Origin of the sequence: Desulfobaculum xiamenense (assembly GCF_011927665.1) — a bacterium.
Taxonomy (GTDB): domain Bacteria; phylum Desulfobacterota; class Desulfovibrionia; order Desulfovibrionales; family Desulfovibrionaceae; genus Desulfobaculum; species Desulfobaculum xiamenense.
This window is the reverse complement of record NZ_JAATJA010000001.1, coordinates 220,362-276,796: the sequence shown is the minus strand read 5'-3', so window position 1 is coordinate 276,796 and position 56,435 is coordinate 220,362. Positions and strand designations below refer to the sequence as shown.

At 62.6% G+C, this 56,435-nt stretch carries 56 protein-coding genes and 2 tRNA genes (2 of these 58 cut by a window edge); 38 read left to right on the top strand and 20 right to left on the bottom strand.

The window, feature by feature from the left end; translation table 11 throughout:
* The 3 genes from clpA to GGQ74_RS01230 all read right to left on the bottom strand — a co-directional run.
* Positions 1 to 2,272, bottom strand: the 5' portion of a protein-coding gene (gene clpA / locus GGQ74_RS01240; RefSeq protein WP_167939731.1) for an ATP-dependent Clp protease ATP-binding subunit ClpA. The gene continues 8 nt to the left of window position 1, outside the view; the window shows 2,272 of its 2,280 coding nt (coding positions 1–2,272); the start codon lies at positions 2,270 to 2,272; the stop codon falls past the left edge of the window.
* Positions 2,273 to 2,560, bottom strand: coding sequence for an ATP-dependent Clp protease adapter ClpS (gene clpS / locus GGQ74_RS01235; protein ID WP_167940961.1), 288 nt, complete (start codon positions 2,558 to 2,560; stop codon positions 2,273 to 2,275). It abuts the gene before it with no gap.
* 216 nt (positions 2,561 to 2,776) lie between these two features.
* Positions 2,777 to 3,361: a class IV adenylate cyclase gene (locus GGQ74_RS01230; protein ID WP_167939730.1), complete on the bottom strand. Its 585-nt coding sequence runs from the start codon at positions 3,359 to 3,361 to the stop codon at positions 2,777 to 2,779.
* A 92-nt stretch (positions 3,362 to 3,453) separates the two neighbouring features.
* Between GGQ74_RS01230 and crcB the strand changes: the two genes are divergently transcribed.
* Positions 3,454 to 3,831: a fluoride efflux transporter CrcB gene (crcB, locus tag GGQ74_RS01225; protein WP_167939729.1), complete on the top strand. Its 378-nt coding sequence runs from the start codon at positions 3,454 to 3,456 to the stop codon at positions 3,829 to 3,831.
* Positions 3,832 to 3,854: 23 nt separating this feature from the next.
* A complete protein-coding gene (locus tag GGQ74_RS01220; RefSeq protein ID WP_167939728.1) occupies positions 3,855 to 4,196 on the top strand; it encodes a DUF190 domain-containing protein in 342 nt (113 codons plus the stop codon).
* Between the two features lie 3 nt (positions 4,197 to 4,199).
* Here the strand turns inward: GGQ74_RS01220 and GGQ74_RS01215 are convergent, their stop codons facing one another.
* The 4 genes from GGQ74_RS01215 to GGQ74_RS01200 form a co-directional block, all read right to left on the bottom strand.
* On the bottom strand, positions 4,200 to 5,270 hold the full coding sequence (locus GGQ74_RS01215; protein ID WP_167939727.1) for a protein-glutamate methylesterase/protein-glutamine glutaminase: 1,071 nt from the start codon (positions 5,268 to 5,270) through the stop codon (positions 4,200 to 4,202).
* Between the two features lie 34 nt (positions 5,271 to 5,304).
* On the bottom strand, positions 5,305 to 6,141 hold the full coding sequence (locus tag GGQ74_RS01210) for a CheR family methyltransferase (RefSeq protein ID WP_245168159.1): 837 nt from the start codon (positions 6,139 to 6,141) through the stop codon (positions 5,305 to 5,307).
* Between the two features lie 139 nt (positions 6,142 to 6,280).
* Positions 6,281 to 8,371, bottom strand: a complete 2,091-nt coding sequence (locus GGQ74_RS01205) for a chemotaxis protein CheA (RefSeq protein ID WP_167939725.1) — start codon at positions 8,369 to 8,371, stop codon at positions 6,281 to 6,283.
* Positions 8,361 to 8,756: an STAS domain-containing protein gene (locus GGQ74_RS01200; RefSeq protein WP_167939724.1), complete on the bottom strand. Its 396-nt coding sequence runs from the start codon at positions 8,754 to 8,756 to the stop codon at positions 8,361 to 8,363. The genes GGQ74_RS01205 and GGQ74_RS01200 overlap by 11 nt, the downstream gene beginning before the upstream one ends.
* Before the next feature lie 269 nt (positions 8,757 to 9,025).
* Here GGQ74_RS01200 and GGQ74_RS01195 point away from each other — a divergent pair, with 269 nt between their 5' ends.
* The 5 genes from GGQ74_RS01195 (at position 9,026) to GGQ74_RS01175 (ending at position 14,163) form a co-directional block, all read left to right on the top strand.
* The gene (locus GGQ74_RS01195; protein WP_167939723.1) at positions 9,026 to 10,954 is read left to right on the top strand and encodes a TonB-dependent receptor plug domain-containing protein; all 1,929 of its coding nucleotides are present in this window, start codon (positions 9,026 to 9,028) and stop codon (positions 10,952 to 10,954) included.
* Between the two features lie 70 nt (positions 10,955 to 11,024).
* Positions 11,025 to 11,867, top strand: coding sequence for a metal ABC transporter solute-binding protein, Zn/Mn family (locus GGQ74_RS01190; RefSeq protein WP_167939722.1), 843 nt, complete (start codon positions 11,025 to 11,027; stop codon positions 11,865 to 11,867).
* On the top strand, positions 11,864 to 12,658 hold the full coding sequence (locus GGQ74_RS01185; protein WP_167939721.1) for a metal ABC transporter ATP-binding protein: 795 nt from the start codon (positions 11,864 to 11,866) through the stop codon (positions 12,656 to 12,658). Before GGQ74_RS01190 ends, GGQ74_RS01185 begins: the two co-directional genes overlap by 4 nt.
* Before the next feature lie 10 nt (positions 12,659 to 12,668).
* Positions 12,669 to 13,565, top strand: coding sequence for a metal ABC transporter permease (locus GGQ74_RS01180; RefSeq protein WP_167939720.1), 897 nt, complete (start codon positions 12,669 to 12,671; stop codon positions 13,563 to 13,565).
* Complete coding sequence (locus GGQ74_RS01175) at positions 13,552 to 14,163, top strand: class I SAM-dependent methyltransferase (protein ID WP_167939719.1); 612 nt, start codon at positions 13,552 to 13,554, stop codon at positions 14,161 to 14,163. Before GGQ74_RS01180 ends, GGQ74_RS01175 begins: the two co-directional genes overlap by 14 nt.
* Before the next feature lie 112 nt (positions 14,164 to 14,275).
* On the opposite strand, the gene GGQ74_RS01170 is transcribed toward GGQ74_RS01175, so the two are convergent.
* From GGQ74_RS01170 to GGQ74_RS01160, 3 genes are all read right to left on the bottom strand, one after another.
* Positions 14,276 to 15,475, bottom strand: coding sequence for an aminopeptidase (locus GGQ74_RS01170; RefSeq protein ID WP_167939718.1), 1,200 nt, complete (start codon positions 15,473 to 15,475; stop codon positions 14,276 to 14,278).
* A gap of 81 nt (positions 15,476 to 15,556) precedes the next feature.
* A complete protein-coding gene (locus GGQ74_RS01165) occupies positions 15,557 to 15,796 on the bottom strand; it encodes a hypothetical protein (protein WP_167939717.1) in 240 nt (79 codons plus the stop codon).
* A 288-nt stretch (positions 15,797 to 16,084) separates the two neighbouring features.
* Complete coding sequence (locus tag GGQ74_RS01160) at positions 16,085 to 16,900, bottom strand: class I SAM-dependent methyltransferase (protein ID WP_167939716.1); 816 nt, start codon at positions 16,898 to 16,900, stop codon at positions 16,085 to 16,087.
* Positions 16,901 to 17,297: 397 nt separating this feature from the next.
* Here GGQ74_RS01160 and GGQ74_RS01155 point away from each other — a divergent pair, with 397 nt between their 5' ends.
* From GGQ74_RS01155 to GGQ74_RS01145, 3 genes are all read left to right on the top strand, one after another.
* Positions 17,298 to 17,648 carry a DUF3192 domain-containing protein gene (locus GGQ74_RS01155; RefSeq protein ID WP_167939715.1) on the top strand — a complete coding sequence of 117 codons (351 nt, stop codon included), beginning with the start codon at positions 17,298 to 17,300 and terminating at the stop codon, positions 17,646 to 17,648.
* A 9-nt stretch (positions 17,649 to 17,657) separates the two neighbouring features.
* The gene (locus GGQ74_RS01150) at positions 17,658 to 18,338 is read left to right on the top strand and encodes a GDSL-type esterase/lipase family protein (RefSeq protein ID WP_167939714.1); all 681 of its coding nucleotides are present in this window, start codon (positions 17,658 to 17,660) and stop codon (positions 18,336 to 18,338) included.
* A 128-nt stretch (positions 18,339 to 18,466) separates the two neighbouring features.
* Complete coding sequence (locus tag GGQ74_RS01145; protein ID WP_167939713.1) at positions 18,467 to 19,228, top strand: transporter substrate-binding domain-containing protein; 762 nt, start codon at positions 18,467 to 18,469, stop codon at positions 19,226 to 19,228.
* A gap of 76 nt (positions 19,229 to 19,304) precedes the next feature.
* Here GGQ74_RS01145 and GGQ74_RS01140 read toward each other — a convergent pair whose 3' ends face one another.
* From GGQ74_RS01140 to GGQ74_RS01115, 6 genes are all read right to left on the bottom strand, one after another.
* On the bottom strand, positions 19,305 to 20,468 hold the full coding sequence (locus GGQ74_RS01140; protein ID WP_342448562.1) for a glycosyltransferase family 2 protein: 1,164 nt from the start codon (positions 20,466 to 20,468) through the stop codon (positions 19,305 to 19,307).
* 149 nt (positions 20,469 to 20,617) lie between these two features.
* On the bottom strand, positions 20,618 to 21,349 hold the full coding sequence (locus tag GGQ74_RS01135) for an amino acid ABC transporter ATP-binding protein (RefSeq protein ID WP_167939712.1): 732 nt from the start codon (positions 21,347 to 21,349) through the stop codon (positions 20,618 to 20,620).
* A 20-nt stretch (positions 21,350 to 21,369) separates the two neighbouring features.
* Complete coding sequence (locus GGQ74_RS01130; RefSeq protein WP_167939711.1) at positions 21,370 to 22,032, bottom strand: amino acid ABC transporter permease; 663 nt, start codon at positions 22,030 to 22,032, stop codon at positions 21,370 to 21,372.
* 85 nt (positions 22,033 to 22,117) lie between these two features.
* Positions 22,118 to 22,864, bottom strand: coding sequence for a glutamine ABC transporter substrate-binding protein GlnH (glnH, locus tag GGQ74_RS01125; protein ID WP_167939710.1), 747 nt, complete (start codon positions 22,862 to 22,864; stop codon positions 22,118 to 22,120).
* Positions 22,865 to 23,769: 905 nt separating this feature from the next.
* Positions 23,770 to 23,846, bottom strand: a tRNA-Arg gene (locus tag GGQ74_RS01120).
* Positions 23,847 to 24,166: 320 nt separating this feature from the next.
* Positions 24,167 to 24,424, bottom strand: coding sequence for a hypothetical protein (locus GGQ74_RS01115; RefSeq protein WP_167939709.1), 258 nt, complete (start codon positions 24,422 to 24,424; stop codon positions 24,167 to 24,169).
* Between the two features lie 539 nt (positions 24,425 to 24,963).
* On the opposite strand from GGQ74_RS01115, the gene GGQ74_RS01110 reads away from it, so the two are divergent.
* From GGQ74_RS01110 to GGQ74_RS01045, 14 genes are all read left to right on the top strand, one after another.
* On the top strand, positions 24,964 to 26,373 hold the full coding sequence (locus GGQ74_RS01110) for a DegQ family serine endoprotease (protein WP_167939708.1): 1,410 nt from the start codon (positions 24,964 to 24,966) through the stop codon (positions 26,371 to 26,373).
* A gap of 113 nt (positions 26,374 to 26,486) precedes the next feature.
* Positions 26,487 to 27,368, top strand: coding sequence for a 4-(cytidine 5'-diphospho)-2-C-methyl-D-erythritol kinase (gene ispE, locus GGQ74_RS01105; protein WP_167939707.1), 882 nt, complete (start codon positions 26,487 to 26,489; stop codon positions 27,366 to 27,368).
* A 3-nt stretch (positions 27,369 to 27,371) separates the two neighbouring features.
* A tRNA-Gln gene (locus GGQ74_RS01100) sits at positions 27,372 to 27,448 on the top strand.
* 29 nt (positions 27,449 to 27,477) lie between these two features.
* Positions 27,478 to 28,419, top strand: a complete 942-nt coding sequence (locus tag GGQ74_RS01095) for a ribose-phosphate diphosphokinase (RefSeq protein ID WP_167939706.1) — start codon at positions 27,478 to 27,480, stop codon at positions 28,417 to 28,419.
* A gap of 72 nt (positions 28,420 to 28,491) precedes the next feature.
* Positions 28,492 to 29,070 carry a 50S ribosomal protein L25 gene (locus GGQ74_RS01090; RefSeq protein WP_167939705.1) on the top strand — a complete coding sequence of 193 codons (579 nt, stop codon included), beginning with the start codon at positions 28,492 to 28,494 and terminating at the stop codon, positions 29,068 to 29,070.
* Positions 29,071 to 29,245: 175 nt separating this feature from the next.
* Complete coding sequence (gene pth / locus GGQ74_RS01085; RefSeq protein ID WP_167939704.1) at positions 29,246 to 29,878, top strand: aminoacyl-tRNA hydrolase; 633 nt, start codon at positions 29,246 to 29,248, stop codon at positions 29,876 to 29,878.
* A gap of 66 nt (positions 29,879 to 29,944) precedes the next feature.
* Positions 29,945 to 30,457: a CarD family transcriptional regulator gene (locus GGQ74_RS01080; protein ID WP_167939703.1), complete on the top strand. Its 513-nt coding sequence runs from the start codon at positions 29,945 to 29,947 to the stop codon at positions 30,455 to 30,457.
* Positions 30,458 to 30,830: 373 nt separating this feature from the next.
* Entirely contained in the window at positions 30,831 to 32,078 is a 1,248-nt protein-coding gene (gene rho / locus GGQ74_RS01075; RefSeq protein WP_167939702.1) for a transcription termination factor Rho, read from the top strand.
* A gap of 375 nt (positions 32,079 to 32,453) precedes the next feature.
* Positions 32,454 to 33,914, top strand: coding sequence for a M48 family metallopeptidase (locus tag GGQ74_RS01070; protein ID WP_167939701.1), 1,461 nt, complete (start codon positions 32,454 to 32,456; stop codon positions 33,912 to 33,914).
* 48 nt (positions 33,915 to 33,962) lie between these two features.
* Complete coding sequence (locus tag GGQ74_RS01065) at positions 33,963 to 34,529, top strand: macro domain-containing protein (protein WP_209280044.1); 567 nt, start codon at positions 33,963 to 33,965, stop codon at positions 34,527 to 34,529.
* A 48-nt stretch (positions 34,530 to 34,577) separates the two neighbouring features.
* Positions 34,578 to 35,120 (top strand): ATP-dependent protease subunit HslV, encoded by a 543-nt coding sequence (gene hslV, locus GGQ74_RS01060; RefSeq protein WP_167939700.1) that lies wholly within the window; start codon positions 34,578 to 34,580, stop codon positions 35,118 to 35,120.
* A gap of 42 nt (positions 35,121 to 35,162) precedes the next feature.
* On the top strand, positions 35,163 to 36,530 hold the full coding sequence (gene hslU, locus GGQ74_RS01055) for an ATP-dependent protease ATPase subunit HslU (protein ID WP_167939699.1): 1,368 nt from the start codon (positions 35,163 to 35,165) through the stop codon (positions 36,528 to 36,530).
* Between the two features lie 71 nt (positions 36,531 to 36,601).
* A complete protein-coding gene (argB, locus tag GGQ74_RS01050; protein ID WP_167940958.1) occupies positions 36,602 to 37,471 on the top strand; it encodes an acetylglutamate kinase in 870 nt (289 codons plus the stop codon).
* Positions 37,472 to 37,646: 175 nt separating this feature from the next.
* Positions 37,647 to 38,450, top strand: a complete 804-nt coding sequence (locus tag GGQ74_RS01045) for a hypothetical protein (protein ID WP_167939698.1) — start codon at positions 37,647 to 37,649, stop codon at positions 38,448 to 38,450.
* Between the two features lie 68 nt (positions 38,451 to 38,518).
* Here GGQ74_RS01045 and pyrR read toward each other — a convergent pair whose 3' ends face one another.
* A complete protein-coding gene (gene pyrR / locus GGQ74_RS01040) occupies positions 38,519 to 39,052 on the bottom strand; it encodes a bifunctional pyr operon transcriptional regulator/uracil phosphoribosyltransferase PyrR (RefSeq protein ID WP_167939697.1) in 534 nt (177 codons plus the stop codon).
* A gap of 239 nt (positions 39,053 to 39,291) precedes the next feature.
* Between pyrR and GGQ74_RS01035 the strand changes: the two genes are divergently transcribed.
* Entirely contained in the window at positions 39,292 to 39,636 is a 345-nt protein-coding gene (locus tag GGQ74_RS01035) for an IscA/HesB family protein (protein WP_167939696.1), read from the top strand.
* Between the two features lie 146 nt (positions 39,637 to 39,782).
* Here the strand turns inward: GGQ74_RS01035 and GGQ74_RS01030 are convergent, their stop codons facing one another.
* Positions 39,783 to 40,211 (bottom strand): hypothetical protein, encoded by a 429-nt coding sequence (locus GGQ74_RS01030; protein ID WP_167939695.1) that lies wholly within the window; start codon positions 40,209 to 40,211, stop codon positions 39,783 to 39,785.
* An 818-nt stretch (positions 40,212 to 41,029) separates the two neighbouring features.
* On the opposite strand from GGQ74_RS01030, the gene GGQ74_RS01025 reads away from it, so the two are divergent.
* The 7 genes from GGQ74_RS01025 to GGQ74_RS00995 all read left to right on the top strand — a co-directional run bounded on the left by GGQ74_RS01025 (position 41,030) and on the right by GGQ74_RS00995 (position 50,291).
* Entirely contained in the window at positions 41,030 to 43,108 is a 2,079-nt protein-coding gene (locus tag GGQ74_RS01025) for a TonB-dependent receptor domain-containing protein (protein ID WP_167939694.1), read from the top strand.
* Between the two features lie 52 nt (positions 43,109 to 43,160).
* On the top strand, positions 43,161 to 43,742 hold the full coding sequence (locus GGQ74_RS01020; RefSeq protein WP_167939693.1) for a hypothetical protein: 582 nt from the start codon (positions 43,161 to 43,163) through the stop codon (positions 43,740 to 43,742).
* Positions 43,739 to 45,151: an ABC transporter ATP-binding protein gene (locus GGQ74_RS01015; RefSeq protein WP_167939692.1), complete on the top strand. Its 1,413-nt coding sequence runs from the start codon at positions 43,739 to 43,741 to the stop codon at positions 45,149 to 45,151. The genes GGQ74_RS01020 and GGQ74_RS01015 overlap by 4 nt, the downstream gene beginning before the upstream one ends.
* Positions 45,138 to 45,890, top strand: a complete 753-nt coding sequence (locus GGQ74_RS01010) for an energy-coupling factor transporter transmembrane component T family protein (RefSeq protein ID WP_167939691.1) — start codon at positions 45,138 to 45,140, stop codon at positions 45,888 to 45,890. The genes GGQ74_RS01015 and GGQ74_RS01010 overlap by 14 nt, the downstream gene beginning before the upstream one ends.
* Positions 45,891 to 45,901: 11 nt before the next feature.
* Positions 45,902 to 46,498 (top strand): FmdE family protein, encoded by a 597-nt coding sequence (locus tag GGQ74_RS01005; protein ID WP_167939690.1) that lies wholly within the window; start codon positions 45,902 to 45,904, stop codon positions 46,496 to 46,498.
* Between the two features lie 167 nt (positions 46,499 to 46,665).
* Complete coding sequence (locus GGQ74_RS01000; RefSeq protein WP_167939689.1) at positions 46,666 to 49,863, top strand: cache domain-containing protein; 3,198 nt, start codon at positions 46,666 to 46,668, stop codon at positions 49,861 to 49,863.
* A gap of 83 nt (positions 49,864 to 49,946) precedes the next feature.
* Positions 49,947 to 50,291 carry an IscA/HesB family protein gene (locus tag GGQ74_RS00995; RefSeq protein WP_167939688.1) on the top strand — a complete coding sequence of 115 codons (345 nt, stop codon included), beginning with the start codon at positions 49,947 to 49,949 and terminating at the stop codon, positions 50,289 to 50,291.
* A 69-nt stretch (positions 50,292 to 50,360) separates the two neighbouring features.
* On the opposite strand, the gene GGQ74_RS00990 is transcribed toward GGQ74_RS00995, so the two are convergent.
* Both GGQ74_RS00990 and GGQ74_RS00985 read right to left on the bottom strand, forming a co-directional pair.
* Entirely contained in the window at positions 50,361 to 51,398 is a 1,038-nt protein-coding gene (locus tag GGQ74_RS00990) for a radical SAM protein (protein ID WP_167939687.1), read from the bottom strand.
* 279 nt (positions 51,399 to 51,677) lie between these two features.
* The gene (locus tag GGQ74_RS00985) at positions 51,678 to 52,361 is read right to left on the bottom strand and encodes a CBS domain-containing protein (protein WP_167939686.1); all 684 of its coding nucleotides are present in this window, start codon (positions 52,359 to 52,361) and stop codon (positions 51,678 to 51,680) included.
* 376 nt (positions 52,362 to 52,737) lie between these two features.
* Here GGQ74_RS00985 and GGQ74_RS00980 point away from each other — a divergent pair, with 376 nt between their 5' ends.
* The 6 genes from GGQ74_RS00980 to GGQ74_RS00955 form a co-directional block, all read left to right on the top strand.
* Positions 52,738 to 53,091, top strand: coding sequence for a hydrogenase maturation nickel metallochaperone HypA/HybF (locus tag GGQ74_RS00980; RefSeq protein ID WP_209280043.1), 354 nt, complete (start codon positions 52,738 to 52,740; stop codon positions 53,089 to 53,091).
* Positions 53,092 to 53,147: 56 nt separating this feature from the next.
* Positions 53,148 to 53,810, top strand: a complete 663-nt coding sequence (gene hypB, locus GGQ74_RS00975) for a hydrogenase nickel incorporation protein HypB (protein ID WP_167939685.1) — start codon at positions 53,148 to 53,150, stop codon at positions 53,808 to 53,810.
* 21 nt (positions 53,811 to 53,831) lie between these two features.
* The gene (locus tag GGQ74_RS00970) at positions 53,832 to 55,178 is read left to right on the top strand and encodes a sigma-54 interaction domain-containing protein (RefSeq protein WP_167939684.1); all 1,347 of its coding nucleotides are present in this window, start codon (positions 53,832 to 53,834) and stop codon (positions 55,176 to 55,178) included.
* Between the two features lie 184 nt (positions 55,179 to 55,362).
* A complete protein-coding gene (locus GGQ74_RS00965) occupies positions 55,363 to 55,833 on the top strand; it encodes a NifB/NifX family molybdenum-iron cluster-binding protein (protein WP_167939683.1) in 471 nt (156 codons plus the stop codon).
* On the top strand, positions 55,830 to 56,189 hold the full coding sequence (locus GGQ74_RS00960) for a NifB/NifX family molybdenum-iron cluster-binding protein (RefSeq protein WP_167939682.1): 360 nt from the start codon (positions 55,830 to 55,832) through the stop codon (positions 56,187 to 56,189). The genes GGQ74_RS00965 and GGQ74_RS00960 overlap by 4 nt, the downstream gene beginning before the upstream one ends.
* 22 nt (positions 56,190 to 56,211) lie before the next feature.
* A protein-coding gene (locus tag GGQ74_RS00955; RefSeq protein ID WP_167939681.1) for a nucleotide-binding protein crosses the window boundary here: on the top strand, positions 56,212 to 56,435 show its beginning. Its footprint extends 661 nt past the window's final position; the window shows 224 of its 885 coding nt (coding positions 1–224); the start codon lies at positions 56,212 to 56,214; the stop codon falls past the right edge of the window.

Below are 56,435 nucleotides of genomic sequence, written 5' to 3'. Positions count from 1 at the left end.
AGGTGAAGGTCAAGCCGGGTTCGGCCTTGTCGCCCCGTCCCTTCTTCGCCACACGCACACGCGCCTCGCCGCCATGGGCCAGCTTGCCGAAAAGCACCTCGTCCGCGAGCTTGTCCTCGATCTCGACCTTAATGAGCCGCCCCATGGGCCGCGCACCGAAGGTGTCGTCGAATCCCCGCTCGGCCAGCCACTTGCGGGCCTCGGCAGTGAGGACCACCCGCACCCGGCGCTCGGCCAGCCGTCCGTTCAGCTCACCGATGAACTTGTCCACAATGCGCTCCATGATGTCCCCGGTGAGGGAGCGGAACGGCACCACGGCATCGAGGCGGTTACGGAACTCCGGCGAGAAGACCTTTTCCACGGCCTGCATGCACTTGTCCGACCGGTCCAGATACTTGGCGTCGCCGAAGCCGATGGTGGAACCAGCAGCCTCCCACGCGCCGACGTTGGAGGTCATGAGCAGAACGACATGCGAGAAGTCGGCCTTGCGCCCCGTGTTGTCGGTGAGGGTGGCGTAGTCCATGACCTGAAGCAGGATGTTGAATACGTCGGGATGCGCCTTTTCGATCTCGTCCAGCAGGAGCACCGTGTAGGGATTCTTGCGGATGGCATCCGTGAGCAGACCGCCCTGATCGAACCCCACGTATCCGGGAGGCGCACCGATAAGCCGCGCCACCGCATGCTTTTCCATGTACTCCGACATGTCGAAACGCAGGAAGTTCACATTCAGGGACTGGGCAAGCTGACGAGCCAATTCGGTCTTGCCAACGCCAGTGGGGCCGACGAAGAGGAAGCTGCCGGTGGGCTTGCCGGGCTGGGTCATACCCGCACGCGAGCGCTTGATGGCGTGGACCAGCGCCTCGATGGCCGAATCCTGCCCGAACACGCGCCGTTTCAGCTCGTCCTCCAGATGGCGCAGCCGCAGCCGGTCGCTGGTGGAGATGCGCTCCGCAGGAATCCGCGCCATGCGGGCGATGACTTCCTCGATGTCCGCCGGGCGAATGGGGTTGCCCTTGCGGGGGCGCTTCTTGAGCCGATACATGGCTCCGGCCTCGTCGATGACGTCGATGGCCTTGTCCGGCAGGAAGCGGTCATTGATGTGGCGATCGGAAAGCTCCACCGCCGCGCGCAGGGCAGCCTGCGTGTAATGGACGTTGTGGTGTTCCTCGTAGTGGAGCTTGAGCCCCCGGAGGATTTCCACGGTCTCGTCCACGCTCGGCTCGGATACGTCGATCTTCTGGAACCTGCGCGACAGGGCGCGGTCCTTCTCGAAATGGTTGCGGAATTCCTCGTAGGTGGTGGAGCCGATGCAGCGCAGCTTGCCCGAGGCGAGCACGGGCTTGAGGATGTTGGAGGCATCCATGGTTCCGCCGCTGGTGGCACCCGCGCCGACGATGGTGTGGATTTCGTCGGCAAAGAGAATGGCTCCGGGAATCTTGTCCAACTCGGCGAGCACGCCCTTCATGCGGGCCTCGAAATCGCCACGGTACTTGGTTCCGGCCAGCATGGACCCCATGTCGAGGGCAAAGATGCGCACATCGCGAAAGGCCTCGGGCACATCGCCGGAAACGACGCGCAGGGCCAGTCCTTCGGCCAGCGCGGTCTTGCCAACGCCGGGGTCGCCCACGAACAGCGGGTTATTCTTACGCCTGCGGGCGAGAATCTGCACCGTGCGTTCGATCTCGGACGCCCTGCCGATGAGCGGGTCGATCTCGCCACGGCGGGCCTTCTCCACGAGGTCCACCGTGAACTGCTCCAGCATGGAGCCGCCTTCCTTGCGTCCCTCATCCGGCGAGGCAAAGGGCTTGCCGGGGGCGGGCTGGTCATCGCCGGTCCACGGCGTGCGCGGCATGCCGTGCGAAATGTATTCGAGGATATCGAGACGCGTCACCCCGTGGGAACGCAAAAAATACACGGCGTAGGAGTCGTCCTCCTCGAACAGCGCCGCCAGCACGTCCCCCACGTCGACCTTCTCCCGGCCGGAGCTCTGGATGTGCAGGATGGCCCGTTGCAGCACGCGCTGCACGCCAAGGGTCTGCACCACCTCCCCGGTATGGTCCTCGGGCAAGATTTCCATGTGGTCGATGAAGAAACGCTCCAGCTGATGCTTCAGGCGAATGACGTTCACACCGCAATTGACAAGGATATCCCTCCCTGTCTCCTCAAGCAGAACCGCGTAAAGCAGATGCTCAAGGGTCAGGTACTCATGGCTACGACGTTTGACTTCCTTCACGGCCGAACTGAGGACGTTCTCGAGTCGCTTGCTGAGCATCTAGACCTCTTCCATGGTGCATTTTAGAGGGTAGCCCGCCTCGCGTGCGAGCTGGTGCACACGGACCACCTTGGTCTCCGCCACTTCCGCCGTGTAGACGCCGCACACGCCCACGCCCTGGTTGTGGATCTTGAGCATTATCTCGGTCGCCTGCGCCAGAGTCTTCCTGAATACGAAAGTGAGAACGTGAACCACGAAATCCATCGTGGTGTAGTCATCATTGTGAAGCAGCACCTTGAACTTGCGGGGTTCGCGCACCTCGTCTTCGGTGAACGTGTCCGGCAGCATGCCGGGCGACGAAAACGAATCGGCCACCGTAGTCTCCCTTGACGTCTATGGGGCAAGCCTTTCCGGTGCGGGGGACCATACGGTCCGCATCCGCGCCATGCGGGGAAAAAAGGCATTCTCCACCTATTCAAAACCTACGCAAATTACTCTTCCCCGTAAAGAGGCAGCCCCCACGCTCCTAAAATGGAACGGGCGGATGCGAATCCTTCCAGTCGCTTACGAACCGGCAATCTCCATGAGCCGCTGCCGCTCCGCCTCATCGAACGCGAAGCCGTCCTGCTCGGGCAGGCCCGCGCGCTTGCGGTACTGCGCGTTCAGGCTGTGGTAGTTCGCGTCGGAACTGCGGTACGCGTCAAGCCCAAGCTCGACGGCGCATTGGCGGATGGCCTCCGGCTCGCCCTCAATCTCGGCGAAGCTGCCGAAGGGAAGCAGGTCGAGGCAGATGTGACAGCCGCCATACTCCCACGTCTCGCGCAGCTTCTCATACCAGAACGCCACCCCATAGCCGAGGTTCTCGAACACGCGCATGGCGGCGTCGAAGTCCTCGAAGCGGGTCTCGTGTTCGTGACGGACCTTCAGCCCCTGTGGCCCGGATGCGGGCGTCTTGAGGGTAAGCAGGTTCTCGCCGTCGTACCGCAGCCGCAGGAGCACCCCACGCCCGCGCAGGCTACGTTGCGCATCGTCGAGCACGGCGTTTCGCTCGAAGCGAAATGGGTTCCGCCGTGCACCAAGAGCCGCCAGCCTTCGCCGCACGGCCTCGTGGTCCACGTCGATATACTTGATTTCAGTTTCCAGTGGCATAGAATCCCCACGTTCGGGCGGGACGCCCGGTTTCCGGATTGAGTAGCCTTTCCGGCTGCAAACGACAAGGACGACGAAAGAGGAGAATCCCCTTGGAAAAACTGATTTTGCTCGCCATGGCGGGCGGCGCGGGAGCGCTGTCGCGCTACGGACTGGCGGGACTCGTACACAGGTTCGCAGGGGGCGGCTTTCCGGCAGGCACCTTCGTGGTCAACATGATCGGCAGCCTGCTCTTCGGCCTCATCTGGGGCATTCTGGACCAGCGGGCCATCCTCGGCCCGCAGGCGCGCGTCATCATCCTCACGGGATTCATGGGCGCGTTCACCACATTCTCCACCTTCATGTTCGAGACCGCAACGCTCCTGCGCGACGGCCAGTGGCTTCCCGCCGTGCTGAACATCGCCGGGCAGAACATGGTGGGACTCGCCCTGCTCTTCACCGGCCTCGCCCTCGCCCGCCTCGTCCCCTGATCCACCACAAGGAGGAACATGCCATGAAGCTCCCGCTGGACGCCGAAAGGCTGCGCATCTACACCGGAGAGAACGACAGATACCAAGGCCGCCCCGTGCACGAGGTCATCGTGGAGGAAGCCCGGCGCGAAGGCATGGCCGGAGCGACCACCCTGCGCGGCATCCTCGGCTTCGGCGCGAACAGCCGCGTGCACACCTCGAAGATTCTACGCCTGTCCGAGGATCTGCCCGTGGTTACGGAAATCGTAGACGCGCCGGAACGCATCGAAGCCTTCCTGCCACGGCTCGACGCCATGATCCAAGAAGGCCTCGTGGTTCGCGAAAAGGTTCAGGTGCTGGTCTACCGCCACAACGAGGGCAAATAGCCCTCAACGCGCAAGTCGGCAGGACTCTGGCGCGAGCCGCTCAAGCGGCATCACCGAGTCCACCGCCCCGGCCTTGATGGCCTCCTGCGGCATGCCGAAGACCACACAGGTCGCCTCGTCCTGCGCGATGTTGTAGGCTCCGGCGTCCTTCATCTCCTTCATGCCCTTGGCACCGTCGTCGCCCATGCCGGTCATGATCACGCCGATGACGTTGGGTCCGCCATAGCGCGCCGCCGAGCGAAACAGCACGTCCACAGACGGCCTATGCCGCGACACCAGCGGCCCGTCGCGCAATTCCACATAGTAGCGAGCGCCGCTGCGCTTGAGGAGCATATGCCTGTTGCCGGGCGCGATGAGCGCCTGCCCGCGCAGGATGGAATCGTTGTTCTGCGCCTCGCGCACGGTGATGCGGCACAACCCGTCGAGCCGCTGGGCAAAGGCCGCCGTGAACTTTTCCGGCATGTGCTGGACGATGGCGATGCCCGGACAGTTGGGCGGCATGGCCTCCAGAAACACCCGCAAGGCCTCGGTCCCGCCGGTAGACGCCCCCACACAGAGGATTTTTTCCGTGGTGGTCAGCGACGTATGATTATGCACGGGGGGTGCGGAGATGACCGCGTCCGCCGAGAGCTTCGGCTGCACCACCACCGGCTTCGCGGCCACACGCTTCAGGTTTGCATGGGCGGCGGCGCGCACGGCGTCGGTGATGCGGATGCGCGATTCCTCCAGAAACTGCCGCGTGCCCACGCGCGGCTTCTCGATGATCTCCACCGCGCCGTACTCCATGCAACGCATCACCGTTTCCGAGCCGTTGGTCGCAAGCGAGGAGCACACGACCACCGGCACTGGATGCTGGCTCATGATCTTGCGCAGGAAGGTCAGGCCGTCCATGCGCGGCATTTCGATGTCCAGCGTGATGACGTCCGGAACGCTCTCCATCATCTTCTTCGCCGCCGCGAAGGGGTCCGCAGCGGAGCCGATGACCTCGATGCCGTTATCGGACTCCAGTATCTCGGTCATCGTGTTGCGCACTATAGCCGAATCGTCCACCACCAGCACCCGAATCTTGCCCATACGCCCTCCACGGACACCCGGCGAACGCCAGAAATCACCCGGAATGTCGTCGCTCGCCCGTCTTGATGTAGATTGTCGGCTCCACCTGCCGTAGCGGCAGGCCCATCCCCGTCAGACTCTCCGAATGGCCGATGAACATGTGCCCGCCCACCCGCAGTTGATCGCTCAACCGGCCGAGCAGCACCTCCTGCGTCGGCCTGTCGAAGTAGATGATCACGTTGCGGCAGAACACCACGTCCATCTGCCTGTCGAGGCGGAAATCCTCCATGAAGTTCAAACGCTTGAACGTGACCTGCCGCCGCAGTTCCGGCACGATGCGCACCATGCGCCGCGCCCGGTCCTTGCTGCGCAGCAGGTACTTGCGCTTGAGCGCGTCGGGCACGCCGCGAGCCTGATCCTCGGTGTAGATGGCGCGGACCGCGGCGGAAAGCGCCTGCCCGGATATGTCCGTGGCCAGAATGTCGAACCGGAATCCGGGGCGCAGTTCGGAAAACTCGGTGCATACCATGGACAGCGTATACGGCTCCGCACCGATGGAGCACCCCGCGCTCCATATGCCGAACGGCCTCGCCGTTCCGTTCTCCGCGTACCAGTACGGCAACGCGGACTGGAGCAGATAGTCGAAATGGCGAGACTCCCGGAAGAAGTCCGTCGTGTTGGTGGTAACGCAGTCGATGAGGTAGGACAGCTCCAGCTCCAGCCCCCGAGGGCTGAAGAGATAGCTCGCATATGCGGAATAGCTCTCCAGTCCGAGCACGCGCAGCCGCTTCTGCAAGCGCGCCTCCAGCATGGTCTTCTTCGCGCGTTGCAGCTTGATGCCGCACGTCTCGTGGATGAACTGCGCAAAGCGCGCGAAATCCCGCTCGTCCATGGAACGGGGAACGCCCACCTGTACGGCGCGTCCGCCTTCACGATTGTCTCTGGTCACCCGTCCTCCCGCTTGCGCTCCGCTTTTCGCGGCACCGGGACCGCCTCTTCCGTTATCACGCGGCATGCCGCTGTCCGCGCGCTCATCCGCCCATGCCGACCTCGGGGCGCAGGGTGCGCATAAGTCCCTGCACATCGAGAATCAGCGCCATGGAACCGTCCACGCGCACCGTCGCGCCGGAAAAGGCCCGCACGTCACGGTAGAGTCTGCCGAGGCTACGGATGACGGTCTGATGCTCGCCAACCACCCGGTCCACCACGATGCCCATGCGCCGGTTCTCCACCCCCGCAACCACGATCTGCTCCACGCTCGGCCGGGTGCCGTCGAGTCCGAAGACCTCGCGAAGCCGCACCCACGGGATAATCTGCCCGCGAATGTCGAGCACCTGCGCCTGACGCGGCGAAAATTCCAGACACTCCTGCACCGACGCCAGCGGGATGACGTAGAACTCCCCGCCCACCTGCACCTGTAACCCCTCGATGATGGCCAGCGTCAGCGGGATGCGCAGGGTGAAGCGCGTGCCGCCGCCCGGCGTGCTCTCCACCTCCACGCTGCCGCGAAGCGAGTCGATACCCCGGCGCACCACGTCCATGCCCACGCCGCGCCCGGACAGATTCGTCACCTCGTTCATGGTGGAGAACCCCGGCTCGAAGATGAGCGAGAGCACATCCGCGCTCTTGACCTCGGCCTCCGCGCCGACGATGCCCATCTCCCGTGCGCGGGCGAGAATGCGTGAGGAGTCCATGCCGCGTCCGTCGTCCTCCACGATGATGCGCACCTCGCCCCCGGCGTGGGCCGCGCCCAGCCGAATCCGCCCCGCCTCGGGCTTGCCCGCCGAGGCCCGCACCTCCGGGGACTCTATGCCATGGTCCGCACAGTTGCGGATGAGATGCACGAGCGGATCGCCCATGCGCTCGAAGACGGTCTTGTCGACCTCCGTCTCCGCGCCGAAGGTTTCCAGCTCAATGTGCTTGTCGAGCTCGTTAGACAGATCATGCACCAGCCGCCGAAAGCGGGAGAACATGTGCCCGATGGGCAGCATGCGCACGGACAGCGTCCGCTCCCGCAGGCGCGAGGACAGCCGCTCCAACTCCTCGGACAGCCGCGCGAGGTGGTGCCTGCTGCCATCCGTCGCGGCCTGCGTGATCTGGGCCTGCACGATGGCCAGTTCGCCCACGAGCGACACGAGGTCGTCCAGCTTATCTGCGGAAACGCGAATGCTCGACGAGTCCGCCTCCTGACGACGGCGTGACTTGACGCTTCGCACGGCCTCCTGCTCCGCCAGCGCGGACCGCAACTGGTCGTCGGACACGCGGCCCGAATCGGTCAGCAGTTCGCCCAGCCGGCGATGCTCCCCAAGGGCCGAACGCAGATCGTCCTCGCTGATGTCGCCGCGCTCGACAAGGATATCCCCCAGCCGGGGCTGCACCTCGTCATCGCCATCGGCATGCACCGCCTCCAACACCTCGATAGTCAGTTCCCCGAGTCCGTCGGCGAAGATGAACACGTCGCGGATGGCATCCTCGCCCCGGTCCGTGGTCAGCACCACGTCCCAGCCCAGCAGGCACAGTTCGGGATCGAGTTCGGACAGCGGCGGAATGCGCCCCGTACGCGCCACGACCACGCATTCGCCAAGCTCCGCCAGATCGGCCATGAGGCCAAGAGGATCGACGCCCGACGCGAAAAGCCCCTCGTCCGGGCGAAAGCGGATGCGGTAGGAAAAGGTCTCGCCACAAATCTCAGGACATGGAGCCTCCTGCGGGGGGGGCGCATCGTCCCCGGGACAGGAGTCGTCCGTCGCGCCGCACAAAACACGAAGCCGCGCGACAATTTCCTCGCCCCGCGCGGGATCGGCTTCGGCGCGCTCGTCGAAGAGGGACAGCAGATGATCGCGGGCCGCCAGCGTCAGGTCGAGGAGCTCGTGCGACACGGCAAGCCGCCCCTCGCGCACGCGGGCGAAGGTGCCCTCCACCTCGTGCGCGAACATGGCGATGTCGTCGTGGCCGAACATGGCCCCCACGCCCTTGACCGTATGCAACGCCCGGAAGACGCGGTCCACGTTCTCGCGATTGGTGGGTTCGTCCTCCAGTTCGAGAAGCGCGGATTCGAGTTCGGCAAGATTCTCGTGGACCTCCTCCCGAAAGAGTTCGCGCGTGGCGTCGTCAAGCGGCATGCGTTCCCCCTTCTCCCTGCGGCGGTTCCAGACCTGCGGCCGGTGGCGATGCGCCATCGCCATCAAAGCCCTTGAGCGTCAGCCCCGCCCCGTCCGAAGCGGCAAACCCGGCCCGAGCGGCGGCCTCCAGCACGGATGCGGAAATCTCATCTCCGAGCGTCAGCCCGACGCCCTGACGACCAGCCTCCAACCCGGCGGCGTGCAGAAGCTGGAAAAACGCGGCATCCACCGGCCCGGCATCGGACAGGTCCACCGTCACACGCGCATGCGCCTCCAGCGCGTCGAGCACGCACTGCCGAAGCTCGCCGACGCACTCGCGCGTCCACTCGCCCGTAAGCGCCAAAACGCCTCCTCCATCCCCATCACGCATTGAAAAATCGCCCATGCGTCCTCCCGACCAGGCAAGCCCGTATAGGGTTTCCCATCAGAACATCTCTAGGACGAATGGGCACAGGAATCAAGTGCCACGCCCGAAATCAGGCATAGCCCCTCCTTGCGACCGTATCCGGCTTGTAGCACCACAAACGTTTTCAGACCCTTCTGGTAGTGTAACGGCCCAATTCGTCATCGCTTGAGTTGTCAGTATTATTTTTTCGTGCTACCGACACAGGCAATTTCAACCAACATTCCAAACCGTTCGAATTGGGGGATAGGATGAAGAAGCATCTGGTGGCCGGAATCCTGCTTCTGGCCGCACTCGTGTCGTCCGTTTCCGCACTGGCGGGGGAAACGGAAAAGCCAGCCGACGCCGTTCGGCTGGACGAAATGACCGTTGTCGCCACACCGCTCATTCATGGTAACGAGGTGGACCGCTACGGCGCGGTCAGCACCGTGGTCAGCGAGGAACAGATTCGCGACCTCAACGCGCTGGACATCGCCTCCGCCCTGCGGCGCACGCCGGGCGTGACCATCACCCGCTACAACCCCGTCGGCGCGTTCGGCGGCGGCGAGGGCGGCGCGGTCTTCGTGCGCGGCATGGGTTCAAGCCGCCCCGGCAGCGAAATCAAAACCTACATCGACGGCGTGCCCGTCTACATGGGCCTGTGGAACCATCCACTGCTCGACCTGCTGCCCATCGACCCGGCCGGTTCCGTCGAAGTGATCAAGGGCCCCCAGCCCCACCGCTTCGGCGATGCCTTCTCCGCCATCAACATCGTGCCCAAGACCGCCTACGGCAAGGATACCTTCACCACACTCGAAGCGGCGGGCGGCAGCTACGGCACCGTGTCCCAGTCCATCGAGCACGGCGGCGACCTCGGCGGGTTTGACTACTACCTCGGTGAAGGCTTCCGCCGTTCCGACGGCCACCGCTCCGGCGGCGACGGCCGTCAGGCCAGCCTCTTCGCCAACCTCGGCATGGACCTGAACGACAACTGGAGCGCCCGCGTCTTCGCGCTGGGCCTCGACAACGCGGCTGGCGATCCCGGTCCCGACACCGGCGGCGAGACCGACGGCACGTACGACACGGGCCTGCGCATGGCCGTGGTGACACTCGCCAACGACTTCGGCGTGGCGGACGGCGAACTGAAGTTCTTCGTCAACGCGGGCGAAGGCTACTGGAAGGATCAGAGCGGCGATGACGACGAGAACCGCAACGACTTCTGGTTCTGGGGACTCAAGGCCCACGAGACGGTTCGCCCCATCGACGGTCTGGAACTGACCGCAGGCATCGACCAGCAGTGGTGGGACGGCAACATCCGCAACACCAAGGACGATGGCACCGAAAGCTCCGTCCTCGTTCCCGAGTTCTCGCTCTGCATGCCCTATGCGTCTGCCAACTACCTCATCGGCGACGAAAAGGGCTGGCACGCCATCCCCTCCGTGGGCGCGCGCTTCTACAGCCACAACAAGTTCGACGACACCACCGCCCCGCACGCGGGCATCGTGGCGGGCTACGGCACCACCGAGGTCCACGCCTCCATCGCCAAGGGCGTCGTGTATCCCGGCCTCGAAGTGACCATGGTTCCGCCCGTTTCCTCCGCCATCACCAAGTGGGACGAGCTGGACCCCGAAGAGGTCTGGCATACCGAGATCGGCATCCGCCACACCTTCAACGCCTACGTGCGGGCCGACTTCACCTACTTCCACGACGACGGCGAGAACCGCTACGTCTTCACCCCCGGCCGTCCGCCAAGCGCGTGGAGCAACACCGAGGAATTCGACGTGCAGGGCATCGAGGCAAGCGTCACCGTCACCCCGACGGACGACATCGCGCTCTTCGCCAGCATCACCACGCAGGACGTCGATCCCGACAACATGCCCTACGCGCCGGACACCACGGTCAAGGCAGGCGTGAACTGGCACTTCGCCGAACTGTGGACCCTGTCCGCGGACTGCGAATACGTGGACGACATGTACGCGCTCAGCCAGTCCCGCAAGACCACCGTCGCGAACACCGAAAAGGTGGACAGCCACTTCCTGCTCAACGCCCGACTGGCCCGTGCCTTCGAGCTGCCCAGCTGGAGCGCGAAGGGCGAGGTGTTCTGCGCGCTGGAGAACATCACCGACACCGACTACGAGTACCGGCCCGACTACCCCATGCCCGGCATCAACGGCATGGTTGGCGCCCGACTGACCTTCTAGAAACCGAAGGCCACGCGGTCCGGAACATCCGGACCGCGTGGCCTCCCAACCTTTCCGCAAAGGACGCACCATGCCCGCACGGCCTATCATCGCCATGCTGCTTCTGGCCGCAGCGCTCCTTCTGCCCCCCGCGCAGGCGACCGCCGAAGAGCCTCGACTCATCGCGGGGACGACCATCATTGCCGACATCGTCCACGACATTCGGCCCGACGCGCAAATCCGCACGCTCATCCCCGGCGGTTCGTGCCCCGGCCACTACGACCTGCGCCCCGGCGACATGCGCCTGCTGCACGATGCGCAGGCCACCATCCTGCACGACTGGCAGACCGGACAGGGCGGCATCCGCGCCCTCATCGAGGCCACACAGGGCGGCAGCATGCGCGTCATCCCCATCGCCACCCCCGGCAATCCCATGACGCCCCAGACACAGGAACTCTGCACGCTGGCCGTTGCCGAAGCGCTGGCCTCGCTCGCCCCCGAGCGGCGCGAAGACCTCCTCCTCGCCGCAGCCCGCCGCAACGACTCCACCCGCGACACGGCCGCGCAGCTTCTGGCACATTTCGCCAAGGCTGGCGCGAGCGAAACGCCCGTCGTCTGTTCGGATATGCAGGCACCCTTTGTCCGCTGGGCCGGATTTTCCATCGCCGCCACCTATGGCCGCCCGGCGGACATGACGCCCGACCAGTTGGCCCGGGTCATCGACGCGGGACGCGCCGCATCGGCACGCCTCGTCATCGACAACCTCCAGAGTGGCGGAGGCGGGGAAGCCATTGCCGAGGAACTCGGCGCACGCCACGTCGTTCTCTCCAATTTCCCGGACGCGTTTCCGGATACGCCCACCTGGGCGGCAACCATCACCGCCAACGCAGAGCGCCTACTCACCGCGCTCTCCGCGCAGCGGAGCACGAAATGAGCGCGGCGCGACACATGGACGACGCCGTCATCCGCATGGAAAACGCCAGCGCGGCCTATGGCCGCCACGTGGCCATGCGTGACGTCAGCATCGATATCCGCCGGGGCGACTTCCTCGGCGTCATCGGTCCCAACGGAGCGGGCAAGACCACCCTGCTCACGGTGGTCAACGGACTGGGGCAACTCGTCGGCGGCCGCGTGACTGCGCTCGGGTGCGAGGTCACGCCCGCCAGCGCCGGTGAACTGCGAAGGCGCATCGGCTACGTGGCGCAACAACAGGACATCGACCCGCTGCTGCCCATTTCGGTGCGCGAGTCCATCCTCGTCGGCTGCATGGGACGAGTCGGCCTGCTACGCAGAATCCCGCGTCAGGCTCGGGAGCGAACCGAGGAGCTCATGGCGCTCGTCGGCCTTGATGCTCTTGCCGACCGCCCACTCGGACATCTCTCGGGCGGCGAACGACAGCGGGTGGCCATTGCCCGCGCACTGCTTCAGGAACCGGAAATCCTGCTCCTCGACGAACCGACAGCGGCCCTCGACTGGCAGGCCCAGCGGGAAATCCTCGCCCTCATCCAGAGCATCCACCAGCGCTTCGCGCTGACGAGCCTCATCGTCACCCACGACCTGAACACCATTCCGGACATCGCCAACCGCATAGCCTTCATGAAGGCCGGGCGGCTCATGTGGGAGGGACCAGCGGACCACGCTGTGGACGAACAGCGCCTGAGCGTCCTCTACGGCACGCAGATACGCGTCGCGGACTTCAACGGCAGACGCCACGTCTGCTACTAGGGAACATGTCATGGACGCATCCATATTCCACTACGCATTCATGCAGAAGGCTCTGCTGGCAGGATTTCTCGGCGGTGTGTCCTGCGCTCTGGCCGGGGTTGTCGTGGTCACCATGCGCATCACGGCCATCGGCACCTGCATGGCCCACGCGGCGTTCGCCGGGGCACTCCTCGGTATACTACTCGGTATCGACCCCACCCCGCTCGCCTTCGCATTCAGCCTCGGCGCGGCGGGAATCATCGGCCCGCTGGCTGACAGGGCCGACTTCGCGCCCGAAACGGTGGTCGGCATCGTCTTCTCGGCCATGCTCGGGCTGGCCTTCCTCTTCGTGGGCCTCCTGCCCGGACCGAGGACAGCGGCGCTCAACCTCTTCTGGGGCAACATCCTCACCGTGGGCTGGCACGACATCGCCTACATGGGCGGCACCACGCTGGTGCTCCTCGCCGCGCTCGCCCTGTTCTTCAAGGAAATACAGGCAGTGCTCTGCCACCGCGCCACGGCGCTCGCCGTGGGCATCCCCGCCACGGCCATCTTCAACGCCATGCTCTTCGCCACCGGAGCCACCGTGGCGGCCTCGCTGCAAAGCATCGGCGGACTGCTCATCTTCAGTCTCATCATCAACCCGGCGGCCGCCGCCTATCAGCTCTCCTACAGCCTAAAGCACATCTTCCCGCTGGCCGCGCTGTTCGGCGTCGCGTCCTGCTGGGGCGGCCTCGCCCTCTCCTACGCGTTCGACATCCCCTCGGGCGCGGTCATCGTCATGCTGTCCACGGCGCTCTTCATCGCATGCACCATCCTCTCCCCGAAAAAGCGGGGGCTGTCGCATCGCGAGCGCCTGTCACTCACCTTCTCCCGAACGGTCTGCACCGCCGGGGAACCCATACGGAGGGATCATGTACACAGATAAGGCGGCCTTCTTCGACGTTCAGGCCGACGCGCGCTGGGCGGCAGCGGAATACGGCCCGCACGAGGAGCCCCGGCTTGCCCGCCTCTTCGACGAAACGGGCGACCTCGCCGGCTGCGGCGTGCTGGAACCCGGCTGCGGCACGGGACGGCTCACCCGGCTCCTCGCCCAGCGCGTCGGGCACGAGGGCTTCGTCCTCGGCATGGACGTCAGCCCCATCATGGTCGAACGCGCCCATGAGCGCCTCGCGGGATGCGCCAACGCGGAGGTGCGGCTCGGAGCCATCGAGGACATCCCGCTCACCCCGCAGTCCTTCGACCTCGTCCTGTGCCATCAGGTCTTCCCACACATCGAGGACAAGGCAACCGCCCTCGCCCGCATGGCCGAGGCCCTGCGCCCCGGACAGCGCCTCATCATCAACCACTTCATCAATTCAGCCACAATCAACGACCACCACCGCAAGGCCGGAACCGCCGTGAAGCACGACACCATGCCCACCCCGGACGTCATGCGCACCCTGCTCGACGCGGCGGGATTTCGCATCGAAACCGTCGTGGACGACGAGTTGGGCTACATGCTCTCGGCCCGCCTGACGCGCTAAACGCCGCGCCATTCCCGCTCCGACAAAAGAAAAGGCTCCCGGAATGCATGCATTCCGGGAGCCTTTATTTCCTCAAACCAACGGCGGCGTTGCCGCGATACGCAAACCGCGACTAGATCGCGAACCGCCCGTTCTCGTAGATCACGCGCGTCCCGCCGCCATGGAGCTTAGCGGTAACGGTCTTGGGTTCGGTATTCACCAAATCCCAGTGCAAGGCCGACGAATTGAAGCCGAGTTCCTCCTTGAGCAGAGAAGACAACTCCCGCTGGGACCCCGAGTAGGTTCCCGGATACGACGACCCGAGGGCGAGATGGCAATTGCCGTGCGTGCCACCGAAATTCTCATCGAACAGCGTGGAGGCCATGAATCGGTCGATGGGCGAAAAGCGGGTGTCCGTAAGGGAAAACTCACCAACGCGCCCAGATCCCTGATCCATGGAGACCTGCTTGCGCAAAAACTCCCCGCCCTCCTCGGCGTCGGCAGCCACCACCGTTCCATCCCGGAATTCGAGGCGCACGCCGCGCACGTAGTTGCCACTGCGGAAGGACGGCTGATCCGCATAGTACACGCCGCTCGTTCCACGCCAATCCGGGGAGACGTAGAGTTCGAAGCTCGGAATGTTATGACCCGTCACTCCCAGCCAGCGCCGCAATTCGCCGATGCGCACCGTGAGGTCCACGTGCTCCGACTCCACACGGAAGGTTTCCGCGCCAAGGCCGTCAAGCCATGTGCGCAGTTCCTTCACGCGCTTGAGCACATGCCGCCACTCCATCACCGGGTCCGCCTTGTTCAGATAGCAGGCCGAGGCGATGCACGCTGCGTAGTCATCAATGCTCATCCCCGCGCTGGCTGCCAGCGCTTCCGTGGGCCACATGCACAGGGTCCAGCCATACAGCCCGCCCTGCTCGCGTTCCTCCAGAATGTCGCGAAGCGGTTTTCGCGCGGCGGCCACTGCACCGATCGCCTGCGGATCGACATCGGAAAGATGCGTCAGCGACTGCGGCGCGAGGAGATGGATGGAGCCATCAAGATGCCTGTTGAGTTCCGCATCGCCCGGCGTCTGGAAGACCAGCTGTCCCGGACTTGCCGCATGGTAGAAATCCCGCTCCATGCGCGCTGAGAGGTTCACCCGCTGCACCGTGTTGATATGACGATCGACAAGCAACGCGTACACGGCCTCGGCCAACGGCATGGCGGGCATGTCCCACCGCAGCGCGGCAAGGCTGCCCGGAGCGAGAGGTTCGCCACGGGACACGTCGAGCGCCCACAGCAACACCTCGGCATATTTCTCCGTCTGTTCACGGGATAACATCAACTTCCCCCCTGTCTGGGCAAAAAAAACGGGCAGGATGCGAAAAGGACGCACCCTGCCGCCTGATTGGATACATTTGCATCACGCCATCAGATCGCGCACCAGTCCGATGAGATGTTCGGCGGCGATAACGCTCTTGCGGGGCATACCGATGAAATCCGGATACTGATCCGCAATCTTCTGCGCCCACAGCACGGACGCCGCGCTGGCATCGGTGTGGGTAAGCGGGGTTCCGGTCCGCACCTTGGCCATCAGCACAGTCTTCGTCATCCTCGCGCCACTGTTAGTGACGACATTGACGAAATTATCGGGCACACTCATGGCTCACTCTCCAGTGGTCATCAAGCGGAGCCGCTGTCCATGCCATTCCGCCCGGCGCTCTCATAGTGCTCCCGTCTTCCGTCGGGAGCCAACCGTTCCGTCCTGTTGTGCGCCAACCGCCCGACGAAGGGAACCCTTTCGGCGGGCAGGCGGGCACACAGTTCGGTACGTGATTCAAGCCTAGCACACTACGCAAAGGGTTTCCACAGCGGATTGCCTTGCCCGCCACGGAAACCGATACGCGAAAACATCGGGCACACGCCGAAAAACAGGCGCCCTACTCAAGCATCAAAGCTTTATGGCCACCAGCGAGTTCCCGAAGGTCCCAAAAAGCAGACGGCTCAACCAGCCGATTTTCCTGTTCGAGTTGGGATAGACGTACTTCGCCCAGAAGGAGAAGAACCCGCCCTGACAACGGCTGGTGTCGATCTCGTGCGTGAGGTCCGAGACGTCCTTGACGATGCAAAACCCGCGCGAAGTCACCATGTTGATGGCTTCCGCCCGCGTGAAGCGCGTCTGCACGGGAACATAGAGATGATCCAGAATGCCCGACACGAGATCGGGGCTGATGCCGCAGCGCAGCAGGAAACGCTGCGCCCATCGCATGGAGACATGCCGGAATGGCGGTCGCAGCGCTCCGCTTATCATACTGAGCAATCCGCCATGCCCATACGTGGCGATGAGCAGGTGCCCGCCCGGCTTGAGGGCCCGGTAGAGGTTGTCGAGAGCGAAATTCTTGTCCGGCAGATGCTGGAAGACGCCCCGGTGATGAATCACGTCGAACGCCTCTCGCGGCAGATCCTGACTGCACAGGTCGAAGGTCATGAACTCGCAGTTGGGACGCTCGCCATGCACGGACTCGAAATTGCTGCGGGCGCTTCGGATGTTGTTCTCGGAAAGATCCAAAACGACGAGGCGGGCCGGGTTGTAGCTCATGAGTTGGATAGCCTGCGCTCCCATACCGCCGCATCCGGCCTCAAGAACGGTCTTGCCTTCGAGAAGATGCTCCGAAATGTCCCATGCGGCATGTAGCGGAACCGAAAGATCCGTGCTGACGCTATCCGCGTGCAGGGGGTGAAGCTCACTGTAGAACTCTGAATCCATGCAGCCCTCCACAAGTCCAGTCGATTGTCCGTCTTCCCGCCTCAGTCCATTCACACTCGCCCCTCCACTTCGGGGAGCTCCCGACGTATGGACCACAGGGCAGCTCCAACCGAAAGAGCGTAAACATTCATGGGGGTTTTGTGCACTACCGGGGATAGAAACCCGATTTGACATGGAATATGCCACGCCGCGCAAAAAATGGCAACCAAACTGGCGACATCGCTCACTGCGAAGAATGCAGACTGCCAATCATTGCCAACCACACTCATTTTCCAGCGCCCTTGCACTTTTCTCCAGTACATTGTACACGATGCAAGATTGCCGTAATGAATGGATTTTCCTATGCTGCGCACGCATGTGCCATGCATAAAAACCGCGCATCCCGCAGGAGGCATCGATGAAGAGACTTTCCATCGTCATGGCGCTTGTTCTCGTGGCCACGCTGGTTTCCGCCTGTGCAGGAATCAATTCCTCCATGCGGACCAACCGTGCGAATCTGCTGCGTCTCGAACCGGGCATGAACGAGGCCCAGATCGTCGAAATCATGGGACAGCCGAACTTCAAGGACGTCAATGCCGAGCCGGCCAGGACCCGCACCGTCCTGTGGTATTACACCAACGAGATGGGCGACGGCTGCCTCGCGACCTCCATGAGCCACATCGGTGTCACCCGGCAGGACTGCACCCCGCTGGTCCTCGTCGGCAACAAGCTCACCGCCACCGGCAAGGCGGCGAAGCTCTACTACTGACGCCCAACCATGACGACACGCAATCCGAAGGGGCACGGGCACTTTGTCCGGCCCCTTTTCCTGCTCGTTCTGGCATCGCTGATTGCGCTGCCCCTCGGTTGCGACGCGCCCGCACGGCTCTCCCCCCTTGCCGCCGATGCGGTGATTCTAGCCTTCGGCGACAGCATCACTCATGGCACGGGTTCCGCAGGCTTCGGCACCGTCGACCCGAAGGCCAGCTACCCAGCCCAGCTTCAGACCCTGATTGGTCGCACCGTCATCGAATCCGGCATACCCGGCGAAACATCGGACACGGGCCTCGCCCGCCTGCGGGAGACGCTTCCCACTCTCCACCCCACCCTCGTCATCCTGTGCCACGGCGGAAACGACATGCTGCGCAACACCCCCGAAGCGCAAATCGAGCGCAACCTGCGCGCCATGATCCAACTCATCCGCGAGGCGGACGCGGACGTTCTGCTCGTGGCCGTTCCCCATCCCGGCTTCGCACTACGCCCGGCCCCTCTGTATGACAATGTGGCCAAGGACCTACATGTCGTCCTCGAACGGGACATCCTCGCCACCATTCTGGCTGACACCACACTCAAGTCCGACCCATTGCACCCAAACGCTCGCGGGTACGCGCTCCTTGCGGACGCCATTGCCCGCCGCCTCGTCGAGGCAGGCGCGGTGGAACGTCCCTCCCAGCCATAGCCTCCCGCCGCGTCATCGCACCCCTCGAATCATCCTTGAGGGGCTCCTCTTTTTCGCTCATACTGGGGAACTCCAGCGGGCTGGCGCCCTTCGCCGCCCACATCACCTCCACGCACGAGTTCACCGGCATGAGACTGTTCACCCTTGTCGCCAAGGCCTGCATACTGACCTGCCTACTCTGCACGGCCCTGCCGAACGCGGCCTGCGCAAAGCGGGTCATCGTCGCGGTCAACGACGACTATGCTCCTTTCACCTTCCGCGCCAACGGCACGCTCTCCGGATTCGACATCGACATGTGGGAAGAGATCGCCCACGAATTGAAGCTGGACTTCATGTATCGGCCCGAGGATTTCTCGAACATCTTCGACACGCTTCTCGCCGGACGGGCCGACCTCGCCGTGACGGGCCTGAGCATCACCGATCAGCGCAAGACCATCGTCGACTTCTCCATCCCCTACCATCACACCGGCTTGCGCCTTCTGGTGCGCGAATCGGAGGAGAAGATCACCGACGTCAACGACCTCGCCGGACGCATCGTCGCCTGCAAGATCGACACGACCAGCGCGGAATTCGCCACCCGCCGAATTCCCGACGCGATGGTCAGCCTGTTCCGCAACATCGACGACGCATTCCTCGACCTGCAATTCCGCAAGATCGACGCCATCATCTTCGACGCTCCGGCCGTGGAACATTATGCCGCAAACGCGGGCAAGGGACGGGTCAAGGCCGTGGGGCCGCTTCTCGATCCACAGGACTACGCCATCGCCTTCAAAAAGAACTCGCCACTTCTCGATCAGGTAAACAAGGCTCTTGAGCGAATGAAGCAGGACGGCCGCCTCGACCGCCTGCGCGAACGCTGGCTCGGAAAAACGCAGGAAGGCGGAAACTGACACAATCAGTTCCCGCCTTCCACAAAAGGCACTTCGACGACGCCACGCCACTAGGCGCAGCGGCCGCTTTCACACCCTAGATGTTCCAGAGCGGACCAAGACGCTTGTGCGCCCGCCCCTCAAGCGCTCGCAGACGGATGCGCGCCCCAAGGGACATCGGCTTGAGTGCGGACTTGAGACGGCGACGCAGCGTATGGAAGGCGCTAGTCTTGTCGACATCGCGCACCTTGGCCCCCGCCTCGCGCCAACGATCCAACTCCACATCGATAGCCTGCGCATCGCGCGCGATGAGCGCGTCCGCCAACGGAATGAATTCCGGACGGCTCTTGAGTTCCGGTGCAAGGAACTCGTCGCGGAACCACGCAGGATCAAGCCCGTCGAAGATATCCAGACTTATCTCCACGCAACGCGCGCGCCAATGGGCATCCTCGCCGACGAAACGGGGAGCGAGGCTCTTGATATCGCGAAAATAGTTCTCAAGCAGATACTTCATCAGCGGCTTCACGCGGCCAGCAGCCAGAAGGATACGCTTAACCTCCCGGTAGTGTTCGAGCTGGTGGTTGATCTCCCGTTCGATGTCGGAACCGGGACGCTTATGATCCTGCCTGAAATAATAGAAGAAATTTGGACACTGCGAAAAGGCGTCCACCTGCGTCAACGCCTCGTACATGCTACACACGTCCTGCCCGAGTTTGAGGGTGGGGTGCTGCATACCAATTCGCCGCACAAAGGAAAGCCGGAAGAACCAGCGCCAAAGCACCTTGCTCTTCCAGTACTCCGGATTGTCGAAGGTAGTCCGGGAAACGGCATGATGATAGAAATAGCGACGGGTATTGAAAGTCTTTTCCGAAAAGACGACGGCATTTCCACACACCATGTCCACCTTGTCGCGCTCGGCGACCCCGAGCATATCCCGTGCGGCATTGCGTTCCAGAAAATCATCGGCATCGAGCCACGTAATGAATTCGCCCTGCGCGGCGTCCTGTCCCACCTGACGAGTCGCACCCAACCCCTTGTTCTCCTGATGGATCACCCGAACACGTGCGTCCGCCGCCGCATAGGCGTCGGCTATTTCACCAGTCCGATCCGTCGATCCATCGTCCACAACGATGACCTCGATATCCGTCTCTGTCTGCGCAAGGCATGACTCAAGAGCCACAGGCAGCCAGCGCTCCATATTATATGAAGGAATCACGATGCTCAGCTTGGGATTCACGTCCTTCTCCTTGATGATTACCACTCGCCTCGGCCTACAAAAAGGCTGATCTATCGAGTTGTGTCCGCAGCGTTACCAGAATATCGCATCACCCACAACTCTCCCGAGCTCACGAAAAAGGCCGATTCCCCAAGGGAATCGGCCTTCGTATCGTCTCGTTGCGGGGTCCCAGCCTAATCGTGGCCGACGACCTTTCCGATGAAATCGCGCAGGCGCTCGTTCTTGGGATTCGCGAAGAACTGCTTCGGCTCGTTCTCCTCCTGAATGCGGCCCTGATCGAAGAAGATGACGCGATCGGCCACTTCCTTGGCGAAACCCATCTCGTGGGTAACGACGACCATGGTCATGCCCTCGCGAGCGAGCTTCTTCATGACTTCCAGCACTTCGCCGACGAGTTCGGGGTCCAGCGCAGAGGTCGGCTCGTCAAAGAGGATGACCTTGGGCTGCAGGGCCAGCGCACGGGCGATGGCCACGCGCTGCTTCTGACCGCCGGAAAGCTGATTCGGATATGCGGAAGCCTTGCTGGCGAGGCCCACCTTGTCCAGAAGGCGCATGCCCAGCGAATCAGCATCCAGCCGGGGCATCTTGCGAACCTTCACCGGACCGAGGGTCACGTTCTCCAGCGCGGTCATGTGCGGGAAAAGGTTGAACTGCTGGAACACCATGCCCGCCTCGGAGCGGACATAGTTGATGTCCGTCTTCGGGTCCATGATGTCATGGCCGTCGACGACGATGGTGCCGGAAGTGGGCTGCTCAAGCTTGTTGATGCAGCGCAGCACGGTGGACTTGCCGGAACCCGAGGGTCCTATGATGACGACGACTTCGCCGGTCTTCACATGCAGATCAATGCCGCGGATGACTTCGAGGTCGCCGAATTTCTTGCACAGATTGGTAATCTTGATCATCTATGTATCTCCCCCGGTCGCTAGCGGGAAGCCATGCGCTTTTCAACGTGGCGCAGGCACCGGGCGATCGTAAGGGTCATTGCCAGATAGACGAGGCCGACAGTCATGTAGACTTCGAAGGCCCGAAAGTTCACTGCCGTGATTTCCTGTCCCGTACGCATCAGCTCGGACACGCCGATGACCATGAGCAGGGAGGTATCCTTGAGACTAATGATGAACTGGTTGCCTAGCGGCGGAATCATGCGTTTGAAGGCCTGCGGCCAGATGATGTAGCGCATGGTCTGACCGCGGGTAAGACCGATGGAACGACCGGCCTCCATCTGGCCGGGGTCGATGGACTGGACCGCGCCGCGCACGATTTCCGCGATGTACGCGCCGGAATTGACGGCGATGACGATAATGCCCGCCACGATGGGCGGAATGCGCAATCCCAGTGCCATGGGCAAACCGAAGTACAGGAACATCGCCTGCACGAGCATGGGCGTGCCGCGAATAATTTCAATATAGAAACCTGCGGCCTTGCGCAGTGCGAAACTCTTGGAGAGTTTCAGAAGGCCTGCGACAGTGCCGAGGATGAAGCCCAGGGACAGGCCCCCGAGAGTCAGGATGATGGTGAGATGCACACCACGCATGAGCTGGGGCAGGGTCGTCACCATTACGCTGGGGTCAAAATTGAAAGCCATAAAGCACCACTTGTTGCGTTTTCCAAAAATGCCGGGGGCGGCGCACAGGTGGCCGCCCCCGCTGTGTATCGATAAACAGGGAGATTTAGCGCGGCTCGGTGCCGAACCACTTGATGTACAGGTCGCGGTACTTGCCGGAATCCTTCAGGCTCTTGAGGGCGGCATTGACCTTGGCGACAAGCGGGCTGCCCTTGGGGAAGCCGATGCCGTAGGCCTGACCGTGGTACAGGGGGCCAACGACCTTCACCTGACCCTTGCCAGCCTTGCGCATGAAGTCGGCCACGACCGGGGAGTCGAACACCACGGCGTCGGCGCCGCCGGACAGCAGCTCCATGAACATGGCGTCATTGTTGGGGAAGAGCTTCACGTCCTTGGCGTTGGCGCGTTCTTTCACGAGATCGGCGCTGGTGGTGGCCAGCTTGGTGGAGACAACCTTTCCGGCGAGATCTTCGATCTTGTTCACGTCCTCGTTGTCAGAGCGCACGAGGATGAGCAGGCCGGAATTGTAGTAACCGTCGGAGAAGTCGATGACTTCGGCGCGTTCGGGCTTGATGGTCATACCTGCGATGCCGGCGTCGAGCTGTCCGGTCTGGAGACCGGGAATGATGCCGTTAAAGTCCATGGGCTGCAGGTCGTACTCGGCACCGATCTCCTTGGCGATGGCATCCCAGAGTTCAACGTCGAAACCGGTGTGCTTGCCGGAATCGGGATCTTTGAACTCGAAGGGCGGGAAGTTGGTGTCGGTACCAACAACCAGCTTGCCTGCAAAGGCGGTGGAGCTCATGGCAAAGGCAACAGCCATGGCGCACAGGATGGTCATAACGCGTTTCATGCTCTTCCTCCGGATTCAGAATATGAAGTTGTCCCAAATTGTCTCGAAAGAACCCCTCGGGCACGACGCCCATGGGTCGCCTGACGAAATCTGGCGGACCCTCGATAACATGAACGATTCTTCATGCACCAAAAGCCAGAACGTGGCAAGCGAAAGATTTCCAATTTTGGCGAAATCGACAAGATTTCGCATTTTTTTTTGGCCCCGAACAGACTCTGCCAATCTTGGTAAAAAATGACATCACCCGCTCACCGAACAACACTGCCCGAGTTCCTCGACCAAGCCCCGAGACGCTCCATGACTACTTCACCGCATGAATGGAAACACGCGGCGATGAGCCTCTTCCGATTCCGTTTTGCGTCTTTTCCCCACCGCACCCACCGCACCCACACCACCTCCGCCTCATCCCTGCGCGCCCATCAAGTCCCAATCGCGCCCATTCACCAACACTTTTCATCAACCTACTCGACGTGGACATCCGCCCCTCCACACTCCGACCGCCGTCAGCGAACAGACCGACGCCACTCACGGGACCATCTCTTACACCCTGTGCACTTCACACTGATGCGCCCCGCCATCCTCGCGTCGCTCCCCCGGCATACCTTTTGGTAAACCCTTACGCGCGCCGCCCAGCCAGCCTCCTCGCGCGGCCGCCCCAAATGGCCGTACACACTTTTGTCAAACAAACCTTTTTCAGCCTCGACCGAATAAGGAACAGCACGGACGCACACGCGCACCAATGCTGTGACGAAAGAGCGCGCCAAGGTTGTCCCCGAAAGAAGAAGACGTGCATCATATACAAGGACTTGCAGGATACGGCGTGACGCAAAGGCAGGGGGAAGACAAACGAAGAGCAAAAGAAAAGCCGGATTCAGAAAAACCCTGAATCCGGCTTAAATGTCGAATGGTGGCCCCGACAGGAATCGAACCTGTGGCCTACCGCTTAGGAGGCGGTCGCTCTATCCAACTGAGCTACGGGGCCAAACATCTCGCGCATACGGCAAACAACCAATGCCCGAGGGCGTTTGAACTACCCAACTATCGCAGAGAACGCAATGTTTTTCTATCCATGGGGGGCTTTTTTCCCGCAGGAGACCGCATCGGCCCTCGCAAACGCGAGAACAAACCGCGCCGAGGCGCAGATGACCAGTCAGCCGGATGCTCGCGATTCTCGTCATTGGCGAAATGCGCTATCCGCCGCCAACCGGCAACAGAATCAATCATGCACGCCAATTCGACACCGCCAACGCGCGCCGCATGACCAGCGCAAGCCAGCCACCGCGAATGTCGTCCGACGTCAGCCTATATCCCCATACCACGCACGGCGACGTATGCCACCGCCGCATCGGCGAGAAGCACCAGTAGCGCGGGCACGGCGAGCTTCGCATGTCGCACGACACAGTTTCCCGGAAAGGCACCAAGGCCCGCGCGGGACCGCCGCAGGAACACGCCACAAAAATGCGCCGCACCAGCCAGCACAAGGATGAGCAGAAGGCCATGGAGAACGGAACCGGCCGCAAGGACGAGGCCCATTAGGGCAAACGCGACAGTATTGAACATTTCAAAAAATCCTTTGCATTCGATATGTTGTTGCATCCGCAAGCCGAAGCCCCCGTCCGTGAAAGCAGAATGGGCGTAAAGCGATGGACGATCCCGGACCATCGGGTGCGGACGGAGCGAAATACATGAGGACGAGCCGCTTGTCCAGTGTTTCACGAGCAGTTTTCGACCACCTGCCCACCTTCGCGATTGCTCAATCAACTCATCGGATTCATTGAATAAAAAACAACTACACTACGTCACAGGCCACGCATGCCAACGCTTGCCAACCGCGCCGCCCCGCGCGCCTGCATCACGACATCAGCATGCAATACATTGAATATATTGTTTAAATAGACATCGAAAGAATCTTCCCCGCTTGTGCAAATTGTGCGCAGCCAAAAATTCCATCCATGTATTGAACAGGAAAAAGGTGCAGCCGGTTTACAGGCCACGGAAAGAGTTTATAGTATCGAAATGACTCCCGCTTCCCCCACCCGAGGAGGGGCCGGAAGTGGAACCGTTCCAAATGGAGGAAAAACATGAAACCCGGACACCACATGCCCCGCATACTCGCATTGGCTCTGGCGCTGGTCATCGCCGCCTCCCAGGCGGCCGCCGCAGCCCTTCCCGAATTCACCGACCTCGCCGAAAAGGCGGGGGGCGCCGTCGTCAACATAAGCACGGTCAAGATCGTCAAGCGCGAAGACCAGATGCAGGAGTTCTTCCGCTTCCACAAACGCGGAACCCCCTTCGACGACTTCTTCGAACAGTTCGACCGCTACTTCCAGCAGCGCCCGGATCAGCGCCCGCGCAAGGAACGCTCCCTCGGTTCCGGCTTCATCATTTCGGATGACGGTTTCATCGTGACCAACAACCACGTCATCGCCAACGCCGACGAGGTGTCCGTCAATCTTCAGGGCGGTCAAAAACCCTACCCGGCCGAGATCATCGGACGCGACCCGGATACGGACCTCGCGCTGCTCAAGATTAAGACCGACGCCAAGCTGCCCACCCTCGCCTTCGGCGACTCGGACAGCACCAAGGTCGGCCAGTGGGTGGTGGCCATCGGCAACCCCTTCGGTCTCGACCACACCGTCACCGCGGGCATCGTCAGCGCCAAGGGACGCATCATCGGCTCCGGCCCCTTCGATGACTTCATCCAGACCGACGCCTCCATCAATCCCGGCAACTCCGGTGGTCCGCTCCTAAACATGAATGGCGACGTCGTCGGCATCAACACCGCCATCGTCGCCTCCGGACAGGGCATCGGCTTCGCCATCCCGTCCAACATGGCCAAGAAGGTCATCGCCCAGCTCAAGGACAACCAGAAGGTTTCGCGCGGCTGGCTCGGCGTGACCATTCAGGATGTGGACGAAAACACCGCCAAGGCGCTGGAGCTCGACAGCCCGCGTGGCGCGCTCATCGCCTCCGTGCTTCCCGGCCAGCCCGCCGAAAAATCCGGCGTGAAGGCCGGTGACGTGATCATCCGGATCGAAAAGGACGACATCAAGGACGCCAACGCCCTGCTGCGCCGCATCGCGGGTCTTGCCCCCGGTGAGAAGATCGACGTGACGGTGTGGCGCTCGGGCCGTGAAAAGAAGCTCCGCGTCACCCTCGGCGAACGCGAGACCCGCGAGCTTGCGCAGGCTGAACAGCCGGACGAGGCACAGCCCGAAGCGGCCCTTGGCCTCGCGTTGCGCCCGGTGGACCCGCGCGAGGCGCAGGCGCTTGGCATGGATTCGCCGCAGGGCCTGCTCGTGACGGGCGTTGCCGAAGGCTCTCCAGCGCAGGATGGCGAAATCCGCCCCGGAGACGTCATCATTCAGGCCAACCAGCAGCTGGTGAACTCCGTTGCCGAATTCAAAACCATCCTGTCCGGCGACGCCATGAAGAAGGGCGTGTTGCTCCTGCTCATCCAGCGTCAGGGACAAAGCGTCTTCCGCACCATTACGCTCCCGGCGGAATAAAACGCCCCATGTCATTAAACATATGGGAGGCCCCATCCGGGCCTCCCTTTTTTTTGCCGCACGCCACGCATCCTCTTGAAAGCAAAGCCGTTTTCGGAAACAATCCGCAAGTCATGAACATCGATCGGGAACACATCACCCTCACGGCGGGATGCAAGGTCAACCTCTACCTCGACATCACCGGCGTGCGCGAGAACGGATACCACGACCTGCTCACGCTCTTCGTGCCGCTGCCGGAACCGGCCGACACGCTCACCGTGGACCTCGGCCCGGGAACGGGCATCCGCATCGACTGCGGCAATCAGGCCCTGTGCGGCGAAGACAACACCATCGCCCGCGCCTACCGGGCCTTTGCGCAGGCCACAGGCTTCGCCCCCGCCGCGGCAGTGCACCTCGAAAAGCGCATTCCCACCGGCGCAGGTCTTGGCGGCGGCAGTTCGGATGCGGCCTGCCTGCTGCGCCTGCTCAACGATCGTGCCGGAAACATGGCCCTCGACGCGCAGAAACTCAACGCCCTCGCCGCGGGTATCGGCGCGGATGTCCCCTTCTTCCTTCAGGATTCACCGGCATGGGCGACGGGCATCGGCGAACGCCTCACCCCCACGGCTCTTGATTTGAAGGGATTCACTCTGCTACTGTTGTGTCCCCGCGTCCACGTGTCCACAGTCTGGGCATACAGGGCGTGGGACGCGGCGCATCCCGGCGGCAGGCCAGGCGAAAAAGGGGCCGAATACTTGACATGCGGAACGAGTGCGGGTAAGTGCTTCCCCTGCTCTCATTTCCTGCTCCACAACAGTTTCGAAGGCGTGGTCTTCGGGTCCTTCCCGGAATTACGCATCTTCAAGGAACGACTGCTCCGCAACGGAGCGGCAGGGGCGGTCTTGAGCGGTAGCGGGGCGAGCCTGTGCGGACTGTTCCGACAGCACACGGACGCCGCCCACGCTGCGGACGAATTCCGGCGGGACAACATCCCCGCATTCATTCACAGTTTCTGATGCTGGGGTGTAGCCAAGTTGGTTAAGGCAACGGGTTTTGGTCCCGTCATTCGAGGGTTCGAATCCTTCCGCCCCAGCCATATTTTATTTCTTGCAAGGAACAACCACGATGGCAATTGGCGAATTGAAAATCATGACCGGCTCGGCAAACCCCGAGCTTGCATCCGAGATTTGCAACCACCTGGGCTGCGAACTCACCCAGTGTCTCACCGACACCTTCAGCGACGGTGAAATCCGCGTGGAAATCGGCTCCAACGTTCGTGGCGCCGATGTCTTCGTCGTTCAGCCGACCTGCGCTCCCGTGAATTTCCACCTCATGGAGCTGTGCATCCTGCTTGACGCCCTCAAGCGCGCCAGCGTCGGTCGCGTGACCGCCGTGGTGCCCTACTACGGCTACGCCCGGCAGGACCGCAAGGTCGCTCCCCGCGCTCCCATTTCCGCCAAGCTCGTGGCCGACTTCCTTACCGTGGCCGGTATCGACCGTCTCGTTACCGTCGACCTGCACGCAGGACAGATCCAGGGCTTCTTCAACCTGCCCGTGGACAACCTCTATGCAGCTCCGGCCCTGCTCGACAATCTTCGCCAGCACGACAACGACCTCGTCATCGTCTCTCCGGACGCAGGCGGCGTCGAGCGTGCCCGTGCGTATGCAAAGCGTCTTGGCGCCGGCCTTGCCATCATCGACAAGCGCCGCGACGCTCCGAACCAGGCCAAGGCCATGAACGTCATCGGTGACGTGAAGGGCAAGACCGCCATCGTGCTCGACGACATGATCGACACCGCCGGTACCATCTGTGCCGGTGCGGAAGTCCTCATGGAGAGCGGCGCGAAGGAAGTTGTGGCCTGCGCGACCCACCCGGTTCTTTCCGGCCCTGCCGTGGAGCGCCTCGAGAAGTCCAAGTACTCCGAGGTTATCGTTACCAACTCCATTCCGCTGGGCGAGAAGGCCAAGGCATGCTCCAAGATCAAGGTCGTGTCTCTGGCCAGCCTGCTTGGCAAGGCGATTCACAACATCCACACGGAATCTTCCGTGAGTGTATTGTTCGTCTAAACATTTCTAAAATTGATGACCACCGCCGGGCCCGCCATGGAGCCGTGCGGGAACAGCTTGAAGGAGATACTCATGTCTGAACAGGTTATGCTCAAAGCCGCCGTGCGAGAGGAAACCGGCAAGGGCTCCTGCCGCGCCCTGCGTACCCAGAAAATGGTACCCGGCGTTTTCTACTCCAAGGGAGAGAACATCCTCATCCAGGTCCCCGAAATGCCCCTGAACAAGGTTTTCGGTCAGGTCGGCACCTCCAGGCTCGTGTCGCTTGAGATCGAGGGCAAGGAAGCCTGCCCCGCCATCTTCAAGGAGATGATCCGCCACCCGTTCAAGCCCGAGGTCACCCACTTCGACATCTTCGGCGTGGACATGAACAAGCCCGTTCGCGTGACCGTGGCCCTGAAGATCGTGGGCAGAGCCCCGGCCATGGCCATGGGTGCCAAGCTTGAGATCTACCGTTCCTCCGCTGTGATCGAGTGCCTCCCCGGCAACCTGCCCGAGAGCATCAATATCGACATCACCGCCATGCAGGTCAACGAGACCAAGCAGATCGAAGATCTCGCCCTCCCCGAGGGTGTGAAGATCATCCACGACGACAACTTCGCCGTCCTGCGCCTGATCATGAAGGGCGCTGAGAAGGAAGAGGCTGAAGAGTAGTCACCGCATTCTACGCAAGGCCCCGCCACGCGGGGCCTTGCGATTTGCCGGTGACCATCCGTCCCTTCCCTGCCTTTCGCCCTCACGGTCACAACACTGGCCGGATTCGCCCTCCATCACCCGCTAACCCCGAAGCCGCCCCAAGGGACGGACTCCGGCAGACGTGGCGTTACGCATGAAAAATTACGCAGGTATCATCGTCGGCCTTGGCAATCCTGGGCCGGAATACGAACATACTCGTCACAACTTCGGCTTCATGCTGGCCGACCAGCTCATCGAAAAGGCTGGCGGTCCGCAGCAATGCCCCAAGCCCGTTCAGTGGGACGACTGCATCGTCCATGACTGTGCGCTCATCAAGTCCAAACCCCACTGGCTCGTCGCAAAGCCGCTGACCTACATGAACCTGAGCGGCGTGGCCGTGGGCAGACTCAGCCGAAAGTTCGGCATCGCCCCTGCGGACATCATCGTCGCCCATGACGAAATGGACCTGCCGCTTGGCAAAATGAAGCTGAAGAAGGGTGGCGGCACGGCCGGTCACAATGGCCTCAATTCCATAGTGGAACATCTGGGAACGGCGGATTTCGTACGCCTGCGCCTTGGCGTGGGCCGCCCCGATGGACACGGGCCGACGCGAGACTATGTGCTGGGCGCGCTGGACGCGGAAGAGACAGGCATTGCGAATGCTGTAATTGATGCCGCCATCAAGGGTATCGGAATACTTGCGCGGCGCGGCATGTCTTTCGCCGTGCAGCACATCAACAGCTTCGACGCTGTGCCTTCGGCGGATGCTGCCGAAAACCTAGACTAAATACGCCTTTTGGGGTAGGTTTCCACTGTTGTGTGCTTCACTGTGAGTCCATGGAGATAAGGTAACGTGTTTTCAGTAAACGAACTAGTCGTCTACCCCGCTCAAGGCGTTGGGGTTGTTGAACGTATTGCAGAACAGGAAATCGGCGGAGCCACTGCCGAATTCTATTACGTTCGCATCCTCAGCAACAACGTCACCCTGATGGTCCCCGTCTCGAACGCCACGAACGTTGGCCTCAGGCACGTCTGCTCGAAGGAAAAGGCCGAATCGATCATCGAGTCGCTCAAGGATCGTTCGGACTTCACCGGCTATTCCGGCCAGAACTGGAACCGCCGCTACCGCGAGTACTCCGAAAACCTCAAGAGCGGCGACCTCGCCGATGTCGCCTATGTCCTCAAAGAGCTTCTGCTCATCGGCAAGGACAAGGAATTGTCCTTTGGCGAGCACAGGCTGCTGGAACAGGCCATGGGACTGCTCACGCTGGAGCTTGCCCATGCGCTCAGTTCCGAGCAGGATGTCGTCCGCGCCCAGATCGAGGAGATCTTCTCAGATGTTCTCGAATCAAAGGAAGAGCAGTAAAAAAATCTTGCCATCATGCAACGTGTGCGCTAAAAATTTTATATCAAAGCAATGCGCAAGTTTTTTACTACTTCGCCCAGCAAACTTCAGCTGCATTTCTCGTTTTTTCTCATAAATTAATTTTGTAAAGCCTGACCTGCAATCCGCTTCCTGACATTCGTCAAGCGGAACGGAGCCGTTATGTACGGCTCCGCCTCACAGGCCTTTACCTTTGTTGCCAACATGCGGGCGCATGTTCCGAATGCCCTTCATGTTTACCGAATCACGACGGACAATCTATACACATACGTTTTCCCGTCACGGTCACTAAAGCGTTCATCTCTATCGCAAGATGAACCAGGCCGCGTACCATATCTGTGCCACGGAGAAGGCCATGCACCAATCTGAACTCAAAGCAAAAAGCATGTCCGAGCTGATGGAGCTCGCAGCGGAATACGAAATCGAAAACCCCAGCGGACTGCGCAAGCAGGAGCTTATATTCGCCCTGCTCAAGGCCTGCGCGTCGCAGAACGGGTCCATCTACGGCGAAGGCGTGCTGGAGATACTCCCCGACGGTTTCGGCTTCCTGCGGTCCCCCATGTACAGCTACATGCCCGGCCCCGATGACATCTACGTCTCCCCCTCCCAGATTCGCCGCTTTGGCCTGCGAAAGGGCGACGTCATCACGGGCCAGATCCGCCCCCCCAAGGAAGGCGAGCGCTACTTCGCCCTGCTTCGGGTCAGCGAGATCGGGTTCGAGAAGCCCGAAGCCACCAAGACCCTCGTCCTCTTCGACAACCTCACCCCGGTCTACCCCAACGAACATTTCCGACTCGAAAACGGCAAGGAAAACTTCTCCGCCAGAGTCATCGACCTTCTCGCCCCCATCGGCAAGGGACAGCGCGCCATCATCGTAGCCCCGCCCCGCACCGGCAAGACCGTTCTCCTCCAGACCGTCGCCAACTCCATCAAGGCCAACTTCCCCGACACCTACCTCATCGTTCTGCTCATCGACGAACGCCCCGAGGAAGTGACCGATATGGAGCGCACCGTCGACGCCGAAGTCGTCAGCTCCACCTTCGACGAACCGCCGACCCGCCACGTGCAGGTCGCCGAGATGGTTCTCGAAAAGGCCAAGCGCCTCGTCGAGCGCAAGAGGGATGTCGTCATCCTGCTCGACTCCATCACCCGACTCGGCCGCGCCTACAACGCCGTCACGCCGTCCTCCGGCCGCGTGCTGTCCGGCGGTCTCGATGCCAACGCCCTCCAGCGCCCCAAGCGCTTCTTCGGCGCAGCGCGAAATGTCGAGGAAGGCGGCAGTCTGACCATCATCGCCACCGCGCTCATCGACACCGGTTCGCGCATGGACGAGGTCATCTTTGAAGAGTTCAAGGGCACCGGCAACTGCGAAATCTACCTCGACCGCCATCTCTCCGAGAAGCGCGTGTTCCCGGCGCTGGACATCAACCGCTCCGGCACCCGCAAGGAAGAGCTGCTGCTCTCCGACGACGTGCTCAACCGCGTGTGGATTCTGCGCAAGGTGCTCGCCCCCATGAACCCCATCGACTCCATGGAATTCCTCATCAAGAGGATGAAAGGCTCCAAGAGCAACAAGGAATTCCTCGACATGATGAACAAGTAGCGCGCCCCGCGCGTGCCTGCATCTGTCTTTCCGGCCGGGACGAAACGCGTGTTTCGTCCCGGCCTTTTCTTATGTGGCCCCGCATCACGCCTCCAAAAATTCCACTCTCGAATTGGCGCGTCTCGTGCCATGGGCACCGCAAGGATGCGTCGTGCCGTGCACGACGTGACAATGACCGTTGTCTTCCTTTCTTCCGCGAATGGAGGACCTTTGCGCCTGTCCCTCGTTCCGCCTGCCCGCTCCACAGCCCGCTCGGTTCCCGACCGAGATCACCCGGCCTCTTACCCCACCATGCCGTTCTTGGCTCGCCCCCGGCTTTGCGCTATAGCTGGTGACCAGCCCACCTGCGGGCGCAACCCATACAAGGAATCGTGAATGCGAAACACCGTGTTCCCCTTTGCCGCCGGTCGACTCCGCGCGGCCATATGCCTGTTCATGGCCCTCGTCATCGCGCTTGGGCCGCTGGCCTCCGTCCGCCCCGCCTCCGCGGACATCTTCGGCGACTTCCCCATCAAGAAGGAAAAGGAGCTAGGCGAGAAGTACAACGCGCTCATGCGCGCCCGGCTACCCATCATCGAAGACCCCGAAATCGCGGACTACGTGCGCGGCATCGTGGAGCGCATCAGCGAGCAGGTGCCCACCATGCCCTTCGAACTGACCACCTCCGTGGTGCTTAACCACAACATCAACGCCTTTGCCGCTCCGGCTGGCTACGTCTACGTCTTCACGGGGCTCATCACCAATTTCGAACATGAAGCCGAGTTGGCAGGCGTCATCGCCCACGAACTCGCGCACGTCTCGCATCGGCATCTGGCCGGACGCATCAAGCAGCAGCAGATGACGCAAATGGGCATGCTGGCCGGAATGCTGGCCGGAATGTTCCTCGGCGTGGCGGCAGGCGGCAACAATGCCGCCGAGGCGGGCGAGGCCCTCATCTACGGTTCGCTTGCGGGCGGAACGCAGGCCATGCTGAACTACAGCCGCGTGGACGAACGCGAGGCCGACCAGTCCGGCCTGACCTATCTGGTGGGCGCGGGCTACAACCCGGAGGGCATGGTTTCGGCATTCAGGAAGATCAAGAAGAAGTCATGGCTCGCCGGTGGCGGCAACATGCCGCAGTACCTCAGCACCCACCCAGCCGTTGAGGAACGTGTCTCCTACCTCGACACCATGATCGAAGGACTCGACCCGGAGGTCCGCAAGCGCCCCCTGGACGACACGCGCTTCCTGCGCATCAAAGCGCTCATCACCGCCCGCTACCTCGACCCGCAGGTCGCCCTCGCGGCCTTCGACGTCCCGCAGGGCGAAAACGGCGCGCTGAGCGCCATGGGCAAGGGCATCGTCCACGCGCGAGAGAACCGCATCACCGAGGCCCGCGCGGCCTTCGAGCAGGCCGTGCAGCTCGCGCCAAACGACACCCTCGTCCTGCGCGAAGCCGGGCGCTTCCACTACCTGAAGGGCGACCAGAACCTCGCCGCCCTGTACCTGCAAAAGGCCGTGCTGCTCAATCCGCGCGACCTGTTCGCCCTGTTCTATCACGCCCGCCTGCTGGGCGACCGCGGCGACACGGAAAACGCCGTGAAGGCCTACCGCCGCATCCTCGCCAAACTCCCCGAGGACAGCGAGGTCCAGTACCACCTCGGCCGTGTGCTCGGCGAATCCGGCCAGCTCTTCGATGGACACCTGCATCTGGCCTACTCCGCCATCTACGGTTTGCAGAAGAAGCAGGCCCGCTTCCACATGGACAAGGCCGAAGCCTTCGCCAAGAGCGACGCACAGAAAGAGGCGTTCGCCGAACTGCGCAAGGTCTACGAGGCTCGCTCCGAATTCTGGTAGGCCGCGTCGCGGAAGCTGCCGCTTCCGCCCGGACGCATGGGAGGCAGCATGATCACGACTCTCGCCACTTGGACCATAGGCTCCGGAACCCTCTTGATCGAAACCGGCGACATCACGACCTCCACGGCCGACGCCATCGTCAACGCCGCCAATAGCCGCCTCGCCGGTGGCGGCGGCGTTGACGGTGCCATCCACGACGCGGCAGGCCCGGAACTGCTGCGCGCCTGCGCGGAAATCATCGCGCAAGACGGCACGTTGCCGCCGGGCCGGGCCGTGGTCACCCCCGGATTTCGCCTGTCCGCCCGCCTCGTCGTGCACACCGTCGGCCCGATCTGGCGCGGCGGCACCAACGGCGAGGACGAAACCCTCGCCTCCGCCTACCGCGAAAGCGTTCTCGCGGCCGCCACCCACGGCGCGACCTGCGTGCATTTCCCCGCCATCAGTTGCGGCGTCTACAGATTCCCCATCGAACGCGCAGCGGGCATCGCGCTGAAAACCATCGCCAAAAGCCTGCGCGAGGGTCTAGTCAACTCGATTTCCATGGTTATATTCTCACGCGACACTGCAAAAACATGGCTCGCCGTGGGCCGGGAAGTCCTCGGTCCTCCCGCTTGAGCCACACCGGGAGCAGCGCTCCTTCACCACGCAACACGCGAGGATACAATGGAAATACGCGGCACGACCATACTTGCCGTCCTTAACGGAGACGGACTCGCCATGGCAGGCGACGGACAGGTCACCTTCGGGCAGAACGTCGCCCTCAAGCACGGCGCGCGCAAGGTGCGCCGCCTGTATAACGGAAAGGTCGTCGCCGGTTTTGCCGGTTCCACGGCCGATGCCTTCACGCTCTTCGAGCGGTTCGAGGCGAAGCTGGAAGAATTCGGCGGCAATCTCGTGCGCGCAAGCGTCGAGCTGGCCAAGGAATGGCGCATGGACAAGTACCTGCGCAAACTTGAAGCGATGATGATCGTGGGCGACGCGGAAAACGTGCTCGTCCTCACCGGCAACGGCGACGTCATCGAACCCGACGACGGTGTCGTCGCCATCGGCTCCGGCGGTCCCTACGCCCTTGCCGCCGCCCGCGCCCTCAAGCGCAACACGGATCTCCCCGCAGCGGACATCGCCACCAAGGCGCTGCACATCGCCTCGGAAATCTGCGTGTACACCAACGACCACATCATCCTGGAAACGCAGGATAAAAATTAGACTTCGCAGGCCGGACACCATCCGGCCCGCAGGGAGCCAACAGTGCAAATTCTGACCCCCAGAGAAATCGTTTCCGAATTGGACCGCTACATCATCGGGCAGGACGACGCCAAACGCATGGTGGCCATCGCCATGCGCAACCGCTGGCGCAGGCAGCAGGTCACCCCCGAACTTCGCGACGAGATCGCGCCCAAGAACATCATCATGATCGGACCCACCGGCGTGGGCAAAACCGAGATCGCTCGCCGCCTCGCCAACCTCGCTGGTGCGCCGTTCATCAAGGTCGAGGCCTCCAAGTTCACCGAGGTGGGCTATGTGGGCCGCGACGTGGAATCCATGATCCGCGACCTCATGGAAATCGCCATCAATCTCGTCCACCGCGAGGAAGCAGAACGCGTCCGCGTGAAGGCCGAAAAGCACGCCGAGGAGCGCCTGCTGGACCTGCTGCTTCCCGGCGGCCAGCCCGCCACCCCGGCCACGTCTCCGGTCTATGCCGCCGCGCCCGACGGCGAACTGCGCCCCGAAACCGACTCCACGCGCGAAAAGCTGCGCAAGCTGTGGCGGCAAGGCAAGCTGGACGATCGGCAGGTGGAGATCGAAATCTCCAGCGCCAACCCCGGCATCGGCGTCATGGCCATGCCCGGTATGGAAGACATGGAAATGCAGCTGCGCGACGTGATGGGCCGCTTCCTGCCCCAGCAGAAGAAGACCAAGCGCATGAACGTGCGTGAGGCCTACGAGGTGCTGTTGCAGGAAGAGAGCGAAAAGCTCATCGACCGCGACCGCGTGTCCGAAATCGCCCGCGAGCGCGTGGAGCAGGGCGGCATCGTCTTCATCGACGAGATCGACAAGGTCTGCTCCTCCGCCGCCAAGCAGTCCAACAGCGCCGACGTCTCCCGCGAGGGCGTCCAGCGCGACCTGCTGCCCATCGTGGAAGGCAGCGTGGTCAACACGAAATACGGCATGATCCACACGGACCACATCCTGTTCATCGCCGCCGGAGCCTTCCACCTCTCCAAGCCCTCGGACCTTATCCCCGAGCTTCAGGGCCGCTTCCCCCTGCGTGTGGAGCTTCAGAGCCTCGGCCGCAAGGAATTCGTGCGCATCCTCAAGGAACCGCGCAACGCCCTGACCGTGCAGTACAAGGCACTGCTGGAAACCGAAGGCCTGAACCTCGAATTCACCGATGACGCCATCGAGGAATTCGCGACCTTCGCCCAGCGCATCAACGAGGAAACCGAGAACATCGGCGCGCGCCGCCTGTACACCATCCTCGAACGCGTGCTGCAGGACCTCTCCTTCGACGCGCCCGACCGCAGCGGCCAGAAGGTCGTCGTGGACAGCGACTACGTGAAGCAGCACCTCGAAGACCTCGTGGAAGACCGCGACCTCTCGCGCTACATCCTCTAAACCGACACCGATTCCCCGGCCCCGCAAGGGGCCGGTCCACTCCAAGGAGTCACCCCGTGGACCAGCACGTCATGCTCAAGGCCGACGTTCTCCTCGAAGCCCTGCCCTACATCAGGCAGTTCTACGGCCAGACCATCGTCATCAAGTACGGCGGGCACGCCATGAAGGACGAATCCCTCAAGCAGGCCTTCGCCAAGTGCGTGGTGCTGCTCAAGTACATCGGGGTCAACCCGGTCATCGTCCACGGCGGCGGCCCGCAGATCGGGCGCATGCTCGAACAGTTGAACATCCCCTGCCAGTTCCGCGAAGGTCTGCGCGTAACGGACGACGCCACCATGAATGTGGTGGAAATGGTCCTCGCGGGCAAGGTGAACAAGGAAATCGTCACCCAGTTGAACCTCGCTGGCGGCAAGGCTGTGGGCCTCTCCGGCAAGGACGGCGGCACCATCTCCTGCCGCAAGCTGGAACTGGCCGTGGACCGCGAAAACCTCCCGCCCGAGATCATCGACCTTGGCCACGTGGGCGAGGTCACCGCCATCGACCCCACCCTCATCCGCTCGCTCATGCGCGACGGATTCATCCCGGTCATCGCGCCGGTGGGCGTGGACGAGCACGGCGAGACGTATAACATCAACGCGGACACCGTGGCCTCGGCAGTGGCCGGTGCCGTCGGCGCACGCCGCTTCGTGTTGCTCACAGACGTCAGCGGCATCCTCGACAAGGCGGGGGAACTCATCGCCTCCCTCGACCGCAAGCGGGCCATGGAGCTCATCGGGGACGGCACCATCAAGGGCGGCATGATCCCCAAGGTCAAATGCTGCATCGAAGCCGTGGACGAAGGCGTCGGCAAGGCCCAGATCATCGACGGCCGCCTGCCCAATTCCCTGCTTCTGGAGCTGTTCACCGAAGAGGGCATCGGCACGGAGATCGTGGGCGCGTAGACCGACCCGCCACACGTTCGCCAACACGCGCACGCCGCACTATCCGACGGATACGAAACAGGGCCGGGACATCGCACGATGCCCCGGCCCTTCTCGTCAGCGCAGCCTCGCCGGGCTTGCGTCCGCTTCCGCATGCGATAGGATGAAGGCTCCACCACCAGCCAAGGCGGACCGCATGACTCCAGCACCCGGCCACGAAAAGATCGACCTCTCCGCCGACGCCATCCCCGGACTCGCATGGCGACGAATTCGCGACGCCTTTCGGCGCATCGGCTTCAAAGCCTTCGACGAGGCCGAACTCGCCGCGTGGCTCTTCCGGAACCAGTTGCTGGACGAACTGGACACGCAGACCGAAGGCGAACAGGCGGAAACGCCACATCGGTCCGGCGCGTCCCGGCGGCGCAACGTCAACGCCGCGCGCGAGCTTCTGCGCGGCGAGGCGCGAGACGAGCGTTCACCGACGGCGCACGATGCGCTGGATCGCACCCGAAAGGTCCTGTGCCTGCTCCACGATGGCGCGTTCATCGAAAAGCACCCATGGCAGGGCGCACCGCCCGCCCTCTGGAAACTCACCCGCAAGGGCCACGCCCTGCGCATGCAAAAGGCGCTACGGCGCATCCCCATGCATCAGGCGCGGGAGATCATCGCCCGCGTCATCGACGAGGCGGAATGTATGAACTGTGAGGCCGACGCGGCCTTCGCACCCACGCGCCTATGGATATACGGAAGCTATCTGCGCGGGGCACGGGCGCTTGGCGACGTGGACCTCATCGCGGACATCGCTGCCTGCCCCGGGGAAACCGCTCCGCCGCCGGAAGGCTGCCCCCGCGCGACACGCCGCCCGGTGCGCACCATCCGCGACGCGCTCCTGCGGCTTCGCGTATCGCCCTACGTGTCCATCACCCACAACCTCGACTGGCTGCGCGAGCTGGAGCGCAGGGGCGAACCGCTGCGTATGATCTGGATGCACAGGGACTGAACGCAAAAAAAGCCGCCGACACGAATGCCGACGGCCCCACTCCTGCGCACAGGATGAAAATCGGATACCTACTCCACCAGACAGACCATCTCCCTGCCGTCGCGTTCGTCGAGATAGACGTCCACGTGCTCGCCACGGCGGGTCTCCACGGTCTTGCCGACGTAATCGGCCTGAATGGGCAGTTCGCGATGCCCACGGTCCACGAGGACCATCAGCTCCACCTGCCGGGGGCGGCCGAAATCGAGGATGGCCTCCAGCGCGGCGCGAATGGTGCGGCCGGTAAACAGCACGTCGTCCACGAGGATAATCTCCTTTCCGTCGATGTCGAAAAGGATTTCCGTCTTGTTGATCTGCGGCTGCACGTCGAGGGTGGTCCAGTCGTCGCGGTAGAGATTGATGTCCAGCAGGCCGGAGGGAATCGCCTGACCCAGCCGCTTCTCCAGCGCGGCACGCAGGCGGGCGGCGAGGTCCACGCCACGGCGCTGAATGCCGAGAATGGCGACTTCCTTGCAGTCCCCGTGACGCTCGTTGATTTCCATGGCCAGACGCTCCATGGTCCGGCTTATCTCTTCGGCGTTCAGAATTACCTTGCTATTGCTCATTTTTGGCGTCTCCAGACATGTCACGGTTGGTTCGCTCGCTTGGGCCGCTCGGCCCCATCTGCCGTGATTGGGAAGAATAAGCAATCACTTGCGCCTTGGCAACACGGCCGACAGTTCTCCCGGCACGTTCATCATATGTATCGATTTCATCTATCCATATACCCAATTCCTATCAATGCGGTTGACAAAGCCGACTCACGCCCTTACTTCTCCCTAATCACCATCTCTTGGAGGTAGCAATGCTTGAAGTGTCCGAAAAGGCACGCAAGGAACTGATTTCCTACTTCAGTGACAAGGAAATCACCCCCGTGCGCGTCTATCTCGCTCCCGGCGGCTGAGCAGGCCCACGTCTGTCATTGGCTCTGGATGAGCCAAAAGAAACCGACGCAGTCTTCGATTTCGAAGACGGCCTCAAGTTCGTCATGGACAAGCAGCTGCTCACGAGCGCTGCACCCGTCAAGGTCGACCTCACCTACACTGGTTTCGTCGTCGACTCCAACCTGCCTGTTGGTGGTGGTAGCTGCTCCAGCGGTTCCTGCTCCAGCGGAGGCTGCGGATCCAGCGGCAGTTGCTGCGGCAGCTAAGCGCCCACACCGCACTTCAAGGCGGCATCCGAAAGGATGCCGCCTTTTCTTTTGGCTCTTCCAACTTCGGGAACAACGTCAAGGACATCCGCACGCGCAGAAGTATGAACAATCACAAGGCTCAATGTGTCTCGACCTTTTGAGCCTTAAAATTTCACTGCCGGACGCACGTTACGTGCAAGCCCGTACCCTGTATACCTGACAAATGTATATTCATGAAAAAATTCCTGCTGAATCAAGCAGTCCTCATCGCTCAAGCAAAGAACAACAACCATCCGATCAGCAGAAGACACTATAACCACTTCTCTACCATTCGCGGACAGCACGGCATCATTCAGCGTCATATCCGACCACGGTGTTGGCGCACAATAGCATTGCAACACAAACATCATATCCAACTTGAACGGATATCCGTGATCAATTCTGTCTGAATCAAGATATACGTGAATCTCTTTATCCGCAGCCTTGATATCAATCCGCCCATGATACGAGTCCATTTTAGCCAACAAACCATCATGCGTGCTCTCGCAGGCACCAGCAATTCCCACAGGGAGGAGGCTTGCCGCCAGCAGCATGGACACGCTCCTCACCATTTCCCGTCGATTCATTGTATCCGTACCCTCACACATTTCGAGTTCCAGCTCCAACAAGCCGCTCACTGATTGCAGACTACCCGCTTCAACATGTCAGAACCGACGCAACACCCCCCAACACAATGAGAAGCAATCTTTCCAGCCCCATCGACGGCTCTTGGAAAGGCGAAGTGCTTCCTCAAGCCTCCAAGCCCAAGTTCCTAGAGCCAAGGACGGCAGCGCTGCCGCACAGCCTTCATTTGATTTTGAGATTCAATATCAGCAACGAGAGCGCGTGGCAACAACCTGTTAAGAAGAAAGATCATTCAACCGTCAGCGACGGGTATCGTTTTTTTCCGACGCGGCTCACGGCTTTGACGAAGCCAAGGACACCGTGACCGGATAAGCGTCGCTCTTGCGCACTGATCGCGGAAGCGCCAATGCCGCAACCACTTGCCCGCCCCCCCGGCTCACCCGCCTGGCGTATACCGGTGTGCCATCCCACGCACGGCACCCCGCCCCACGCCCCTACGAAGAGCCGCCCACTCGCCTGCGAATAGCCCGCCCCACTCGCCTATGGATAAGCCCGCCCTGCCCCCCCACTCTTCCGTTTATGCCCACTATCCGGCACTTTTTTTGATTTGGTAGTCATGTTGACACATTGCGGAATCTTCATTAGCAGATTCGTGTTACCAGTTTTAATTTCGTGTTCGATTTTAGCTACCGATTCAACAAAAAGTCCTGTCACGTACGACTTTTCGCAAACATGTAGCCAGCGGTCCGAACAGGAATCCGGACCGCGCACACGGGAGGACAACACGGTGGAGAGAAGGATAACGGCCACTTGGCCTCTGGCGATATGCCTGTGGATGGCGTGCCTCGCCTGCATGCCCGCATACGCCACGGCGGACGAAGGCATTCAGGCCCCCGCGCACGAAATGGAACCTGTGGTCGTCACTGCATCGCGCTATGAAACGCCGCTTTCGGAAGTGCCCGGCCGGGTACAGGTCATCGACGCCGAACGGCTGAAGGAAATCCCGTTCAATTCCGTGGACGACATCCTGCGCTGGGTCAGCGGAGTGAACGTGCGCCGAGGGAACGGCATCTCGTCCTACTCCTCCAAGGTGACCATGCGCGGTCTGGGCGGCAACGCCCCGGCACGCACGCTGATCATGGTGGACGGCGTGGCGCTCAACAAGGGTGACACGGGCGACGTGAACTGGAACCGCCTGAACCGGGACCAGATCGAGCGCATCGAAATCTTCAAGGGTCCGGGCTCGTCCATCTATGGCACCAACGCCATGGGCGGCGTCATCAACATCATCACCAAGCACCCGGACAAGCGCCTCTCCGGCAAGCTTTCCGCCTCCTACGGCAGCTATGACACCGTGCGCACCGCCGCACGTGTGGCAGGCCACGCCAAGGACGACGGCAAAGGGCCATTCGCCGAAGTGGCTGGAGCATGGACCTCCAGTGAGGGCTACCACACCCTCACCGAGGCATCCAAGGACTACGCCGCGTCCGACCGGCGCTCCGTGGACGAAAAAAACGTCAGCATCAAGGGCGGCTACGACTTCGACGGGCGAACCGGCGTGGAAGTCGGCTATTCCTACTTCGAGGACATGCGCAGTGAGGGCTACAAGTACCACCTCACCCACGGCAGCCACCGCTCGTTCGATACCCACGCGCTGACCGCCGCCTATCACGGCGGCACGGACGACACGCGCTGGAACGCCTCCGCCTATTTCAATCAGGAAAACTACTTCTGGCACCGCGACTTCGCCAAGGAGTCGAGCATCTACACCGTGGATTCCGCCCGCACGGACTGCGGAGGGCAGATCGGCATGAACACCCGCATCTTCGAGGACAACACCCTCTCCCTCGGGCTGGACGCCAAACGCCAGAAGGTGGACGCCACCGACGATGACGACGCCGGCAACGGCTACGCCGACAACACCGGCACCATGGACCTCTTCGGCGCGTACGTCATGGACGAATGGAAGCTCCTGTCCGGCGACCTCATCCTCACCGGCGGCCTGCGCTTCGACCACGCCCGCTACCACGACGGCAACTACGACTCCAACAAGCCGCCCTACGACACCTTAAGCGGCGATCTCGACGAGAACACCTGGAGCGCCATTTCGCCCCGGGCCGCGGCGCGCTACTTCCTCACCGACGACCTGAGCGCCTATATCTCGTGGTCGCGCGGATTCCGCGCCCCGATCCTCGATTCGCTGTGTCGCAACGGCATCTTCTACGGCCGCTTCTACGACGCCAACCCCGACCTCGAAAACGAGACCATCGACACCTACGAGATCGGCGCGGATGCCAAGCTGCCCCATGACGTCACGCTGTCCGCATCGGGCTTCATCTCCAAGGGCGACGACTTCATCTACAGCGTGGACACCGGCGCGACCCGCTTCCTGTGGGGTGCCAACCGTGCCGTGTGGCGCAAGGAAAACGTGGGCAAGGTGGACATCCGAGGCGTCGAGATCGACGCCACGTGGAAGCCCGCCTCCCCGCTGACCCTCTTCGCCAACTACACGTACACCGAGACCGAAATCGAGGAGTTCGAGGACCGGCCCGAGCTGGAAGGCATGCGCCTCGAATACGTCCCACGCGACATGCTCAACGTGGGCGCGACGCTCATGTGGGACGTGGTCAACACGAGTGCCATCGTCAACTACAAGGGCAAGCAGTACGTGAACGACGACAACTCCGAGATCATCGGCTCCTACACGACGCTCGACCTCAAGTTCTGGCGCGAGCTGGACTTCGTGGCCGAAGGCCTTGCCGCTTCGCTGGAAATCCAGAACGTGGCGGACCTGCGCTACATGGAGAGCGACGACGACAAGGCCCCCGGCCGCATCGTGACCGCCGAATTGAGTTGGACCTTCTAACGACGACGCCGGGCGCAGGCACCCACCTGCGCCCGGCCCGTCCGGAGACGGCATGACCACCCTTCGCGCGACATTCTCCTTCGGCACCACACAGGTCATCTTCCTCGGCCTCATCATCGCCATGGACTTCAGCCTCGGCATGATCCTCAAGAACGTGCTGGAACCCACGGGGCTACTCGCCATCGTACGCGTGGACCTCGTGGTGCCGGTGATGCTCGTGCTGCTCACGCGGCTCATCATCGACCGCTTCGGCACGCTCATCGTCTACGAACTCGTCTTCGCCACGCTGGCCATGGCGGCCATGCCCGCGTCCTACGGCCTGCCCGGACCGCTCAAGCTCATCCCCGCCCTCGCGCAAGGGCTGACCTACGATGTGCTGCTCTCCGCCCTCGCCGGGCTGCCTCGCGCACGACTCTACGCGGCGGCCATCCTCGGCGGCATCGTCTCGACCTGCGTGCTCATGCTGCTCAAGGTCGCGCTCGGCATGCCGTGGTTCTGCGTCACGAAGGTGCTCTTCGGCACGCAGATGGCGACCTCGCTGGCCGTCAACGCGCTTGGCGCGTGGCTGGCGCTTCGCGTGTGGCAACGCATCGGCCACACGCATCTCGTGGCCCACATAGGAGCGCAGGCATGATCGACGCGCACGACCTCCACTTCACCACCGCCGACACGCACGCCCACGTCCTGCGCGGCGTGAGCCTGAACGTCCGACGCGGCGAGCGCATCGCCCTCGTTGGCCCATCCGGCGCGGGAAAGACCACGCTGGGCTACCATCTGTGCGCAATCCACAAACGCGCCCTGTGCGGCACGAGCACGGGACGGCTGACCATTAGCGGGCAAGACTGTCTGGACCGCGACCTGCCCGGCTTCTGCGGTGTGGTCCTCCAGAATCCGGATTCGCAGCTCTTCTGCGACACCGTGGAAGAGGAAATCGCCCTCGGCCCGGAAAACATGGGCAAATCCCCGCGCGAGGTGCACCACATCACCGAGCGGATGCTTGAGGTCATGGGACTTTCACCCTACCGCCACCAGCGCATCCACACACTCTCGCACGGCCTGCGGCAGCGGCTATCCATCGCGGGCATGCTCGCCATCGGCCCCGAAGTGCTCTTTCTCGACGAACCCACCAATTTTCTGGACAACGGCTCCGCCGACGCGCTGTTTACCACTCTTGCGGAACGCTGCGCATCGCACGGATTGACCGTCATCGTCGTCGAACATGATCTGACCCGCGCCATGCGCTTCGCCTCACGCGTGGTCCCCATGCAGGACGGGCGCATCGTTCCGGCCGACGTCATCACCCCCCTTCCGTCGTGCCCGCGCCCCCGCACGGTGCTCCCCGGCCCGGTCCTGCTCCAGGCCGATGGCCTGCGCTTCGGCTGGGAGCCGTCGCGCCCCGTGCTGGAAAACGCCTCACTCACGCTGCGCGCGGGCGAAATCGTCGCCCTCACCGGAGACAACGGAACGGGCAAGACCACCCTGCTGCGCCTGCTCAAGGGCCTTTCCAAACCACAGGCGGGCCGCGTGGCCACCGCCGACAGCTCACCGCTCATGGAACGCGTGGGGCTTGTCTTCCAGAACCCGGACGAACAGATTTTCGCGCACAGCGTGCACGCGGAATGCGGCTACGCGCTGCGCAACGCCAAGGTTCCCGCCCCCGAGGCGGACCGCCGCGTGCGCGAGGCCCTTGCCCTCATGCGCATCGACACGCTTGCCGAGCGCCTACCCTTCACCTTGAGCTACGGCGAAAAGCGCAGACTCTCGCTGGCGTCGGTGCTGGTCACTAGCCCGGACATCCTGTGCCTCGACGAGCCAACCGTGGCGCTGGACCGCCGGAATCTGGACATCCTGCGCGAAACGCTGCTCGACCTGCGCGACGCGGGCACGGCCATCCTCATCGCCACGCACGATCATGCCTTTGCGGCAAGCGTGGCGGACCGCACGCTCGTCATCCGCGACCGCCACCTCGAACACGACGCGCAATCCGACCGCTCCCGGACCACCCCCCACGCAGAATGCGAGGCCGCCCATGCACATGCCTAATTCGTCCGGCGCGTCCATCCCGTTCCTGCGCAGGCTGAATCCCTTCACGAAGCTTGCGCTGTTCACAGCCATCACGATCAACGTCTTCCTTCTCGATGGCCTGCCCACGCTGTGCGCAGTCCTCGCTGTCCTCGTGGCCATGGTCCCCGCCGCGCACCCGCCGCGCAACGTGGTCCGCGCGCTGATCGCCGTCATGCTGTTCAGCCTGCCGTGGACCGCACTCATCTTCGGCCTATCGGGCTGGAATCACCCGGACGGGCATCTCACGGGCTTCCTGTTCGGGCTCGAACGCATGGCGGAATACATGCTGCGCATCGCCTGCCTGCTCACGGCCAACCTGATCCTGATCTTCTCGACGCCACTTCGGGACATGACGGCAGCCCTGCGCGCGGCTGGCATTCCCGACAAGGCCGTCCTGTTCCTGACGACCATCGTCCGCTTCGTGCCGCTAAGCCTACAGGAAGCCAAACGCATCCTCGACATGCAACGCTGCCGGGGCTTCCGGGCGCGGCGGCTGGTCAATCCGGCCAACCTGCTGCCCATCGTCGTCCCGCTGTTCATCTCACATCTCAAGAAGGCCAGCGACATGTCACTGACCCTCGAAATCCGCCACTTCGCATGGAACCGATGCGAGCATCGCCCCCGCCAACGCCTTGCCGTACTGGATGCGGCAGGCATCGCCGGGGCCGTCATACTGCTCCTCGTTCCGCTCATCCCCATGAACCTGCTGACACACTAGGGAGACACGCCATGAGATCCATACCAACATTCGACGACGCAGCGGCCTTCCACGGCCACGTCTGCCCCGGACTGGCCCTCGGCTATCGGGTTGCGCTGGCCGCGCTCGAACGTCTGGGCAACACCCCCGCAGACGACGAGGAAATCGTCTGCATCGTCGAAAACGACACCTGCGCGGTGGACGCCGTGCAGGTCGTCACCGGGTGCACCTTCGGCAAGGGCAACCTCATCTTTCTGGACCACGGCAAACAGGCCTACACCTTCTACAACCGCGCGGACGGTCGCGGCATCCGCATCTACGCGGACGCGTACTACATCGGCGACGCCGACGACACGCGCTTCCTCGAACTCGCCAACGCGGGCAGGCCGTTCACGGGGGAGGAACTCCAGGAATTCCGGAGCATCCGCGAACGCCGCGTCCGGGACATCCTCTCCCGCGCCGAGGAAGATTTTATGACCGTTTCCCTCCCGCGCGAACTGCTGCCCCGTCCCGCCCAGATTCGCACCTCCGTGGTCTGCGACGGATGCGGCGAACGCGTCATGGATTCGCGCATCACCATGTTCGATGGTCGCGCCTTCTGCCTCACCTGTCTCAACGGCCTGAAATAGCACTTTCCCCGCCCCCCGGGGATACACAAGAAAGCCCGTGGGCCGAACATTTCGGTCTGCGGGCTTTTGACGTTCAGCGAGAAAAATATCATCGTACAATATGGAGTCAAACCTGCGTCCGAAGCCTTGAAAAGCCTTCAACACGGACCAACCCCGGGGGAGGCCCGGTGCGACAGAAACGCACAACCACAACGCTCAGCGCCACATTCCTCAAGGGCATGCTCGCGCTCTCGTGCACGTCCATCGTGCTCTTGGGGGCATTGTGGATCAATTCCACCCGCCTGCAATTCCTGCAGGAAACCACCAAGCTGAACGACAACTTCCGCCAGCGGCAGGAGGAAGCCGCTCGTCGCGAAATCGAGAACATGCTCTCCTTCGTCCACTACCTACGCACCAGTTCGCGCGACCGCCTCAAGCAAAACCTGCGCACGCAGGTGGACGCGGCGCATGCCATGGCCCTTGAACTTCACGACGCCCTCGTCGGCCACCTGCCGGGCGAAACAATCAAAGACAGCATCGTCCACGCACTTGCGGCCTCGCGCTACAACGAAGGACGAGGGTACTACTTCGTCATCTCCGGGGACGGGACAATGCTCCTCAATCCCGCCACGCCAGGGCTTGTCGGTCAACGCCAGATGTCAGCGCGGGACCCGGAAGGCCACTTCGTCATCGAGGACATTCTGACCGTCGCGAGGGAACGACAGGCGGGGTTCTACGAATACAAATGGCCCAAGCCCGACGCGCCCGAACCGCAACGCAAACTGTCCTTCGTCCGCCTGTTCGAGCCGTACGGCTGGGTCATCGGCACGGGAGAATACCTCGACGATACGGAAAGCGACATCCAGCACGAGGTTCTGCGCATGCTCGCCGGACGCGCCTTCGGGCACTCCGGCTATCTCTTCGCCGGGACATGGGACGGGCAAGCCCTTCTGGGCCCCGGGCGCGGCAGGAACATACTCGACCTCACCGACCCGAACGGAGTGAAGGTTACCCAGGAACTCATCGCTGCGGCGCGCAGCGGCGGCGGCTTCGTCGAGCACTCGCTTCCCTCGCTGGACGACACCGGACATGCCGCCTTCGCCCAAAAGCCACAGCACTGCGTGAGCTACGCGGCGGGAATACCCGAATGGCAATGGTTCATCGCCGCCAACATCGACCTCGATGCCGTAAATGTTCTGCTCGACCAACGGCGCACACAACAGGTGCGCGACATCCAGACGCGCACGGCGCTTGTAGGCTGCGTCCTCCTCATACTCGTCGGCGCGGCCTACGCGCTCTCGCGGCGGTTGAGCGCCCGCATCCGCGCGAACCTCGATTCCTTCTCCGAATTCTTCCAGACGGCGGCCGAGGAGCATACCCACATCGATTCGTCCGCCCTCACCTACGACGATTTCACGCATCTCGCCCATGCTGCCAACAGGATGATCGACGCACGGCTTCGCGCCGTGATGGACCTGCGCGCCAGCGAAGAGCGCTTCACTCTGCTCATCGAACAGTCGCCATTCGCCATCGAGATATACAACACGGACGGCACCCTCATCCGCGCCAACCGGGCCTGCACGAGGCTATGGGGCTCCGCGCATCCCGACGGCTACAACATCCTCGCCGACCCCATCGCAGTAAAGCTCGGCATCGCCGAAGCCCTACGCCGGGCGCTTTCCGGAGAGACGGTCATCGTCTCCGGCATCGAGTACATTCCCGCCCGCTTCGAGCGTTCGGGCCGCACACGGTACATCCACACCCGCGCCTACCCCCTGCGTGGCGAAGACAACACCATCCATTTCGCCACACTCATGCACGAGGACATCACCAGCCGCCGCGAGGCCGAACGCGACAGGGACCGCATCTTTGAAACGTCCGTGGACATGCTCAGCATTTCCGACACGGAAGGTCACTTCCGCAGGCTCAACCCCGCGTGGCAGCAGACCCTCGGCTGGTCGGAACAGGAAATCATGACCACGCCATTTCTGGAATTCGTCCACCCGGACGATCATGAGGCGACGCTTGCGGCACTGCAAACACTCGCACGCGGCGAACCGCTCACCGGATTCGAAAACCGCTATCGCCGCAAGGATGGAACGTACCGCTGGATAGCATGGAACTCCCACCCCGATCCGGAACGGCAGGAAATCTACGGCGTGGCGCGCGACATCACCGCCCAGAAGAATGCGGAAGCCGAGGCCCTGCGTCTGCGCCTGCTTCTCGGCTCCATCGTCAACTCCATGCCGTCCGTGCTCGTCGGCGTGGACAGAGACTGCCGCGTGACGCAATGGAACTCCCACGCGACGGAAACCACGGGCATCTCCTCCGAGCACGCCCTCGGCCACCCCATGGAGGAGGTACTGCCGCTCACAGAATCGGACCTCGCCACCATCCGCGAAGCCGTGGCCGAGCAGCGCCCGCGCGAAATCCCCCGCCGCCAGCGCTACCATGGCGGGCAACGCATCTGGGAAAACATCACCATCTATCCGCTGGAGGATGACCCCACGGGTGGCGCGGTCATCCGGCTGGACGACGTGACGGAACGCACCCGCATGGAATCCATGATGATCCAGAGCGAGAAGATGATGTCCATCGGCGGGCTGGCCGCCGGAATGGCCCACGAAATCAACAACCCCCTCGGCGGCATCCTGCATGGCGTGCAGAACATCGCCCGTCGCCTGTCCCCGGACATCGCGACCAATGTCGAAACCGCCCGCCGCATCGGCTGCGAGCTGGAACTCATTCGCGACTATCTCGACAGGCGCAAGATCATGCGCATGCTCGACGGAATCCGCTCCTCCGGCGAACGCGCGGCGCGCATCGTCGCCTCGCTGCTCGACTTCAGCCGCAGCAGCGAATCGCGGATGGCCCCCCACCAGTTGGCCGACATCATCGATGAAACGCTCACCCTCGCCACCACGGATTTCGATATCAAGACCCAGATCGACACGCGCGGCATCACCATCGAGCGCGTCATCGACGACAAGCTTCCCCCCGTTCCCTGCACGCGGACGGAAATCCAGCAGGTGCTTCTGAACCTCGTGCGCAACGCCGTTCAAGCCCTGCACGACCACCGGGCCCCCGACACGATCCCCACCATCACCCTGCGGCTCTCCAAGACGCAAACCCACGCCGTCATCGAAATCGAGGACAACGGTCCCGGTCTGCCGCAGCACATCCGCGACCGCGTCTTCGAACCATTCTTCACCACCCGCGACCCAGGCGCGGGCACAGGGCTTGGCCTCACCGTGTCCTACTTCATCATCACCCAGAACCATTCCGGCGAATTCGAGGCCCACTCCGAGCCGGGCAAGGGCACGCTATTCGTCATCAGGCTCCCCCTCTCTCGGGGGCAGGAACAGGAAACCGCGCACTCAGATTGATCTCTCCTATCCATCCTATTGACAAATGCCAGCCATGCACTACATCTCATCAAGGCGACCAATCGCATCAATAGGAGGAATCAATGATTGAAATCACCGATGCCGCCCGCAAAGAACTGGTGGCATTCTTCGCAGACAAGGAAGCTTCCCCGGTACGCGTCTATCTCGCTCCCGGCGGCTGCTCCGGTCCCCGCCTGTCGCTGGCCCTCGACACCCCCGGCGACGGCGACGAGACCTTCGACCTCGGCGACAACCTGACCTTCGTCATTGACCGCGCCCTGCTCGACAAGGCACAGCCCATCTCCATCGACCTGAGCTACCACGGATTCACTCTCGAATCCGCCCTCGAACTCGGTGGTCACGGCGGGAGCTGCGGCAGCGGAAGCTGCGGCGGCTGCGGCTCCAGCAGCAGTTGCTGCGGACACTAGGCCCAAGCGAACAAAACACGAAAGGGGCGGCGACCACACGGTCACCGCCCCTTTTCGATGCGCACGGCTTCAGTGCAGTGCGCTCGTCTTGGGCAGGCACTGGTCCACGCAGCAGGCGCAGGACTCAAAGGGACAGACGACCGGCTTGCCGAACATGGCCAGCGGATCGTGATCCATGTAGATGTTCGGCTTGCGGTACTCGATGCTACGAAAACACACTGACGGATCGATAAATCCGTAGGGGTCGATGGACATGCTGTTGCGCCCCACGCTACAGAACATCCCCTTGAAGCGGTTCAGACCGTAGAAATCGACCTGCCGCCCGGTCAGCCGATAGCTGCGCACGGTGCCGTCCTCCACGCCCTGCACTTCGAGCAGCAGATTCCCCTCCCCGTCCTCCGGGGCATTCATGCATTCCAGCCACTCGCGCGCCATGCGGTCGTAGCGGGAGTCGATGAGCGAATACTCGCCCTGCTCGTTGCGCTCGCGCATGGGCACAACGTCCACGTTCAGCCGCTCGCCGCCCGCGGCCAGCGCCACGGCCTCGCGATGCAGCGCATAGACCTCGCGCATGAAATCGGGGTGGGCGAGTATCCGAAAATTCACCACAAAGCCGCGATTGAGCAGTATCCCGACATTCGTCAGGAACCGCTCGCGCCGCGCGCGCTCGAAGTGGAAGGTTCCGCTGAATTCGAAGCCCACGCTCGGGTCGAGAGCCGAAGCGAGCCCCCGGAAGTAGTCCGGAGTCCGCCCGAAGTTCGAGAGGACATGAATGGTGCTGGATTCCGGCAGCCGACGGCCCAGCCGCGAGAGCAACGCCGGGAGCGTGGGCAGAAGCGTCGGCTCGCCGCCGGTGATGGTGATGTGGTAGCGGCTGCGGCCAAGGCTGGCGAGGGTATCCGCCGCCTGCATCAGCATGGGACCGGGCGGAAAGAACCCCCGCCGGTTGTCATGCCCGAAGCAGTAGGAACAGTTGTAGTTGCAGCGCAGCGTCACCAGCCAGTTGACGTCGAGCCTGTCGCTCCTGAACAGGGCCTCCTGCCCGAAGCGGACGACACGGGCCAGCCCCTGCTCAAGCTCGCTACGCAGGCGGGCATACTCGTTCATGGCGCTCTCCCTGTGGACAGAATGCATACCACGTCCACGGGATCACGCTTCGACCGCGGACGGCATGCAAGGGAGTAGCAAAACCCGCACCAGCATTCGATCCGGACGCACAGGAAGCATTTCGCGCCCACAGCGCATGAGGTCTTCATCCGTTATGCCGGGACGTTGCGGATGCCATGCGGGCGTCGCGTCATCCGCTCAAAGCAGCACGCTCCGCCCGCAAAACGCCAAAGCGGGAAGAATCTGCCGGATTCATGACAGCGGAACTGGCCCCGGCGCTCACCCCTTGCCCGGCGTGCAGCAGACATCCGCCCACTTGGCCCGGAAGGTCTCCGCGTCCACAAGGGCATAGCCGCGCTCGGCGATGGCGGCGGCAACAGGTCCGGGGTCGGGCGTCTTCAGCCGGAAGACGAGCATCCGCCGCCCATCGTGGAAAAAGGCAGACGCCGCGATGATGGAAACGCCCATATCGGAGATGATGCCCGACATTTCGCGCATAACGCCGGGTCGGTCCTCCGCCTCGAAGGCGATGCGCGCTCCGCCCTGCCGCAGTCCCATCTCCTCGACAAGCACATCGAGCATGACGCTGCGGTTGATGAAGCCCACCAGCCTGCCGTCCGGGCACACCACGGCCAGCCCGGCGAGGTTCTTGCGGTACATGATCTCGGCCGCCTCCTCGATTTCCGTCTCGGGCGAGACCATGGTCACGTCCTCGCGCATGATGCGATCCACGGTGAGCTTGGACAGCAGATAGTTCAACTCGTGGCGTTCGAGGGTCGTCGCCTGCGAGGGCAGCGCGGCGCGAATGTCGTCCTTGTTCACGTAGCCGATAAGGCGTCCCTTGGCGTCGATGACCAGGAGCATCCACAGCCGCTGCTCTTCCATCAGCCTGTCCGCGTCTCGAACCAGCGTCTGGGGCGTGATGGTGACGAACTTCGTTATCATCTTCAGACCGACATACATGCACAGCCTCCTTGCGCAAGAGGGCCGCCACAGGCGGCATATGTTTCATGACGGGTGGCAACACCGCACATCGAAAAACAACAGAATAACAAGCCAACGCATCACCCACTGCATTCCATCGTCCGCATTGTCATAACGCATGCGTTCACAAAGCGAAAGCTCGACACATGCATTGAACAATCTGCCAGATTTTGCAGACACGCAACATGCGATATGGCGCACCGTCGCTGAAACCCCCTTGCACAAACCGAAATTCGACCCGCACTTCCTCGAAAATGGTCTTCACTTTCATGGCGTGGGACGGTATGAAGGATGCCGAGTTCGAAAAAGGCCCCAACTGGACGCAACCCTCTTTTTTCATTAAAGAGTGAGACCCATGCACGAGATGTCCATTGCCCAAAGCCTGATCGGCATCATTCAGGAGGAGATGAAAAAGCACGAGCTGACGAAGCTCCGTACCGTCCGCGTGAAGTACGGAAAACTCGCCGCCATCGTGCCGGACTCCCTCCAGTTCGCCTTCGAGGCCTGCGTCATCGGTACCCCGCTCGAAGGAGCGACACTCGAAATGGAACTGCTTCCGCTCAAGCTCAAGTGCGGCGAATGCGGCACGCTCTTCTCCCCCGAAGACCCGAACACCCTCTTCGTCCCCTGCCCGAAATGCGGCGAGGGACTGGGCCATGAGGTCCTTCAGGGCAAGGAGTTGTATCTCGACAACATGGAGGCCGAATAAGGCCCGTCTTCCACGCCAGAGCGGCGGCCGAAACACGATCCCAAGGAGAACCCGTCATGGAAATCCCTGTCGTACGAAACATTCTGGAAGCCAACGACCGCATCTCCGCCCAGCTGCGCCGGATTTTCGCCCAGCGCAAGATTCTGGTGCTGAACCTCATCAGCTCCCCCGGCTCCGGCAAGACCTCGACCCTCGAACGGACCCTTGAAGACCTGCGCAAGGAATTCAACATGGCCGTCATCGAGGGCGACATCCTCACCGACAACGACGCCCGCCGCGTGGCCGCCACCGGCGCGCAGGCCGTGCAGATCAATACCGACGGAGCCTGCCACCTCGACAGCTCCATGGTTCTCGAAGCCCTCGACTCCATCGACATGGAGAATCTCGACATCCTCTTCGTGGAAAACGTCGGCAACCTCGTGTGCCCCGCCGAATTCGAAGTGGGCGAGGACTACAAGGTCGCCCTGCTCTCCGTCACCGAGGGCGACGACAAGCCCGAGAAGTATCCCCTGCTGTTCGCCGAATCGGCCGTCATGCTCCTCAACAAGATCGACCTGTTGCCCTACGTCGATTTCGACATGGAGCGCGCCCGCCGCTTCGCCACCGGCCTGAACAAGGACATCAGCATCTACCCCGTCTCCTGCAAGACCTGCGAAGGCCTCGATGGCTGGTACGCATGGCTGCGGCAGAAGGTGAAGGAAAAGAAGCAGGGCGAATAGCCCGCTCAAGGAACCGTACGCATGCCCTTTCCGGAAGACCTCCCAAGCGGAGCCATCCTCGACTCCATCGCCGACGGCGTGTTCACCGTTGACCTGGACTGGAACATCACGTCCTTCAACCAGGCGGCGAGTCGCATCACCGGCGTCCCGGCGGACGAGGCCATCGGCCAGAAATGCTGGGAGGTCTTCCATTCCAGCCTCTGCGACGGAGACTGCGCCCTTCGCGCCTGCGTGCGCGAATCCGGCACCATCTCCAACCGCTCCATCTTCATCGTCCGCCCGGACGGCGAAAAGGTACCCATCTCCATCTCCGCCGCCCCGCTGCACGACGAGGCGGGCAACGTCATCGGCGGCGTGGAGACCTTCCGCGACCTCACGGACATCCACCTCCTGCGCAAGCAGATGGAGGAGTCCTATTCCTTCGAGGATATCGTAGGAAAATCAAAGGCCCTGTCGCGCACCTTCCGCATCCTGCCCCAGATCGCCCGCAGCGAGGCCACGGTGCTCCTGCTCGGCGAATCCGGCACGGGCAAGGAACTCTTCGCGCGCGCCCTCCACAATTTGAGCGCGCGCAAGGACGGGCCCTTCGTGGCCGTCAACTGCGGAGCGCTGCCCGACACGCTGCTGGAGTCCGAACTCTTCGGCTACAAGGCCGGAGCCTTCACCGACGCCAAGCGCGACAAGGCAGGCCGCTTCCAAACCGCGTCCGGCGGCACCATCTTCCTCGACGAAATCGGCGACATGCCGCAGAACCTACAGGTGAAGCTCCTGCGCGTCCTGCAGGAACGCACCTTCGAGCCGCTCGGCTCGGAGACGAGCGTCAGCGCCGACGTGCGCGTCATCGCCGCCACCAATCGCGACCTGCAAACCCTCGTCACCGAGGGTACCTTCCGGCAGGACCTCTTCTACCGCCTCAACGTGGCGCAGATGAAGCTGCCGCCCCTGCGCGAGCGGCGCGAAGACATCCCGCTGCTCATCGCCCACTTCGTGCGCAAGCTCAATGCCATGCAGGGCAAGTCCATAAGCGGCGTCTCCGAGGACGCGCTCTCCGTGCTCATGCGCCACGCCTTCCCCGGCAACGTCCGCGAGCTGGAGAACATCCTTGAATTCGCGTTCATTCTCTGTCCGTCGGGCTTCATCCATGTGGAGCACCTGCCGGAGCATCTCCAGCCCACCCCCGGTTCGGCCCGCGCCGCAGCGGCACCCCACGACGCGCCGCTCACCCTCGAACAGATCAAGTGCCGCGCCGTGTCCCGCGCTTTGGCCCGCAACGCTGGCAAACGCATGAAAACCTGCCGCGAGCTGGACATCTCCAAGGACACGCTTCGGCGCATCCTCGCCCGGTGCAAGGAAATGGGCGAAATTTAAGCCATCGCCTTTTCTTTTGGGCTAAAAAATCGTCCACCATGGCATCCGAACACGCCCACGCTTTGACTCAACACACCGGAATACAACACTTTTCAAATTTGGCATCATCCATGCTTTCCTTCAGTCGTAACAGGGGAGTGGCATTCCGCCACGCCCCGAAACTTCCGATGCGCAAGGACCTCGCATGAACCTCTGTCTGGCATGCTACGAAGATCGGTTGGCGTCCCTTCTGGAGAACGCGACGAGCTTCCGCCTGTTCCGTCTGGAACACGGCGAAACGACGCCTGCGGGCGGCTTCGACCTTGCCCGGCACGACACCCAGAATCTCATCTCCGCCCTTGCGTCCTGCGGGGTGAGCACCATCGTCTGCGGCGGCGTGAGCGGCTGCACGCGAAGGATGCTCATGCAGGCGGGGCTTGATGTGCGGCCGTGGATTCGCGGCACCGTGGACGACGTACTCGCCGCTCTGGCCGAGGGCTCCCTCGACAGGCTTGCCATGCCGGGCTGCGGCGGCAGGCGCTGCGGTCGCGGACGCATGCAGTCCGACATCGTCGCCCCCGGCTGCTCGCATCCGGGACAGGGCCGGGGAAGGGGCTACGGTATGGGACCGGGGTCCGGCGCGGGAAACACTCCGAAGAAGGAAGAGCCAAAATGAAGATTGCCATCACCAGTCAGGGCAACTCCCTGGACAGCAGCATCGACCCCCGCTTCGGCCGTGCGGCAGGCTTCGTGATCGTCGACACGGAAACCGGCGAGACGAGCTTCGCGGACAACGCGCAGAATCTTTCGCTGCCGCAGGGCGCGGGCATTCAGGCCGCCCAGAATGTGGCCGCCACCGGCGCCAAGGCGGTCATCACCGGCCATGTCGGCCCCAAGGCCTTCCTCGCCCTCGAAAAGGGCCGCATCGACATCTACCTTGGCGCACAGGGCACCGTGGCGCAGGCGCTTGAGGCCTTCAAGGCGGGACAGCTGGACAAGGCCGATTCCGCGGACAAGGAAGGACACTGGTAGGCCGACGGACATGGAAACCCCAATGCTTACCATAGCCGTTGCCAGCGGCAAGGGCGGCACGGGCAAGACCACCGTCACCGCGAATCTCGCGGTGTGGCTTGCCTCACAGAACGTGGACGTGGCGGCGCTCGACTGCGACGTGGAGGAACCGAACCTCCACCTCTTCCTGCGCCCCGTGTGGACGAAAACCACGCCCGAAAACGTCCCGGTGCCCGAAGTAGACGAGGAACGCTGCCTCGGCGAGGA

Excerpts from the sequence above, each read along its gene's own strand:
- GGQ74_RS01015 (WP_167939692.1), top strand. The coding sequence starts at position 43,739 with ATGATCGACGCGCACGACCTCCACTTCACCACCGCCGACACGCACGCC.
- pyrR (WP_167939697.1), bottom strand. The coding sequence starts at position 39,052 with ATGAGCAATAGCAAGGTAATTCTGAACGCCGAAGAGATAAGCCGGACC.
- GGQ74_RS01185 (WP_167939721.1), top strand. The coding sequence starts at position 11,864 with ATGAGCGCGGCGCGACACATGGACGACGCCGTCATCCGCATGGAAAAC.
- pth (WP_167939704.1), top strand. The coding sequence starts at position 29,246 with ATGAAAAATTACGCAGGTATCATCGTCGGCCTTGGCAATCCTGGGCCG.
- GGQ74_RS00985 (WP_167939686.1), bottom strand. The coding sequence starts at position 52,361 with ATGTATGTCGGTCTGAAGATGATAACGAAGTTCGTCACCATCACGCCC.
- hslV (WP_167939700.1), top strand. The coding sequence starts at position 34,578 with ATGGAAATACGCGGCACGACCATACTTGCCGTCCTTAACGGAGACGGA.
- GGQ74_RS01160 (WP_167939716.1), bottom strand. The coding sequence starts at position 16,900 with ATGGATTCAGAGTTCTACAGTGAGCTTCACCCCCTGCACGCGGATAGC.
- GGQ74_RS01005 (WP_167939690.1), top strand. The coding sequence starts at position 45,902 with ATGAGATCCATACCAACATTCGACGACGCAGCGGCCTTCCACGGCCAC.
- argB (WP_167940958.1), top strand. The coding sequence starts at position 36,602 with ATGCTCAAGGCCGACGTTCTCCTCGAAGCCCTGCCCTACATCAGGCAG.
- GGQ74_RS00980 (WP_209280043.1), top strand. The coding sequence starts at position 52,738 with ATGCACGAGATGTCCATTGCCCAAAGCCTGATCGGCATCATTCAGGAG.
- rho (WP_167939702.1), top strand. The coding sequence starts at position 30,831 with ATGCACCAATCTGAACTCAAAGCAAAAAGCATGTCCGAGCTGATGGAG.
- GGQ74_RS01135 (WP_167939712.1), bottom strand. The coding sequence starts at position 21,349 with ATGATCAAGATTACCAATCTGTGCAAGAAATTCGGCGACCTCGAAGTC.
- GGQ74_RS01175 (WP_167939719.1), top strand. The coding sequence starts at position 13,552 with ATGTACACAGATAAGGCGGCCTTCTTCGACGTTCAGGCCGACGCGCGC.
- GGQ74_RS01095 (WP_167939706.1), top strand. The coding sequence starts at position 27,478 with ATGGCAATTGGCGAATTGAAAATCATGACCGGCTCGGCAAACCCCGAG.
- GGQ74_RS01115 (WP_167939709.1), bottom strand. The coding sequence starts at position 24,424 with ATGTTCAATACTGTCGCGTTTGCCCTAATGGGCCTCGTCCTTGCGGCC.
- GGQ74_RS01195 (WP_167939723.1), top strand. The coding sequence starts at position 9,026 with ATGAAGAAGCATCTGGTGGCCGGAATCCTGCTTCTGGCCGCACTCGTG.
- GGQ74_RS01230 (WP_167939730.1), bottom strand. The coding sequence starts at position 3,361 with ATGCCACTGGAAACTGAAATCAAGTATATCGACGTGGACCACGAGGCC.
- hypB (WP_167939685.1), top strand. The coding sequence starts at position 53,148 with ATGGAAATCCCTGTCGTACGAAACATTCTGGAAGCCAACGACCGCATC.
- ispE (WP_167939707.1), top strand. The coding sequence starts at position 26,487 with ATGAACATCGATCGGGAACACATCACCCTCACGGCGGGATGCAAGGTC.
- GGQ74_RS01190 (WP_167939722.1), top strand. The coding sequence starts at position 11,025 with ATGCCCGCACGGCCTATCATCGCCATGCTGCTTCTGGCCGCAGCGCTC.
- GGQ74_RS00990 (WP_167939687.1), bottom strand. The coding sequence starts at position 51,398 with ATGAACGAGTATGCCCGCCTGCGTAGCGAGCTTGAGCAGGGGCTGGCC.
- GGQ74_RS01045 (WP_167939698.1), top strand. The coding sequence starts at position 37,647 with ATGACTCCAGCACCCGGCCACGAAAAGATCGACCTCTCCGCCGACGCC.
- GGQ74_RS01180 (WP_167939720.1), top strand. The coding sequence starts at position 12,669 with ATGGACGCATCCATATTCCACTACGCATTCATGCAGAAGGCTCTGCTG.
- GGQ74_RS01145 (WP_167939713.1), top strand. The coding sequence starts at position 18,467 with ATGAGACTGTTCACCCTTGTCGCCAAGGCCTGCATACTGACCTGCCTA.
- GGQ74_RS01220 (WP_167939728.1), top strand. The coding sequence starts at position 3,855 with ATGAAGCTCCCGCTGGACGCCGAAAGGCTGCGCATCTACACCGGAGAG.
- GGQ74_RS01215 (WP_167939727.1), bottom strand. The coding sequence starts at position 5,270 with ATGGGCAAGATTCGGGTGCTGGTGGTGGACGATTCGGCTATAGTGCGC.
- GGQ74_RS01110 (WP_167939708.1), top strand. The coding sequence starts at position 24,964 with ATGCCCCGCATACTCGCATTGGCTCTGGCGCTGGTCATCGCCGCCTCC.
- GGQ74_RS00965 (WP_167939683.1), top strand. The coding sequence starts at position 55,363 with ATGAACCTCTGTCTGGCATGCTACGAAGATCGGTTGGCGTCCCTTCTG.
- GGQ74_RS01205 (WP_167939725.1), bottom strand. The coding sequence starts at position 8,371 with ATGCCGCTTGACGACGCCACGCGCGAACTCTTTCGGGAGGAGGTCCAC.
- GGQ74_RS01170 (WP_167939718.1), bottom strand. The coding sequence starts at position 15,475 with ATGTTATCCCGTGAACAGACGGAGAAATATGCCGAGGTGTTGCTGTGG.
- glnH (WP_167939710.1), bottom strand. The coding sequence starts at position 22,864 with ATGAAACGCGTTATGACCATCCTGTGCGCCATGGCTGTTGCCTTTGCC.
- GGQ74_RS01010 (WP_167939691.1), top strand. The coding sequence starts at position 45,138 with ATGCACATGCCTAATTCGTCCGGCGCGTCCATCCCGTTCCTGCGCAGG.
- GGQ74_RS01070 (WP_167939701.1), top strand. The coding sequence starts at position 32,454 with ATGCGAAACACCGTGTTCCCCTTTGCCGCCGGTCGACTCCGCGCGGCC.
- GGQ74_RS00960 (WP_167939682.1), top strand. The coding sequence starts at position 55,830 with ATGAAGATTGCCATCACCAGTCAGGGCAACTCCCTGGACAGCAGCATC.
- GGQ74_RS00995 (WP_167939688.1), top strand. The coding sequence starts at position 49,947 with ATGATTGAAATCACCGATGCCGCCCGCAAAGAACTGGTGGCATTCTTC.
- clpS (WP_167940961.1), bottom strand. The coding sequence starts at position 2,560 with ATGCTGCCGGACACGTTCACCGAAGACGAGGTGCGCGAACCCCGCAAG.
- GGQ74_RS01065 (WP_209280044.1), top strand. The coding sequence starts at position 33,963 with ATGATCACGACTCTCGCCACTTGGACCATAGGCTCCGGAACCCTCTTG.
- GGQ74_RS01200 (WP_167939724.1), bottom strand. The coding sequence starts at position 8,756 with ATGGGCGATTTTTCAATGCGTGATGGGGATGGAGGAGGCGTTTTGGCG.
- GGQ74_RS01090 (WP_167939705.1), top strand. The coding sequence starts at position 28,492 with ATGTCTGAACAGGTTATGCTCAAAGCCGCCGTGCGAGAGGAAACCGGC.
- GGQ74_RS01030 (WP_167939695.1), bottom strand. The coding sequence starts at position 40,211 with ATGCTGCTGGCGGCAAGCCTCCTCCCTGTGGGAATTGCTGGTGCCTGC.
- GGQ74_RS01130 (WP_167939711.1), bottom strand. The coding sequence starts at position 22,032 with ATGGCTTTCAATTTTGACCCCAGCGTAATGGTGACGACCCTGCCCCAG.
- GGQ74_RS01165 (WP_167939717.1), bottom strand. The coding sequence starts at position 15,796 with ATGAGTGTGCCCGATAATTTCGTCAATGTCGTCACTAACAGTGGCGCG.
- GGQ74_RS01210 (WP_245168159.1), bottom strand. The coding sequence starts at position 6,141 with ATGGACGAGCGGGATTTCGCGCGCTTTGCGCAGTTCATCCACGAGACG.
- GGQ74_RS01020 (WP_167939693.1), top strand. The coding sequence starts at position 43,161 with ATGACCACCCTTCGCGCGACATTCTCCTTCGGCACCACACAGGTCATC.
- GGQ74_RS00970 (WP_167939684.1), top strand. The coding sequence starts at position 53,832 with ATGCCCTTTCCGGAAGACCTCCCAAGCGGAGCCATCCTCGACTCCATC.
- GGQ74_RS01150 (WP_167939714.1), top strand. The coding sequence starts at position 17,658 with ATGACGACACGCAATCCGAAGGGGCACGGGCACTTTGTCCGGCCCCTT.
- GGQ74_RS01155 (WP_167939715.1), top strand. The coding sequence starts at position 17,298 with ATGAAGAGACTTTCCATCGTCATGGCGCTTGTTCTCGTGGCCACGCTG.